Origin of the sequence: Streptomyces lichenis, assembly GCF_023218175.1 — a bacterium.
Lineage (GTDB): Bacteria > Actinomycetota > Actinomycetes > Streptomycetales > Streptomycetaceae > Streptomyces > Streptomyces lichenis.
The window spans coordinates 1-57193 of the sequence record NZ_JALPTH010000012.1 but is presented as its reverse complement, the minus strand read 5'-3'; the positions used below and the strand labels follow the sequence as shown (position 1 = coordinate 57193).

General features: G+C 73.4%; 49 protein-coding genes, 3 pseudogenes and 1 riboswitch (1 of these 53 cut by a window edge). Of the genes and pseudogenes, 12 read left to right on the top strand and 40 right to left on the bottom strand.

The genetic code is table 11. The annotated features are described in order from the left end of the window. Positions 1 to 255, top strand: the 3' portion of a protein-coding gene (locus M1O15_RS14085) for a hypothetical protein (RefSeq protein ID WP_248634149.1). It extends 252 nt beyond the left edge of the window; 255 of the gene's 507 nt are visible here — the last part of the coding sequence; the start codon falls outside the window, past its left edge; its stop codon occupies positions 253 to 255. A gap of 856 nt (positions 256 to 1111) precedes the next feature. On the opposite strand, the gene M1O15_RS14080 is transcribed toward M1O15_RS14085, so the two are convergent. The 14 genes from M1O15_RS14080 to M1O15_RS14015 form a co-directional block, all read right to left on the bottom strand. Further along, complete coding sequence (locus M1O15_RS14080) at positions 1112 to 1597, bottom strand: hypothetical protein (protein WP_248634266.1); 486 nt, start codon at positions 1595 to 1597, stop codon at positions 1112 to 1114. Between the two features lie 141 nt (positions 1598 to 1738). Further along, a complete protein-coding gene (gene ung, locus M1O15_RS14075; RefSeq protein WP_248634148.1) occupies positions 1739 to 2422 on the bottom strand; it encodes a uracil-DNA glycosylase in 684 nt (227 codons plus the stop codon). A gap of 156 nt (positions 2423 to 2578) precedes the next feature. Further along, positions 2579 to 4156 carry an ABC transporter substrate-binding protein gene (locus M1O15_RS14070; RefSeq protein ID WP_248634147.1) on the bottom strand — a complete coding sequence of 526 codons (1578 nt, stop codon included), beginning with the start codon at positions 4154 to 4156 and terminating at the stop codon, positions 2579 to 2581. Positions 4157 to 4276: 120 nt separating this feature from the next. Next, positions 4277 to 5038 (bottom strand): SDR family oxidoreductase, encoded by a 762-nt coding sequence (locus M1O15_RS14065; RefSeq protein WP_248634146.1) that lies wholly within the window; start codon positions 5036 to 5038, stop codon positions 4277 to 4279. 19 nt (positions 5039 to 5057) lie between these two features. Next, positions 5058 to 5819: a 3-oxoacyl-ACP reductase FabG gene (gene fabG, locus M1O15_RS14060; protein WP_248634145.1), complete on the bottom strand. Its 762-nt coding sequence runs from the start codon at positions 5817 to 5819 to the stop codon at positions 5058 to 5060. A 183-nt stretch (positions 5820 to 6002) separates the two neighbouring features. Then, positions 6003 to 6386, bottom strand: a complete 384-nt coding sequence (locus M1O15_RS14055; RefSeq protein WP_248634144.1) for a DUF3037 domain-containing protein — start codon at positions 6384 to 6386, stop codon at positions 6003 to 6005. After that, positions 6379 to 7251 (bottom strand): HipA family kinase, encoded by an 873-nt coding sequence (locus M1O15_RS14050; protein ID WP_248634143.1) that lies wholly within the window; start codon positions 7249 to 7251, stop codon positions 6379 to 6381. The genes M1O15_RS14055 and M1O15_RS14050 overlap by 8 nt, the downstream gene beginning before the upstream one ends. A gap of 476 nt (positions 7252 to 7727) precedes the next feature. Continuing rightward, the gene (locus tag M1O15_RS14045; RefSeq protein WP_248634142.1) at positions 7728 to 8918 is read right to left on the bottom strand and encodes an acyl-CoA dehydrogenase family protein; all 1191 of its coding nucleotides are present in this window, start codon (positions 8916 to 8918) and stop codon (positions 7728 to 7730) included. Between the two features lie 53 nt (positions 8919 to 8971). Then, positions 8972 to 9916, bottom strand: a complete 945-nt coding sequence (locus M1O15_RS14040) for a 3-hydroxyacyl-CoA dehydrogenase NAD-binding domain-containing protein (RefSeq protein WP_248634141.1) — start codon at positions 9914 to 9916, stop codon at positions 8972 to 8974. A gap of 25 nt (positions 9917 to 9941) precedes the next feature. Next, complete coding sequence (locus M1O15_RS14035; RefSeq protein WP_248634140.1) at positions 9942 to 10676, bottom strand: acetoacetate decarboxylase; 735 nt, start codon at positions 10674 to 10676, stop codon at positions 9942 to 9944. 12 nt (positions 10677 to 10688) lie between these two features. Next, positions 10689 to 11501, bottom strand: a complete 813-nt coding sequence (locus M1O15_RS14030) for a crotonase/enoyl-CoA hydratase family protein (protein ID WP_248634139.1) — start codon at positions 11499 to 11501, stop codon at positions 10689 to 10691. Next, positions 11498 to 12688, bottom strand: coding sequence for a CaiB/BaiF CoA transferase family protein (locus M1O15_RS14025; protein WP_248634138.1), 1191 nt, complete (start codon positions 12686 to 12688; stop codon positions 11498 to 11500). The genes M1O15_RS14030 and M1O15_RS14025 overlap by 4 nt, the downstream gene beginning before the upstream one ends. Before the next feature lie 235 nt (positions 12689 to 12923). Continuing rightward, positions 12924 to 13817 (bottom strand): LysR family transcriptional regulator, encoded by an 894-nt coding sequence (locus M1O15_RS14020; RefSeq protein ID WP_248634137.1) that lies wholly within the window; start codon positions 13815 to 13817, stop codon positions 12924 to 12926. A 239-nt stretch (positions 13818 to 14056) separates the two neighbouring features. Beyond that, positions 14057 to 14245, bottom strand: a complete 189-nt coding sequence (locus tag M1O15_RS14015; RefSeq protein WP_248634281.1) for a hypothetical protein — start codon at positions 14243 to 14245, stop codon at positions 14057 to 14059. On the opposite strand from M1O15_RS14015, the pseudogene M1O15_RS14010 reads away from it, so the two are divergent. Further along, a pseudogene (locus M1O15_RS14010) lies at positions 14225 to 14638 on the top strand (class II fructose-bisphosphate aldolase); the annotation flags it as partial. The gene M1O15_RS14015 and the pseudogene M1O15_RS14010 sit on opposite strands and share 21 nt — an antisense overlap. Positions 14639 to 14787: 149 nt before the next feature. Here the strand turns inward: M1O15_RS14010 and M1O15_RS14005 are convergent. Further along, positions 14788 to 14985, bottom strand: a complete 198-nt coding sequence (locus M1O15_RS14005; protein ID WP_248634136.1) for a hypothetical protein — start codon at positions 14983 to 14985, stop codon at positions 14788 to 14790. Between the two features lie 177 nt (positions 14986 to 15162). Here M1O15_RS14005 and M1O15_RS14000 point away from each other — a divergent pair, with 177 nt between their 5' ends. After that, positions 15163 to 19569, top strand: a complete 4407-nt coding sequence (locus M1O15_RS14000) for an nSTAND1 domain-containing NTPase (RefSeq protein ID WP_248634135.1) — start codon at positions 15163 to 15165, stop codon at positions 19567 to 19569. Between the two features lie 132 nt (positions 19570 to 19701). Here the strand turns inward: M1O15_RS14000 and M1O15_RS13995 are convergent. Together M1O15_RS13995 and M1O15_RS31965 are read right to left on the bottom strand one after the other, a co-directional pair. After that, positions 19702 to 21139 (bottom strand): annotated as a pseudogene (locus tag M1O15_RS13995) (M1 family metallopeptidase). Between the two features lie 350 nt (positions 21140 to 21489). After that, positions 21490 to 21582: pseudogene (locus M1O15_RS31965) on the bottom strand (HipA family kinase); the annotation flags it as partial. 805 nt (positions 21583 to 22387) lie between these two features. Here M1O15_RS31965 and M1O15_RS13990 point away from each other — a divergent pair. Further along, positions 22388 to 22657 (top strand): hypothetical protein, encoded by a 270-nt coding sequence (locus M1O15_RS13990; RefSeq protein WP_248634134.1) that lies wholly within the window; start codon positions 22388 to 22390, stop codon positions 22655 to 22657. A gap of 203 nt (positions 22658 to 22860) precedes the next feature. Here M1O15_RS13990 and M1O15_RS13985 read toward each other — a convergent pair whose 3' ends face one another. Next, entirely contained in the window at positions 22861 to 23943 is a 1083-nt protein-coding gene (locus tag M1O15_RS13985) for a polyprenyl synthetase family protein (RefSeq protein ID WP_248634133.1), read from the bottom strand. Beyond that, positions 23940 to 25064 carry a tetratricopeptide repeat protein gene (locus M1O15_RS13980; RefSeq protein WP_248634132.1) on the bottom strand — a complete coding sequence of 375 codons (1125 nt, stop codon included), beginning with the start codon at positions 25062 to 25064 and terminating at the stop codon, positions 23940 to 23942. Before M1O15_RS13980 ends, M1O15_RS13985 begins: the two co-directional genes overlap by 4 nt. Positions 25065 to 25303: 239 nt before the next feature. Here M1O15_RS13980 and M1O15_RS13975 point away from each other — a divergent pair, with 239 nt between their 5' ends. Then, positions 25304 to 25750: a Rieske (2Fe-2S) protein gene (locus M1O15_RS13975; RefSeq protein ID WP_248634131.1), complete on the top strand. Its 447-nt coding sequence runs from the start codon at positions 25304 to 25306 to the stop codon at positions 25748 to 25750. A 51-nt stretch (positions 25751 to 25801) separates the two neighbouring features. On the opposite strand, the gene M1O15_RS13970 is transcribed toward M1O15_RS13975, so the two are convergent. After that, the gene (locus tag M1O15_RS13970) at positions 25802 to 26737 is read right to left on the bottom strand and encodes a LysR family transcriptional regulator (protein ID WP_248634130.1); all 936 of its coding nucleotides are present in this window, start codon (positions 26735 to 26737) and stop codon (positions 25802 to 25804) included. A gap of 73 nt (positions 26738 to 26810) precedes the next feature. Between M1O15_RS13970 and M1O15_RS13965 the strand changes: the two genes are divergently transcribed. After that, positions 26811 to 27782 (top strand): DMT family transporter, encoded by a 972-nt coding sequence (locus M1O15_RS13965; RefSeq protein WP_248634129.1) that lies wholly within the window; start codon positions 26811 to 26813, stop codon positions 27780 to 27782. On the opposite strand, the gene M1O15_RS13960 is transcribed toward M1O15_RS13965, so the two are convergent. Continuing rightward, the gene (locus tag M1O15_RS13960; protein WP_248634128.1) at positions 27773 to 29104 is read right to left on the bottom strand and encodes an aminotransferase class I/II-fold pyridoxal phosphate-dependent enzyme; all 1332 of its coding nucleotides are present in this window, start codon (positions 29102 to 29104) and stop codon (positions 27773 to 27775) included. The genes M1O15_RS13965 and M1O15_RS13960 overlap by 10 nt on opposite strands. Positions 29105 to 29138: 34 nt before the next feature. Between M1O15_RS13960 and M1O15_RS13955 the strand changes: the two genes are divergently transcribed. After that, complete coding sequence (locus M1O15_RS13955; protein ID WP_248634127.1) at positions 29139 to 29825, top strand: pyridoxamine 5'-phosphate oxidase family protein; 687 nt, start codon at positions 29139 to 29141, stop codon at positions 29823 to 29825. Between the two features lie 19 nt (positions 29826 to 29844). Here the strand turns inward: M1O15_RS13955 and M1O15_RS13950 are convergent, their stop codons facing one another. From M1O15_RS13950 to M1O15_RS13935, 4 genes are all read right to left on the bottom strand, one after another. Continuing rightward, positions 29845 to 30795, bottom strand: coding sequence for a DMT family transporter (locus M1O15_RS13950; RefSeq protein ID WP_248634126.1), 951 nt, complete (start codon positions 30793 to 30795; stop codon positions 29845 to 29847). 202 nt (positions 30796 to 30997) lie between these two features. After that, positions 30998 to 32044, bottom strand: coding sequence for an EamA family transporter (locus tag M1O15_RS13945; RefSeq protein WP_248634125.1), 1047 nt, complete (start codon positions 32042 to 32044; stop codon positions 30998 to 31000). A 40-nt stretch (positions 32045 to 32084) separates the two neighbouring features. After that, positions 32085 to 32546 (bottom strand): Clp protease N-terminal domain-containing protein, encoded by a 462-nt coding sequence (locus tag M1O15_RS13940; RefSeq protein WP_308282316.1) that lies wholly within the window; start codon positions 32544 to 32546, stop codon positions 32085 to 32087. A gap of 383 nt (positions 32547 to 32929) precedes the next feature. After that, positions 32930 to 33625 (bottom strand): PadR family transcriptional regulator, encoded by a 696-nt coding sequence (locus M1O15_RS13935; protein WP_248634264.1) that lies wholly within the window; start codon positions 33623 to 33625, stop codon positions 32930 to 32932. A 462-nt stretch (positions 33626 to 34087) separates the two neighbouring features. Here M1O15_RS13935 and M1O15_RS13930 point away from each other — a divergent pair, with 462 nt between their 5' ends. Further along, positions 34088 to 35581 (top strand): MFS transporter, encoded by a 1494-nt coding sequence (locus tag M1O15_RS13930; RefSeq protein WP_248634124.1) that lies wholly within the window; start codon positions 34088 to 34090, stop codon positions 35579 to 35581. A 126-nt stretch (positions 35582 to 35707) separates the two neighbouring features. Here M1O15_RS13930 and M1O15_RS13925 read toward each other — a convergent pair whose 3' ends face one another. Together M1O15_RS13925 and M1O15_RS13920 are read right to left on the bottom strand one after the other, a co-directional pair. Next, positions 35708 to 36313 carry a GNAT family N-acetyltransferase gene (locus M1O15_RS13925; protein WP_248634123.1) on the bottom strand — a complete coding sequence of 202 codons (606 nt, stop codon included), beginning with the start codon at positions 36311 to 36313 and terminating at the stop codon, positions 35708 to 35710. Continuing rightward, a complete protein-coding gene (locus tag M1O15_RS13920; RefSeq protein WP_248634122.1) occupies positions 36310 to 37500 on the bottom strand; it encodes a ThiF family adenylyltransferase in 1191 nt (396 codons plus the stop codon). Before M1O15_RS13920 ends, M1O15_RS13925 begins: the two co-directional genes overlap by 4 nt. A 212-nt stretch (positions 37501 to 37712) precedes the next feature. Here M1O15_RS13920 and M1O15_RS13915 point away from each other — a divergent pair, with 212 nt between their 5' ends. After that, a complete protein-coding gene (locus M1O15_RS13915; protein ID WP_248634121.1) occupies positions 37713 to 38555 on the top strand; it encodes a PhzF family phenazine biosynthesis protein in 843 nt (280 codons plus the stop codon). A gap of 3 nt (positions 38556 to 38558) precedes the next feature. Here M1O15_RS13915 and M1O15_RS13910 read toward each other — a convergent pair whose 3' ends face one another. Both M1O15_RS13910 and M1O15_RS13905 read right to left on the bottom strand, forming a co-directional pair. Continuing rightward, entirely contained in the window at positions 38559 to 39341 is a 783-nt protein-coding gene (locus tag M1O15_RS13910; RefSeq protein ID WP_248634120.1) for a CPBP family intramembrane glutamic endopeptidase, read from the bottom strand. 85 nt (positions 39342 to 39426) lie between these two features. Continuing rightward, entirely contained in the window at positions 39427 to 40932 is a 1506-nt protein-coding gene (locus M1O15_RS13905; RefSeq protein WP_248634119.1) for a glutamate-cysteine ligase family protein, read from the bottom strand. A 539-nt stretch (positions 40933 to 41471) separates the two neighbouring features. Here M1O15_RS13905 and M1O15_RS13900 point away from each other — a divergent pair. Together M1O15_RS13900 and M1O15_RS13895 are read left to right on the top strand one after the other, a co-directional pair. Beyond that, positions 41472 to 42086: a hypothetical protein gene (locus M1O15_RS13900; protein ID WP_248634118.1), complete on the top strand. Its 615-nt coding sequence runs from the start codon at positions 41472 to 41474 to the stop codon at positions 42084 to 42086. Positions 42087 to 42369: 283 nt separating this feature from the next. Further along, positions 42370 to 42576 (top strand): DUF5999 family protein, encoded by a 207-nt coding sequence (locus M1O15_RS13895; protein ID WP_282576730.1) that lies wholly within the window; start codon positions 42370 to 42372, stop codon positions 42574 to 42576. A 117-nt stretch (positions 42577 to 42693) separates the two neighbouring features. Here the strand turns inward: M1O15_RS13895 and gcvP are convergent, their stop codons facing one another. After that, positions 42694 to 45579, bottom strand: a complete 2886-nt coding sequence (gene gcvP / locus M1O15_RS13890) for an aminomethyl-transferring glycine dehydrogenase (protein ID WP_248634116.1) — start codon at positions 45577 to 45579, stop codon at positions 42694 to 42696. A gap of 176 nt (positions 45580 to 45755) precedes the next feature. Beyond that, positions 45756 to 45854, bottom strand: a riboswitch (glycine riboswitch). Between the two features lie 83 nt (positions 45855 to 45937). Here gcvP and M1O15_RS13885 point away from each other — a divergent pair. Further along, entirely contained in the window at positions 45938 to 46336 is a 399-nt protein-coding gene (locus M1O15_RS13885) for a PRC-barrel domain-containing protein (protein ID WP_248634115.1), read from the top strand. On the opposite strand, the gene M1O15_RS13880 is transcribed toward M1O15_RS13885, so the two are convergent. The 10 genes from M1O15_RS13880 to clsA all read right to left on the bottom strand — a co-directional run bounded on the left by M1O15_RS13880 (position 46324) and on the right by clsA (position 57085). Further along, positions 46324 to 47880 (bottom strand): DNA polymerase IV, encoded by a 1557-nt coding sequence (locus tag M1O15_RS13880; protein ID WP_248634114.1) that lies wholly within the window; start codon positions 47878 to 47880, stop codon positions 46324 to 46326. The genes M1O15_RS13885 and M1O15_RS13880 overlap by 13 nt on opposite strands. Before the next feature lie 68 nt (positions 47881 to 47948). Then, positions 47949 to 48605, bottom strand: a complete 657-nt coding sequence (locus M1O15_RS13875) for a MerR family transcriptional regulator (RefSeq protein ID WP_248634113.1) — start codon at positions 48603 to 48605, stop codon at positions 47949 to 47951. 203 nt (positions 48606 to 48808) lie between these two features. Beyond that, positions 48809 to 49282 (bottom strand): bifunctional nuclease family protein, encoded by a 474-nt coding sequence (locus M1O15_RS13870; protein ID WP_248634112.1) that lies wholly within the window; start codon positions 49280 to 49282, stop codon positions 48809 to 48811. Positions 49283 to 49391: 109 nt separating this feature from the next. Beyond that, positions 49392 to 50144 (bottom strand): transcriptional regulator FtsR, encoded by a 753-nt coding sequence (gene ftsR / locus M1O15_RS13865; protein ID WP_248634111.1) that lies wholly within the window; start codon positions 50142 to 50144, stop codon positions 49392 to 49394. Positions 50145 to 50161: 17 nt separating this feature from the next. Beyond that, the gene (locus M1O15_RS13860; RefSeq protein WP_248634263.1) at positions 50162 to 51106 is read right to left on the bottom strand and encodes an FHA domain-containing protein; all 945 of its coding nucleotides are present in this window, start codon (positions 51104 to 51106) and stop codon (positions 50162 to 50164) included. 82 nt (positions 51107 to 51188) lie between these two features. Next, entirely contained in the window at positions 51189 to 52127 is a 939-nt protein-coding gene (locus M1O15_RS13855; protein ID WP_248634110.1) for a DUF881 domain-containing protein, read from the bottom strand. A 353-nt stretch (positions 52128 to 52480) separates the two neighbouring features. Beyond that, positions 52481 to 52813: a small basic family protein gene (locus tag M1O15_RS13850; RefSeq protein WP_105867961.1), complete on the bottom strand. Its 333-nt coding sequence runs from the start codon at positions 52811 to 52813 to the stop codon at positions 52481 to 52483. After that, on the bottom strand, positions 52810 to 53757 hold the full coding sequence (locus tag M1O15_RS13845) for a DUF881 domain-containing protein (protein WP_248634109.1): 948 nt from the start codon (positions 53755 to 53757) through the stop codon (positions 52810 to 52812). The genes M1O15_RS13850 and M1O15_RS13845 overlap by 4 nt, the downstream gene beginning before the upstream one ends. 99 nt (positions 53758 to 53856) lie before the next feature. Continuing rightward, positions 53857 to 56352, bottom strand: coding sequence for a mannose-1-phosphate guanyltransferase (locus tag M1O15_RS13840; protein WP_248634108.1), 2496 nt, complete (start codon positions 56350 to 56352; stop codon positions 53857 to 53859). Positions 56353 to 56476: 124 nt separating this feature from the next. Beyond that, positions 56477 to 57085, bottom strand: a complete 609-nt coding sequence (clsA, locus tag M1O15_RS13835; RefSeq protein WP_248634107.1) for a cardiolipin synthase ClsA — start codon at positions 57083 to 57085, stop codon at positions 56477 to 56479. Positions 57086 to 57193: the final 108 nt, after the last annotated feature.

Here is a 57193-nt window from a genome sequence, read left to right as displayed (position 1 = left end):
CGCGCCCAGCCACCCGCGGCGGCCCCGGCGGCCCGGCGGCACCGGGACGGCGACGACTCCCGCCCGGGCCGCCCCGGCAAGCGGCCGTCCGCCGACCGGATCCGCGCCCCCCGCCCCCAGGCCGACCCCCCGGCAGTGCCCACCGCCCCGGTCACCGACCTGGTCCCCCAGGTGTGCGCGCTCGGCGGCACATACGGCGGCTGGCCCACAGGCAGCCCCCAGGCAAGGCTCTGCCGCGAGGCCTACGGCCACTGAGGGCGACCCCGTGAGCCCGTTGCCGCCGGGCCCCATCCCGGCCGCCGCCACAGTCGGCGGGGCGTCGGTGCTTCGGGGCTAGCCTTCAAGCCCCATCCCGGGCCGCCCCCGCTCCGGGGCCGCTGCTCGCGGCCGTCGTTGGCCTCGCCCCGAGCTACCGTTCGGCGGCCGTCGGCGGCCCCGTAGGCCCTGGCCCGGCGCTCGGGCCCCGTCCCGGCCCGCCCCCGCCCCAGGCGCTGTTCGGCCGACGTCGACGGCCCCGTGGATCGGGGGCCGCCGCTCGGGCCTCGTCTCGGCCGCCGCCGCGGGCGTCGCCGCCAAGGCCGGCGGGGGCCGGTGCTTCGGGGCAGCCCCTCGGGCCCACCCCGGGCCGCCCCCGCTCCGGAGCCGCTGCTCGCGACCGTCGTTGGCCTCCCCCGAGCTACCGCTCGGCGGCCGTCGGCGGCCCCGTAGGCCCTGATCCACCGCTCGGGTCCCGTCCCCCGCCACCCCCGCTCCAGGTGCTGTTCGGCCGACGTCGACGGCCCGTGGGTCGGGGACCGCCGCTCAGGCCTCGTCCCGGCCGCCGTCGACGGCCCGTGGATCCTGGGCCGCTGCCCGCTGCCCGCTCTAGGTCGATGCTCGCGGCTGTCGTTGGCCTCGCCCTGGGCTGCCGCCCCGGGCCCCGCCCCGGGCCCCGCTCCGGGGCCGCCACTCGGCGGCCGTCGGGGCCCCGTAGGCCCTGATCCACCGCCTGGGCCCCGTCCCGGCCGCCGCCGCCACGGCCGACGGGGAGCCCGGTGCTTCAGGGCAGCCCCTCGGGCCCGTCCCGGCCGCCGCGACGGCCACCAGGGGCTCGGCGCTTCGGGGCAGCGGCTCAGCCCCCGTAGAGTCGGCGCTCCAGGCGGGCGATGGCGGCGCGGACGCGCGTACCGTAGCCGTCCTGCGCCAGGTCCTCGGCGGTGGCGCGGGCTCGGGCGAGGTGCGCCCGGGCGGCGTCCGGGCGGTGCAGCTTGGCGTAGTCGGCGGCCAGGTTGAGCTGGAGCGACGGGTACAGGGCGCGCAGCGCGGCGGCCGAGCCGCCCTCGGCTCTCGGACCGTCCCCGGCCGCCGCACCCGACCCCGCCCACCCGGCGCCGAAGCCGGAGTCGGCGGCCGACTCGGCGGCGGTGAGTGCCCGCAGGTCCCAGGCCAGCTCGTCCCCGGGGTCGTCCTGGGCGTCCGCCATGTAGTGGGCCAGAGTGCAGCGGTGCAGTGGCGCGCCGTGCTCGCCGATCTGGCGCCAGAGCGCGGCGAACCGGTTGCGGGCCTCCTCCCGGTCGCCGCCGTGGAGCAGCATCCTGGTCTGCCCGATCCTGGTCATGACGGCCTCGTCCGACACACCCTGCTGCTGCTCCCGCACCACGCCTCCGCTCAGCCTCGCGGCCGGCCGCCCGGTCCACCGGCCCGCACCCCCGGTGACGCTAACCGCCCGGCGGGGCGGCGGCGCGGCGAAGGCGCCCGGTCAGCCCAGGTCGGGGATACGCCAGTCGATCGAGGCGTGCCCCTGGTCGGCGACGGCCTTGTCGATCTGGGTGAAGGGGCGGGAGCCGAAGAACTTCTTCGCCGACAACGGCGAGGGGTGCGCGCCCTTGACCACCACATGCCGGGTCTCGTCGATCAGCGGCAGCTTCTTCTGCGCGTAGTTCCCCCAGAGCACGAACACCGCCGGGTCGGGGCGGGCGGCGACCGCACTGATCACCGCGTCGGTGAACTTCTCCCAGCCCTTGCCCTTGTGCGAGTTGGCCTCGCCGCCGCGGACCGTGAGCACCGCGTTGAGCAGCAGGACGCCCTGCTCGGCCCAGGGCATCAGATAGCCGTTGTCCGGGACCGGGTGGCCCAGCTCCTCCTTCATCTCCTTGTAGATGTTGCGCAGCGAGGGCGGGGTGCGCACACCGGGCCGCACCGAGAAGCACAGCCCGTGCCCCTGGCCCTCGCCGTGGTACGGGTCCTGGCCGAGGACGAGGACCTTCACCCGGTCGTAGGGGGTGGCGTCCAGCGCGGCGAACACCTCCTCACGGGGCGGGTAGACCGGCCCCTTGGCCCGCTCCTCCTCGACGAACTCGGTGAGCAGCTTGAAGTAGGGCTTCTGCAGCTCGTCGCCGAGGACTCCGCGCCAGGACTCGGGCAGCATGTCGGTGTCGGTCACGTGGACAACCTCCGGTGGGTGAACGCCTATCCGCCACAGAACCTACCGGGGGCCACTGACAACCGGTCCATCCGGCCCGGGGCCCCCTACGCCGACGGCCGCCGCGGCCCGGGCGGGCTGCGACGGCCGTGTCAGGGACGACGAGGCGAAACGGTTCTACCAGCTGGTCTTCCGCTGGAGCTCCCACAGCTGCATGACCGTCTGCGGGTCCAGGGCGCGCTCGCCGCCGGCGATCTCCTCGCTCGCGGCGATGTAGAGCTTGCCCTGCCACAGCGGCAGCAGCCGGACGTCCTCGACCAGGATCTCCTGCGCCCGCTCGAACTCCTTGGTCACCGTGGAGCGGTCGCTGGCCTTGCGGGTCCTCGGCAGCAGTTCGTCGGTGATCTCGGGGCGCACGTACGGGGTGGAGAGGGCGTTCTGCTTGCCGACGAACGGGGCGATGAAGTTGTCCGGGTCCGGGAAGTCGGGGAACCAGCCGCGGCCGAAGACCGGGTAGCTGCCCTTTTGGTAGCCGCCCTGGAACTCCTTCCAGGGCTTGCCCTGGACGGTCACCTTGAACAGCTTGGTGGCCTCCAGCTGCCGCTTGAGCTCCTTGAACTCGGCCGCGGTGCCGGAGCCGTACCGGTCGGTGGTGTACCAGAAGGTCAGCTCGACCGGCTCGGTGATCCCGGCCTCGGACAGCAGCTCGGCCGCCTTGGCCGCGTCCGGCTTGCCGTAGCTGTCGAGGAAGGAGGTGGTGTGGCCGGCGATGCCCTTGGGGACCATCGAGTACAGCGGCTCGGCGGTGCCCTGGTAGACCTTGGAGACCAGCGCGGAGCGGTCGACCACCTGGGCGACGGCCCGGCGCACCGCGAGCTTGCTGACCGAGGGGTCCTTGGCGTTGAAGACCAGGTACCGGATGTCGGCGCCGGTGGACTCCACCAGTTGCAAGCCCTCGTTCTCCTTGCGGTTCTCACCCAGCTCCACGACCTCCTCGGAGGTCAGACCGCGGTAGGTGGCGTCGATCTCCTTGTCCCGCAGCGCCTTGACCATGGCCTCGGACTGCTGGAAGTACCGGATGGTGACGGCGTCGTTCTTGCGCTGGGCGAAGCCCTTGTAGGTGGGGTTGCCGGCCAGCTCGGCCCGGTCGCCCTCCTGGTAGGACTCCAGCGTGTAGGGGCCGGAGCCGGTGACGCCGCCGTCCTCGCGCAGCTTGTCGGCGGGGTACTTCGCCGGGTCGACGATCGACATGGCGGGGGTGGCCAGGATGAACGGGAAGGTGGCGTCCGACTTGCGCAGGTGGAAGACGACGGTGCGGTCGCCCTGGGTCTCGACCCGGTCCAGCGAGCCGAGGAGCCCGGCCGGGCCGCCCTGGGCGTCGATGGTGCGGATGCGGTCGATGGAGTGCTTGACCGCCTTGGCGTCGAGCTTGGCGCCGCCGGAGAAGGTGAGGCCCTCGCGCAGTTCGCAGCGGTAGACCTGGCTGACGGTGTCGGTGAACGTGCAGTCGGCGGCGTCGGGCTGGGGGGCGGTGCTGCCGGTGGGGAAGCTCAGCAGCGTCTGGAAGACGTTGCGGTAGAGCTCCCAGGAGTTGTCCCAGGCTGCCGCGGGGTCGAGCGTGGTGGGAGCACTGGTGGTGCCGACGGTGATCTTCTTGCTTCCCTCGGCGTCATCGCCGGCCACCAGGCCGCATCCGGCCAGCAGGGATATGGACGCAAGGGCTGCGGCAGCCCGCAGACTGGTCCGGTTGAACACGTGCGCACGCTCCTCGTTCAGCCATGGATCGGCCGACCATACCGCAGTGCCCCGCCAGGTCAATGGGTGAGCCGGACGGGGCACTTGAGGCGATCATGCGCCAATCGGGCCGAACCGGGATCAGCCGACTCCGGCATTGAGGAAGATTCCGCCGTCGACCACCAGGGTCTGCCCGGTGATCCAGTCGGACTGGTCGGAGGTGAGGAAGGCGGCGGCGCCGCCGATGTCCTCGGGGACGCCGAGCCGTCCCAGCGGGTACGCGGCGGCCGCCTCGGCCTCCCGCCCCTCGTACAGGGCCTGCGCGAACCTGGTCTTCACCACGGCGGGGGCGATGGCGTTGACCCGTACCCGGGGGGCGAACTCGTGGGCGAGCTGGAGGGTCAGGTTGACCATGGCCGCCTTGCTCATCCCGTACGCGCCGATGAACGGCGAGGCGGAGACGCCGGCGATCGAGGCGATGTTCACGATGGCGCCGCCGTGCTCGGACTGCCAGGCCTTCCAGGTGCGCTGGGCGAAGCCGAGCGCGGAGACGACATTGGTCTCGAAGACCTTCCGGGCCACGTTGAGGTCCAGGTCGGCCATCGGGCCGAACACCGGGTTGGTCCCGGCGTTGTTGACCAGGTAGTCGACCCGGCCGAAGGCCTCCATGGTCCGCTCCACGGCGAGCGCCTGGTGGGCCTCGTCGTGGGCCTTGCCGGGTACGCCGATCACCCGGTCCGCGCCGAGCCGTTCCACGGCCTCCTTGAGCGCGTCCTCGCCGCGCCCGGTGATGCACACCCGGTCGCCGCGGGCGACCAGCGCCTCGGCGACCCCGTAGCCGATGCCCCGGCTGGCGCCGGTGACCAGGGCGACCTTGCCCGACAGCGGGATGTCCTGCGTCATGTCGTTGCCTCCTCGGGAGTCAGTTGAGCGGGCCGCCGGCCACGTACAGCACCTGGCCGGAGACGAAGCCGGCGTCGTCGCCGGTGAAGAAGGCGATGGCGCCCGCCACGTCCTCGGGGGTGCCGACGCGCTGGACCGGGATCTGGGTGGCGGCCGCGGCCTGGAATTCCTCGAAGCCCATGCCGACCCGGGCGGCGGTCTGCGCGGTCATCTCGGTGGCGATGAACCCGGGGGCGACCGCGTTGGCGGTGACGCCGAACTTGCCGAGCTCCTTGGCGAGGGTCTTGGTGAAGCCCTGGAGCCCCGCCTTGACGGCGGCGTAGTTGGCCTGGCCGCGGTTGCCCAGCGCGGAGGACGAGGAGAGGCTGACGATCCGGCCGAAGCCCGCGTCCACCATGTGCTTCTGGCAGGCCTTGGCCATCAGGAAGGCGCCCTTGAGGTGGACGCCGACCACGGTGTCCCAGTCGGACTCGCTCATCTTGAAGAGCAGGTTGTCGCGGAGCACTCCGGCGTTGTTGACCAGGATGACCGGGGCGCCAAGCTCCTGGGCCACCCGGGCCACGGCGGCCTCCACCTGGGCGGCGTCGGAGACGTCGCAGCCGACCGCGAGCGCCCGGCCCCCGGCGGAGGTGATCTTCTCGACGGTGTCCTTGCAGGCCGCCTCGTCGAGGTCGAGTACGGCGACGGCGCGGCCCTCGGCCGCCAGCCGGACCGCGGTGGCGGCGCCGATGCCCCGCGCACCTCCGGTCACGACGGCGACACGCTGCTCGGTGGTGGACATGGCTGTTCTCCTCGCCCTTGGAAGTCCCAGTGCCCTGGTGGTGGCCGGAGAGTGCTGTACACCCGGACGGGTGAGCGACCGCTTAGTACCCTCCGCGCACGAGACGCTAGAGACCGCGGCACCCGGTGTCAACGCCGCACCGGGTGCCGAGGATCACGCCTGCTCGCAAGGGCCCATCCGGGCTCAGCGCACCAGCAGATCGAGCAGCCGCTCGACCTCGGCCTCCGGGTCGGCCGTCAGCCCGGTGTGCACCGGGCCCGGCTGGACCACCGTGGAGCGCGGCGCGACCAGCCAGCGGAACCGGCGGCCGGCGTCGTCGCGCGCGGCCTGCCCGGCCTGGTCCCCGCCGGCGCACACCCCCTCGACCGCGCGCAGCGCGGCGCGTACGCCGGTGGTGTCGGCGGCCGGGTCGAGTGCCCGCAGTTTGGCCTCGTCCAGATGCGTCCGGGCGCGGACGAAGGACCGGGCGCGGCAGTAGACCACCACCCCGGCGTTGAAGCACTCGCCGCGTTCGACCCGCGGCACCACCCGCAGCAGCGCGTACTCGAAGACGTCCCGCTCACTCACCGGCCCCGTCCTCCTTCGTACCCGTCGCACCCTTCGTACCGGCGGTGTGCGGCCAGGGCCGGGCGTGCCCGGTGAGCCAGCCGGGAGCCGCCGAGGCGGGGCGCTCGGTGCGCTCGCCGAGGGTGATCCGCTCATGGACGGTGGCGGCGCGGGCGAGCAGCGGCCGCACATAGGCGCGGCGCAGCTCGTCGGTGGTGGCGAAGCCGGGCTCGTCGACCAGCCACTCGTCGGGGACCTCGGCGGTGACCTCGGTCAGCAGCTCCTCGGTGACCAGCGGCGCCAACTCCTCGGCCGCGGCGGCGACGTCGGGAGCGAACGGGGCGAGGACATGGTCGGAGGCGTCGTAGGGCTTGGCGGCCGAGGCCTCGGCCCCGGGCCAGTTGTGGTGCCAGATCATGGTGGCGCCGTGGTCGATGAGCCAGGGATCGCCGTGCCAGACCAGCATGTTGGGGTTGCGCCAGGAGCGGTCGACGTTGTTGATCAGGGCGTCGAACCAGACCACCCGCCCGGCCTCGGCCGACCCCACCTCGTACGCCAGCGGGTCGAAGCCGATCGACCCCGGCAGGTAGTCCATCCCGAGGTTCAGCCCGCCGCTGGCCTTCAGCAGCTCCTGGACCTCCTGGTCCGGCTCACCCAGCCCGATCACCGGATCGAGCTGGATGGCCACCAGCTCCGGCACCCGCAGCCCGAGCCGCCGCCCCAGCAGCCCGCAGACCACCTCGGCCACCAGGGTCTTGCGCCCCTGCCCGGCGCCGGTGAACTTCATGACGTACGTCCCGAGGTCGTCGGCCTCGACGATCCCGGGCAGCGAGCCGCCCTCCCGCAGGGGTGTGACATAGCGGGTCGCGACAACTTCTTTCAGCACTTTCCCATGCCACCCATCTCTTCAGCCTTGCCTTCGACGGAGGGCTGCCGGCCTCCGGCATGAAGTGAGCATAGTAACCGAGAGTGATCGCAGGCCTGAGCGGAAGCCGGCCCGGGTGCGGGACGACTTGGGGGCGCCACCTACGCTCCTGGCTGTCCTGGTGAAGCCGTGGTACCAGGGAACGCCGCGTGATGACCAGCAAAGGCCACATCGAGGCATAGGCCGGTTACCTGGTCAGCGGGGAGCACGAATCCAGCCATACGCCGGCAACGACTCCGCCATGGCTCTTCGCCAGGTTCGGTGTGCCATCCCATCGATTTTCGAGAGGCCAACCCCTTCACCGCGCCAAGCGGTACGGCGACCGTGCACGGCGGCACCGCCAACTCCGACACCGCGCCCAATGCCGGCACAGGGGTACGGTGTTCGGCGATGGACCGGGCTGCCGGACGCCTGCCGGCAGCCGCACGGGGGGCTCGTCACACGAAGGCGCTCTGCCCGGTGATGGCCTTGCCGACGATGAGGGTGTTCATCTCGCGCGAGCCCTCGAAGGAGTAGACGGCCTCGGCGTCGGCGAAGAGCTTGGCGACTCCGTACTCCAGGACGATGCCGTTGCCGCCGAAGAGCTCCCGCGCCCAGGCCACGACCTCGCGCATACGGGTGGTGGTGAAGGCCTTGGCGAGCGCGGCCTGCTCGGGGGTGTCCTGGCCGGCGTCGCTGAGCTGGGCCAGGCGGGTGACGATCCCGAACATGGCGGTGATGTTGCCGAGCATCTTCACCAGCAGGTCCTGGACGAGCTGGAAGCCGCCGATGGGTCGGCCGAACTGGACGCGCTCGGTGGCGTACTGGCGGGCGAGTTCGTAGGCGCGTACCGCGATGGCGAGGGCCTGCCAGGCGACACCGCCGCGGGTGGCGCGCAGCACCTCGGCGGTGTCCCGGAAGCTGTCGATGCGCTGCAGCCGGTTCTCCTCCGGCACCCGTACGCCGTCCAGTACGAGGTCGGCGTTCTGCACCGTGCGCAGGGCGATCTTGCCCTCGATCTTCTCGGCGGTGAAGCCGGGGGTGCCCTTCTCCACGACGAAGCCCTTGACGTTGTCGTCGGCCTCGTCGCGGGCCCAGATGACGACCAGGTCGGCGAAGGTGCCGTTGCCGATCCAGCGCTTGGCACCGTCGAGCACCCAGGTGTCGCCTTCCCGGCGGGCGGTGGTGCGCATGCCGCCGGCGACGTCGGAGCCGCCTTCCGGTTCGGTCAGGCCGAAGGCGCCGATCTTGCGGAAGGCCACCATGTCGGGCAGCCAGCGGTCGCGCTGCTCCTGGCTGCCGCCGCCGTTGATGCTGCCCATCGCCAGTCCGGTGTGGACGCCGGCGGCCACCGCGAACGAGGGGTCGACGCGGTTCAGCTCCAGGTTGAGGAAGCCCTGGAACAGGGCGCTGCGGCGCTTCTTCCCGGTGTTGCTGTACTCCGGGTAGGACCGGCCGGCCAGGTCGAGTTCGGCGAACTTGCCGAAGACGCCGTCGGGGAACTCCGCCTTCTTCCAGGCCTCGTCCGCGAGCGGTGCGAGCTCCCGCTCCAGGAAGGCGCGTATGTCGGCGAGTTCGGCGCGTTCCGTCTCGCTGAGCAGGGCGGCGAAGCCGAAGAAGTCGGGGTCGGTGTGGATATGCCGTGCCATGGGTGTGTCCCTTTCCTTGCGGGGGTCCGTCAGATGCCGGCCGGCGGGCGGCGTCAGTCGGCGACCGCCGCGTTGACGGCGAGCTGCTTGCGGTCGCGGCGTTCGGCGCGGGCGCGGTAGGCGGCGGGGCCGGTGCCGTAGGCGGACTCGGTCTGTTCGATGACGCGGGCGAGGGCGGCCTCATCGATGGCGGGTGTGCCGTCCGCCTGCTCCAGGCCCTTGCCGAGGTGCTCGACCATGTGGCGGATGCCGCCCGGGCCGCCGCCGAGGTGGTAGCTCTCCAGGGGGCCGACGACCGCCCAGCGTCCGCCCAGCGAGGTCTTCATGATGGTGTCGAGCTCCTCGGCGGTGACGACGCCGTCCGCCACCAGGCGGAACGCCTCCCGGAGCACCACGCCCTGCAGGCGGTTGGCCACGAAGCCCTCGATCTCCTTGCGCAGGCGCACCGGGACGCGTTCCAGCGACCGGTAGAACCCGGCGGCCCGCGCCACCGTCCGCTCGCTGGTGCGCGTGCCGGGGACGAGCTCCACCAGGGGGACGACCTGCGGTGGGTTGAACGGGTGGGCGATCAGCATCCGGGCCGCGGCCTCGTCGGGCAGCCGCCGCGCGATGGCGGAGGGGACGATGCCGGAGCTGGAGGAGGCCAGGACGGCGTGGCCGGGCGCGTGCCGGGCGATGTCGGCGAAGAGCTCCTGCTTGAGCTCCAGTCGCTCGGGGCCGTTCTCCTGTACCAGGTCGGCGTCGCGGACCGCCTCGGCGAGGTCCGCACTGATCTCGACGCGTGCGCGCAGCGCCCGTGCGGTCGTGTGCAGGCTCGCGGCCAGCAGCGGCATCGCCTCGTCGAGGGTCTCCGCCAGGTCGGGGCGCGGGTCGGTCAGGCGCACGGCGTGCCCGTGGGCGGCGAACAGGGCCGCCCAGCCCAGTCCGACGGTTCCGGCGCCGACCACGGCCACCGTGGTGATGGTGTCGTGGGCGTGTGCGGTGCTGTGGTGGTTCATGAGGGGTCCTTGTCTTTCCGGCCGCTCAGGCGAGGTAGTCGTGGACCGGCCGGACGCCGGCCAGGGTGAGGTCGGCGATGATGTGGGTGGCCGAGACGACCTCTCGTACCGGCAGGTCGGCGAGCGGGGCCAGGACGTGCGCGAAGAGCTGGAGGCGGGCCGGGCCGGTCCAGGCCTCCTTCACGACGATGTCGGTGATCTCGGTGCGCACCAGGTCCGCGACCCGCGGCCGCTGGTCGTAGCCGAGGACGAACTTGAGCATGTACGTCGGCACGGTGATCTGCGCGCGTGCCTCGTCGAGGTCCAGGGGGTGGTGCTTGTAACCCATGGTGGCCGTGGCGACGCGGATCGAGCCCTGGTCCAGCACTCCGACCAGCGCACCCTCCTCGGCGAAGAGCGCGGGCCGTGCCATGGCCTTGGGGTAGGCGCCGGCCTCCCGGCCCGAGGCGGTGGCGGCGAAGCTGTCCAGGTACATCGCGTGCAGGTACTCGCCGCGATCCTGGCCGAGGCGTACGGGGATGGCCTGGCCGCCCTCGACGTAGGGGCCGAAGGAGGTGACGTCGCCCATCTTCATGATCTCGAACCGGACCAGCGGTTCGTCGATCTGCAGCGGCTCGGGCACCACGGCCCGCAGGGCCTCGGGGTCGGTGCGGTAGACGATGTTGAGGTACTCCCGGTCGGTGAACCGGGGGGTGACCGGTGCGTACGCCGGCCGGGTCAGCGGCGTGACGGCCGCCCGCGGAACGTCCTCGGCGCGCATGGCGCTGTCCTCCTATCGTCCGGTCCAGTGGGGTGCGCGCTTCTCGGTGAAGGCGCGGATGCCCTCGGCGAGGTCCAGGGACCGCCCCAGGGCCGCGAGTTGCTCGCGCTGCGCGGTGAAGGCGGCCGGTTCGTCCAGCCGGTCGGCGAGGCGGACCACGGCCTTGACGGCGCCCAGAGCGAGGGGGGCGTTGCCGGCGATCTCCTCGGCCAGGCGCAGCGCGGCGGGCAGGGCCTGGCCGGGTGGCGTGACGGTGTTGACGAAGCCCAGTTCGGCGCCGCGGTCGGCGGTGACGGTGCGACCGGTGAGCAGCAGTTCCATGGCGAGGTGGTGGGGGATGCGCCGGGGCAGCCGGATGGCTCCCCCGCCGCCGGCTATCAGTCCTCGCTTGACCTCGGGGAGCGCGAACACGGCGTCGGCGGCGGCGATGACGAGGTCGCAGGCCAGGGCGATCTCGAAGCCGCCGCCGAGGGCGAAGCCCTCCACCGCGGCGATCAGCGGCTTGTGCGTCTCGGCTTCGGCCAGGCCCGCGAACCCCTTGCCGGGGATCTCGGCGGACTCGCCTCGGGCGGCGGCCTTGAGGTCCATGCCGGCGCTGAAGGTGCCGCCCGCGCCCTGGACCACGCCCACCCGCAGTGCCGGGTCGGCTTCCAGCCGGTCGAGGGCCCCGGCGATCCCCTGGGCGACCCCGGCGTCCACCGCGTTGCGGGCCGCGGGTCGGTTGATGGTGATCACCAGCGCGGATCCGGCCTGCTCGGTGGTGACGGGGGCGGTCGCGGTGCGGTCCCCGCCGGGGCCGGGGCCGGGGGTGCCGGAGGTGCTCATGAGCGGCTGCCTTCGAGTTCGGTGAGGATGTCGTCGGTGTCCTGGCCGGGACGGGGCGCGTGCCGGCGGACGGAGGCCGGGGTGGCGGAGAAGGCCGTCGGGATGCCGATGACCCGGTAGCTGCCCTCGGTAGGGTGTTCGGCGACGTCGAGCAGGTGGCCGCCCTGCACATAGGGGTCGCTGGTCGCCTCCTCCAGCCGGAGCACCGGCCCGAAGGGGATGCTGTGCTCGGTGCACACCTCGGCCCATTCGTCGGTGGTGAGGGCCGGAGTGACGGATTCGAGGAGCTCCAGGAGGTCGGCGGCGTCGTTGCGTACGTCGATGCGCTCGGCGTTGACGCGCGGGTCCCGCGCGAGGTCCGGTCGGCCCGCCGCGTGGAAGAGGGCGCGGAAGTCCTGCGGGCTGTAGGGGATGACCATCGCGTGGCCGTCCTTCGTCCGCCGGGCTCCGTGTCCCTTGAGCAGGGAGTTGGGGAAGCCGGTCGGGCCGAGCGGCGGATCGAAGGTGTGGCCGTCCAGGTGCTCGACGAGGTTGAACGCCAGCAGGGCGTCCGTCATCGGGACCTCGACGAGTTGGCCTTCACCCGTGGCGCGCTGGTGGACCAGGGCGGCGAGGGCCGAGTAGACGATCGTCAGGGCCGCCACCTTGTCGGCGAGGATGCTCGGCAGGACGGTCGGCACACCGATGTCACCGGCCCGCTGGGCCAGGTCCACCAGTCCGGAGGCGGCCTGCACGGTCTCGTCGTAGGCCGCGAGCCGGGCGCGGTCGGAGTCGGGGCGGAAGCCCTGGGCGTGCACATAGACGAGGTGCGGGTTGGCTTCGGCGATGGTGTCGTAGTCGAGGCCGAGGCGGCGCAGGGCCCCGACGCGCATGTTGCAGATGAGGATGTCGGAGCGGGCGATCAGCCGCAGGGCCCGGTCGCGGTCGCCCTCTTCCTTGAGGTTCAGGCTGATGCTGCGCTTGTTGCGGTTGACGTTCAGATGCAGCGGTGTCATCCCGGGGTGGCGGTACGTCATGCCGTTGCGGACGGTGTCCCGGGGTGACTCGATCTTGATGACATCGGCGCCGAGGTCTCCGAGGATCTGCGCGGCGTAGGGACCCATGACGACGGTGGCCAGGTCGATGACGCGGACGCCGGCCAGCGGTCCGCCGCCACCCGCGCTCGCTCCGCTTTCTCGCGTAGCCATTACCACTCCTAGCAGGATCGTCGGTGGCACCGGACCGCGGGAGGGTCGGCGGTGCCTGTCGCTTCACCGACCACGCTAGGAGTGATTGATTGCCTCAGGCAATCATTGGGTGATACCGACCCGGGGAGAACGGTGTGACCCGCGCGGTCACACCGCCTTGCGACGGCGGACGCGGCGGCCCGACGCGGGGTGCCGGTGCGGACGTGGACGCGGAACAGGTGTCGGTGCGGTGCCGTCAGAAGACGTGCTGGATGTGCGACACGAGCCCGTGCAGGTCACCGCCGGCCTCGGCTCGCTCCTGGCGCCAGATCAGCCCCGTCGACAACTGGGGGCGGAAATCGCTGAAGGGCAGGACCACGCACTCACCGACGTCCAGGTCCCTGATGGGGTTGCCGGGGTCGAGCATGGTGAGGGCGAAGGAGGAGCCGTTGGCGATGATCTCCCGCACACTGCCGTAGTCGGCGCTGTCGAGCGTGATCCTGCGATTGATCCCCGCCGCCGCCAGGCGCACGGAGATCTGCTCGAAGTACGTGGGCAGACAGCCGGGTGACACCGTGACATAGGTCAGGTCCAGGAGATCTCCCAGCGAGACCGACGTACGCTCCCCGAACTCGTCGGCCGGGAGGAGCGCGCCCAGCGGTTCCTCGAACACCCGCAGCACACGGACACCCGGCGCGTGCACGGGGAGATGGACCACGGCGAAGTCGAGCCGGCCGCGACGCACGGAGGCCAGCAGGTCACTGCTGCCGCCGGGCCAGCGTTTGAAGGCGTACTCCCGCGAGCCGCGCTCCTGCACCTGCTTGAGGCGCTCACGGACACTCAGATGGATGCCCGGCGCTATGCCCATGGAGACCGTCCGGCGCTCCTCGCCGACCGCCTGCTGCAACCGCCACGGGATGTCGTCGAAGGTCGACAGGGCGCTCTTGGCGATGGGCAGCAGCGCCGCCCCGGCGCGCGTCAGGTGGACGCTGTGGGTGTCCCGCTCGAACAGCACGGTGCCCAGGTCCTGTTCCAGGTCCCGGATCCGCCGGCTCAGCGGTGACGTCGCCATGTGCAACTGCTGTGCGGCCTTGGTGAAGCTGAGCTTCTCGGCCACCGCCACGAAGTAGCGCAAATGGAAGATCTCCATCGCGCGCCACCCTACACGAGGCCGCCTCGTCGGGGCGCTCGGGCGGACTCGGGCACCGTACGGCCCTCTGGTCCGCTCAGCGGCGGGCGCAGGGGGTGACCTCGCACTGCGCGCAGACAGATTCCCCTGTCGTAGATCCCGCCGTGGGGGAGGCCCGCAGTCACCTGCTCCTGGGTGGGCAGGCCCGGCGCGTGGCCGTTTGCGGGCGCGGCGGAATCACTCGGTCGTGAAGGTGCTGGTCACGGACGGCTGTGGTGGGGCGTCTGCGGCGCGGTTGTGGTGCGCAGCCAGAGGGCGAGGGCCCAGTCCTGGTCGTTGGCGAGGGGGTCGTCGCGGTAGCCGGGCCGGCCGTCGACGGTGGAGGGCATGACGAACGCGCAGGTGGCGGAGCCGTCGTCGCCCCCCGGGAAAGGCCTCTCAGTGCGCACGCTCCCGGCGCACGCACCGACCCGGCGGCAGGCGCCTCGTACGTCGCCGCGAGCGGCGTCGGCGCCTGGGCGGTGGCGGTCGCCTCCTCCCACGCCATGACCGAACGCACCGCAGAGCTCGACCACACCCTCATCGCCTCCCCGCGGGACGCCGTCCCGGCCCCCCTCGTCCTGCACGGCTCCAGCGGCGTGCCCGACCCCGAGATCGACGCGGCCGTCAACAGCGGCATCCTCAAGGTCAACGTCGGCACCGCCCTCGACACCGGCTTCACCAGGGCCCTGCGCGACTACCTCGCCGCCGACACCGCCGGAGTCGACCCCCGCACCCACATCACCCCGGCCCGCCAGGCGATGTCCCGGGTAGTGGAGGACTTTCTGCGCGCCGTCAACTGATCTCCGCCGTCGGCCGCCGAGCGCTGTCACAGCCACCATGCCGCTCAGGAGGAGTACGAGCGGACGTCGGCAGCTCAATCAGGCCGCTGGCGCCGAAGAGAGAGGGGGGCGGCCCGCCTCCAGTGCCCCCCGCAAGATCGCCGGTACCCTCACCACCAGCCCCGTCCCAGCGGCACCCGCCAGCACGTCCGCGCCGCCATCGCCACCCCCAGGAAGGCGCCAGAAGCTCGCCGGGCACCGCTCCCGAGCCAGCCGGCGCCCAGCGCACCAAGGTGGCAGGAAACGTCGGCCCGGACGGGCTCGATCTCGCGCTTGAACTCACCGGCCCGGCCACTGGTGGCATCCACGGTGGACCTCGTTCCTGCCCCCGGGCGTCTGGGGAGGGCCTGGTCCGTCGAGCCCCGTCCATCGGCGCCACCGCGGCCGGTTTCTCCCGGGGGCCTGGCCAGGAACAAGCGCGACCTTTCGGCGGCGGACGCCGATACTGAGGGACGAACAGGGCGGGTGACGCAGGCGGGGGCGAAGTGACACACGGATGGCGCGGCGGGCACGCCGACGACCGGCTGGCAGCTCCGGAGCAGCCGGCGACGCGGCCCGACCCCGGGTACGGCTCCGAGGCGGCGCTTGTCTGCGCCGTCGTCCGCGTCATGGGCCCAGGCGGCGTGATCGCCGGTGCGGGCTTCCTGGTCACCGGCGATCTGGTGCTCACCTGCGCCCATGTGGTGTCCGACGCCCTCGACCGGCGGCGGGAGGAGCCCGTGGAGCCCGGGGCGGAGGTCTTACTCGACCTGCCGTTGGCCCGGAACGCCGGGGGTGGATACGACGGCGGTGCCCGTACCGCCGAAGTCCGGCGCTGGGTACCCGTCGGGCCCGACCGGAGCGGTGACATGGCTCTGCTGCGGCTGCGGGAGCCGCTGCCCGGTGCCCGGCCGCTGCCCCTGGCCGACCCTCCGCAGGGCGTGTGGCACCACGCCGCGCGGGCCGTGGGGTTCACCGACGAGCACCCCGGCGGCATCTGGCACAGCGGTACGTTCCGGGGGCCGACCGGCGAGGGGTGGATCCAGCTCTCCCGGGGCGACGGCGAGGGCGCGAACGTCAGGCCGGGTTTCAGCGGCAGCCCCGTCTGGGACGACGAACTCGGGGCTGCGGTAGGGCTGATGGTGGCCGCCGAGCCCGTACGCGGAGGCCAGCAGGCGTTCGCCCTGCGGACCCGGGCACTGCTGGACGCGCTGCCCGAGCTCGAGTGCCTGGTCACCCCGCCGACCCCCTTCCGGGGTCTCGCCACCTTCCAGGAGGCGGACGCCGGCGTCTTCTTCGGACGGGACGAGGATATCGAGAACGTGCTCGGTTCCCTGCGGGGCACTCGGCCGACCGTCACCCTGTACGGGCCCTCCGGGTGCGGCAAGTCCTCGCTGGCGCTGGCCGGGGTGGTGCCCAGAATGCGAGAGGCGGGGTACGCCGTCCTGGTCCTCAACGCCGGGCACCTCTCATCCCTGCGCTACGCACTCGCCACCCGCCTGTACGAGGTGCACCTGGAGGTGCGGGCGAAGCGGGCGGCGGACGGAACGGGCGGGCCCGCTCCGGTCGAGAGCGCCGAGCACCTGGGCTCGCTGCTGGGAGAGGGGTCATTCGCCGACGTCCTCGACCGCGTGCTCGGGAGCGCGGGCCACCGGGTCCTCGTCGTCCTCGACCAGGCCGAAGCGCTCCTGGACCGCTCCGAGGCCGAGCTGACGGAGGTCACCGAGCTGCTTCTCCGCGAGGGGCGGCCCGAGGGCTTGCGCGTTCTGCTCACCCTGCGCTCCGACTTCGTGGACGCGGCACTCAACCACCCGGTCGTGGGAGCGGCGTTGACGGGCGGGACCAATGTCCCGCTCGCCCCGATGTCCGAGGACCAGCTCGCGGAGGTGATCGGCGAGCCGGTCCGACAGCTGCCGGCCGTGGCGTACGACCCCGGGCTGGAGGACCGCATCCGGCGGGACGCCGGGGCCGCGCCCGGCATCCTGCCCCTGCTGGGCTTCGTCCTCACCCAGCTGTGGGAACGGCGGTCCGGGGGCCGGCTACGGCTGACGACATACGGCGAACTGGGCGGCGTCTCCGGCGCGCTGGCCCGCCACGCGGAACAGGCCTGGCGGGAGTGCGTGCGCCCGGAGGACGAGGCCGACGCGTTGCGGCTGCTCACCGGGCTCGTCCGGGTGCTGCCCGGGAGCGAGGCCCGGCTGCGCCGCGTGATCAGCCGCGAGGAGGCGGGCGAGGCGCGGTGGCGGATCGCCCGGTCGCTGGCCGAACGCCGGCTGCTGGTGCTGCACGGGCAGGAGGACGGGCCGCAGACGGCCGAGCTCGCCCACGAGACGCTGATCAGTGCCTGGCCGACGCTCGCCGAGCAGGTGCGGACCGACAGCGATCTGTTGGCGGCCCGCGCGGAGCTGCGCCATGACCTCGACCGCTGGGAGAGGGGCGGGCGTTCGCCCGATCTCCTGCCCGGTCCCCTGCAGCTGGGGTCCCTGACCCGTCGGCTGCTCAGCCGCGAAGGCGAACTGTCGCCCGAGGAGCGGGAGTTCATCGGCCTCGCCCGCCGCCGTCACCGGCTGCGGCGGGGACGTGCGCGGGCCGCGTGGGGAGCCGCCGCGCTCGCCCTCGCACTCGTCGCCGGGCTTGTCACCTTCCTGGCCCAGGAGTCCCGGATCAGCGCGGTACGGGAGGCGGAGGGGCGGTCGCGGTCGCTGGCGACCCTCTCGGACGAGCTGGCGAAGCGGGACCCGGGGGGCGCGGCCCTGGTCGCCATGGCGGCCTACGACCTCTCCCCCACCCAGGAGGCCCGCAACGCGCTGCTGCGCCGCTATGACCACTTCGCGCGGGACCGGTGGGCTCTGACCGGGACCGGGGCCCTGATCGACCAGACGGCGACGAGCACGGACGGCCGGGTGGTGCTGGTGACGACCAAGGCGGGAGGGGTGACGAACTCGAAGGGGGGCGCCGTGCTCTTCGTCCGGGGCGCCGGCGAGCGGATCCTACGGGCCCGGCTCCCCCTCGCCGAGCAGGCCTTCTTCCCCATGGTCAGCAGGGACGGCCGCAGGATCGCCTATCTGTCGACGATGGACGGCGGGACCCTGGTCTGGCACGACGTGAACCCCGCGGAGACCGACGAGGCAGCGGTGGTGGGCCGGGAGCAGCGGATCCGCGGTGCGGAGGTCGGGGAGCCGGGATCCTCGTCCGACCAGCGTCTCGGCCTCGCGGACTTCTCCCCCGATGCCCGCGAGGTGGTCACCGCGACCGACGGCAGGGTACGGATCCGGGAGCTGGCGACCCGGCGGACGCGGCAGCCGCCCGGGCGGCTGCCCGCCGTCGAGCGGGTGTGGTTCGGGCCGGACGGCGACACGCTCGTGGGTCATCCGCGCCCCGACGCCGAGCAGGAGGAGGAGCGGACGGCCTCGCTGGTGGCGATCGACACCACCACCGGCAGGACCCGGGAGCTGGCCACGGGCGTCAACGCGCCGGTGCTGCCCACGCTCGCTCTGTCGGGCGACGGCGCGGTGCTGGCCGTCTGCCGCAAAGGGCGCACGGGCCCCCGGTACGAGGCCGTCCGCGTGGCCGACGGCCGGGTACTCGCACGGCACCAGGCCGGATGGTTGAGCTCCACCTGCGGTCACCTCGCGATCGACGGCACGGGGGACCACTTCGCGGTACACGGCCTGGGGTCCTCATGGGAAGTCGTCGGAACGCGCCCGGGAAGCGGGGTACGAAAGGCCCTGGGGCCCGGGAGCGGGGCCTTGGACGAGGACCTGCCCCTGGTGGGCGACCCGCAGGAGTTCGTGCTGATCGTCCGGGACGAGTCCGCGGTGACCGGCCGCCGCCTGGACTGGGAGACCGTCGAAGCCGACAGCCGCCCGGTGCTGCTCGCCGGTGCGGCTTGGGCGGAAAGGGATGAGGCGGTGGTGCGGTTCGGGGAGGGCGGCGGGAGGCTGGGCATCGTGCGGTTGGACGCGGAGGGCACGAGCGTCCTCAAGGAGGTGCAGCGGCCCTCCAGGAAGTCGTGGTGGAATCCCGACCAGGGTGCGCCCGAGGTGAAGGCCGACCGGAGCGGAACACTGGCCGCCGACCTCATCGCCTCGAACAAGGTCCGGGTCTGGGAGCTCCCCTCCCTGCGTACGGCCACCGACATCGTCACCGAGCCGCCTCCCAAGGACACGTTCGTGCGGGTCCTCTTCGGCCCCCGCGACGAGTTGCTGACCGTCTCGGGAAGCGTCATCGAGTACTTCAACGCCCGGGACGGCCGGCGCCTGTCGAAGCCGTTCGACGTCCGCGACCTGGGGCTCGTCTCCAAGGATCTGCCGCCGTTCACCGCCTCCTTCCACCCCGAGCCGGGACACATACAGCTCCTGGTCGCCGGTCAACCGGTCATCCACGCCGTTTCGCTGCGCACGGGCCAGGAGAACAAGGGGCTTCGGGTCGAGCTGGGATCCGACGTCAGCACGGCCGTGCTCGACCGGAGCGGCGACTTCGCCGTCGTGGAGACCAAGGGGTCGATGCTGGAAGTGTGGTCGGTGGGGCGGCAGGGGCGGCCCCACCGGAGGGTCCTCGGCCCGGTCGGGCCGCTGCACCAGAACGGCGGCTTCCAGCACGGCTTCCTTCCGGAGGGCTCGGTGTACTTCCTGGCCAACGGCAACTCCGTACGGTTCCAGGACGTGGCGGACCCCCAGGACCGCGGCGACTCCTACCTCCTCGCGCAGGAGGAGGAGTTCCTGGGCATCTCCCGCGACGGCCGGACGCTGCTCCGGCGCGTCGATGTCGGGGTGGTGAGCATCCTTCACCTCGACCCCCGAACCTGGAAGAAGCAGCTGTGTGACACCCTCGGCCGCGACCTCTCCGAGGAGGAGCGCCGCGGCATGCCCGCTTGGCTACCGCACCGGACCTGCCCGCCGGCCGGCCCCTAGGCATCGGCGGAGGCTCCTCCGGCTCAGCCGTGCGAGCGGCCGCCGACAGCCGGCCCCGGCCGCCCGGCATCGCCCGGCCGGCGCGGGCCGGATGGCGGCCTGCTCACCCCGCCGGAGCCGAGACGCCTCTCGTCAGTGGATCCGGTGGGCCTCCCAGAAGGGACCGAGGTCCTGGTCCGTCATGGACTGGGCGGCCTTCTTGAAGGCGGCGGTGGTGGAGACGCCGTACCAGTGGTCCCGGGCGTACCGCCGCAGGAGCCGTGCCATGGTGTCCGTGCCGAGGACCTGTTCCAGGTCGGACAGGGCGCACGGCCCGGCCATGTAGATGACGGAGTGACTCGTCGCGGTGCTGCGAGAAGTAGGCCATCGAGCGGGTCAGCGTGGTGCTGTCGCTGGGCCAGTACACCCAGTCCTCGTCGGACCAGCAGTCGCGCATGTCCTCGCCGAGGAAGCGGAAGCCGGCGTACTGGGCGAAGCTCTCGTCCAGCCAGGGCGCGGCGTACTCGTCGTTGCCCACGATGCCGTACCACCACTGGTGCGCCACCTCGTGGACGACGGCGCTGCCTTCCTCGCCGGTGCCGAGGAGGACCAGGCCGCGGTATTCCATGCCGCCGCCGAACCCGGGGGTCATCACCAAGTCGATCTCGCCGTACGGATAGCGGCCGAACTCCCGGCCGAACCGGTCGATCGAGGCGACGCCGTAAGCGCGGTTGAGCCGCACGCCCTCGGCCGGGGTGCCGGGCGCCCAAAACGATCTTACGCGCACACCTGCGGGCGTGGTCTCCTCCGCCGTGTGGAACGGGCCGGCGGCCCAGGCGAAGTCCCGTACCCGCTGGCCGACGCTGGTGGTGACCGTACGGCCGGGGCCGCCGGGGCGGGTGCGGGTCTCACCGGTCGCGGGCACCTTCAGCGCCGACGGGTGGTCCAGCCGGACATGGAAGTCGCCCGCCAGGGCGTGGAAGCTCTCACCGACCCGGACGTACGGGTCGAGGTGCCAGCCCGTGGCGTCGTGCACGGCGAGCACCGGCAGTGCGTTGCCGAGGAAGCGGAAGGCGCCCTCGCGGCCGAAGCGGGCGTTGCGGTCGGGCACGGTGAGGGAGACGTCGAAGGCGATGGACGTCCGCTGACCGCGCGCCAGCGGCCGGGGCAGGGTGAGGGGCAGGGCGGTGCAGCCCACGGCCGGACGACCCGGTACGCCACCGCGTACGTGGGACACCCGGACGGGGGACGGCGTGCCGGGCGTACCGCAGCCGTCCTCGCCGTTGCCCCACAGCCGGAGGTACACCTCGCGCAGCGGCCGGTCCGACGCGTTGCGGAACGACACCCGCTGCCGTCCGCTCCAGTGGCCGCCGTCGGCGTCCGAGCGCAGCGCCACGTCGTGGCGGGCGCGGTCCGGCGTCGCGGCGGCGGCCCCGGGCACCGGCCGCCGATCGGCCGCCGTCCGGTCGGCGGGAGCCGCGTCCGCCGGACTCGCAGGGGAGCCCAACCCGAGCAGCAGCACCAGCGGGAGCAGCAGCAGGATCAGACGGCGGCGACCGACCGGAAAGGACCGCGCCAAAGAGGGAGACATGCCAGCACATACTGCCACAACACCCCTTTGACCACTGCCCGTTGGCGATGCCGAGACATGGCCCTCGCCCCGTCGGCGACGGCTGACTCCGCCTCCTCGTGCGGGGCGGGGATGCAGGCCACATGGAACGGCCCTCCCAGGCGGAAGCCGGGGGCCCTGGTGGCCCGGCACGCCGTCCAGCACCGCCCCCCTCGCCCGCCTGGCTCTCGCCCAGCCAGGGCCTGACCGGCGGGTCAATGCCTGCGGCAGGTGAGCCCACGGGCAGTGCTTCGCAGCGCGCGATGAGGAACAGCCCGTTCGTCACGGGAACGTGGCAACGCACTCGTCGAATGGCTCGACGCCGACATCTCGACGTTCCTGCCGATGTCGTCGGCCTCGACGATCCCGAGGAGCGAGCCGCCTTCGCGCAGGGGCGTGCCACACCGGGTCGTGACAACCTCTTCTCTCCCCGCCCGGCCGGCGCCTGGGGACGACGGGCCGGCTGTACTGCGACCCCGGCCTGTCGCCCTCAGGGCCGGCTGCTCCCCAGCCGAGCCCCGGTACCGGGGTGCCATCCGGTACGGGTCCCCCGGGCGGGGTACGCGGTCGGGCCCGGGCGGTCCGGACGGCGGGGGCCCCTCCGTACCGCCCGGTCCCGTTCCGCGTACAGCACCATTGGATCACGCGGAGCGCGGCCTCGATCAGGGCCGAACGTCCCTGCGGAGATGGCCGACCGGCCCAGACCGAGTATCACCGCCCGCCACCGCCTCGGGGGGATCGCCCAGCGGGTCCGTTCCCATCCAGGCGTCGCCGAGCTCGCGGTCGAGGACCTGCGCACCGCCGCCGACGCCTGCGTTCGCCGAGGCCGCCTGCTCACCTCTCGCGGCACATCCACGAACGACCGCCGCCGGCAGACCATCACCACGGCCGAGGACCTGGCCCTGCTCAGCGCCAACGCCGCTCACCTGGCCGAGGTATGCGCCCTGCTCACCACGGTGGAACAGCCCACCGTCGTCTCCGCACCCTCCAGCCCCCCGCCCGGACCGCATCGTCGAGGGCGTCGACCTCGGCGGTCCGGTCCGTCTCCTGGAAGCCAACCACCAGCACCGGCGGGCCGCCGCGCTGACCGCTCTCGCCGCCAACCCGCACACCCCGCACACCGCGGTCACCGAGACGCCCCGCGCCCCGCACCCGCTCGAACTCTCCTGAATCAGCCAACGGGACGGCATTCCCGACTGGCTGCGGGCAGCCGCGGCCGCCCGGGCCCCGGTGGACGGCAACGAGGCCGTACTGCGGCTGCCGACCGACGACGAACTCGACCGCCACCCCGACCCGGCCGCCGTGCTGCAGTCCTGGCTGGACGCCCTCGAATCCGACGGCGTGTGGTCGGAACGGGAGGTGCACCGCGCCGTCCTCGACTCCCGCCATCGCACCCACCACCTACGTCAACTGCCCACCGACGAGGTCCTCGGCCACGACGAGCCCGACCTCGCCCAGCCCCATCTGCTCGACCGGCGCGGCACCCGGGCGGAACGCTGAAATTCCCTGCTCGCCGCGCTCGGCAACCGCCCGGCCGACGAGAGGATCACCTTCGGCCGGCTCCAGGACAGCATCCGGGATCCGGCGACGGCCGCCTCCCCGGCCGGCACCGGGTGACGGCCGGGGAGGCCGCAGGGCCCCGCGCGGCCGGCGGCCACCCCTGACGAGGGGGCGCGCCGGCTGCCCCCCGCCACCTCACCCACTCACCGACTCCGGTGAAACAGAGAGCCGATCAGCGCCTCCAGGTCGCGCGCCGGGGCCGGGTGGAGGCGGGCCGCCCGCAGCTGGGTGCGCGCCGCCTCCAGGTGCCGGTGGGCCTCGTCCCGTGTCGCGGCGAGGCCGCCGGCGGCCTCGGCGAGGGTGGCCGCCCGGGCGGCCGTCCGGTCGTCCATCGGCGCGGAGCGGCCCAGCAGCGCGGCGAGTTCGCGGGACTCCGGTCCGCCGTCGGCGAGCGCGGCCAGCACGGGGCGGGTCTTCTTGCCCCGCCGCAGGTCGCCGCCGACGGGCTTGCCGGTCAGTGCCGGGTCGCCCCAGATGCCCAGCAGGTCGTCGACGGCCTGGAAGGCGATGCCCAGGTGGCGGCCGGCGCGGTCCAGGGCGGTGACCGACTCGTCCGGGGCCCCGGCGAGTTCGGCGCCGAGGGCCAGGGCGCAGCCGAGCAGTACGCCCGTCTTCCGCTCGGCCACGGAGCGGTACTCCTCGGGCGGTACGGCCTCCGGGCCGGCCCACGGCCGGTGCTCCAGCAGCAGGTCGTCGGCCTGCCCGGCCACCAGGGTGGTGAGGGTGGCGCACAGCCGGCGCACCGCGGCGGGCGACGCCGGCCCGCCCGCCTCCGCGAGGGTCCGCACGGCCAGGGCGTGCAGCGCGTCCCCGGCCAGCACCGCGGGCCCGGTCCCGAAGGCCCGCCAGGCCGCAGTCCGGCCCCGCCGGGTGGTGTCCCCGTCCATGAGGTCGTCGTGCAGCAGCGAGAAGGTGTGCACCAGTTCCACCGCCACCGCCGCGGGGATGGCGCTCTCGCCGGGCGCGCCCACCGCCTCCGCGCCCAGCACCGCCAGGGCGCCCCGCAGACCCTTGCCCTCCGAGGCGCCCGGGGCGGGGGTGCCGGCCGCGTCGCTCCAGCCGAGCGCGTAGCCGGCTATCCGGCCGATCCAGGGGTGCAGGGTCCCGACGGCCTCGGCCAGGGCCGGTCGCACCAGTCCGCGGCACCGCGTCAGGACGGAGCGCGCCCGGGCGGCGTCGGCCGCCACCGGCCCCTCGGCGGCCACCGCGCCGGCCGAGCGGGTCATCGCAGAGCCTCCGGATCGGCGGAGCGCAGTTCCTCGGCCGGGCTCGGGGCGGCGGCAGCCGCCCGGCGCGGGTCGGGCAGCGGGCCCACCCCGAGCTCGTCCGCTGCCGCGGCCGCCATCTGCCGGGCCTGCCGCAGCCCGATCCGCTCCAGCAGGGCCCGTATCTCGACCAGTTCGCCCGCGGTCTCCCGGGGGTCCCGGCCGAGCCGCGCCCGTGCCTTGGCCAGCCCGAGCCGGGCGAGCGCCGTGCCGCGGGCCTCGTCCATCCCGGTGAACTCCTCCAGCGCCTGCTCGTACAGCTCGCGCGCCTCCTGGTGGCGCCCGGCGCGGTACAGGACGTTGCCGCGCATCTTGTGGTTGTAGGCGAGCGCGCTGGTCAGGCCTATCTCCCGGCAGGCGTCCTCGGCCCTGGCCAGCAGTGCCAGGGCGCGTTCGGTGTCGCCGTCGCGCACCGAGACCACATCGGCGACCCCGCGCAGCGCCCAGGCCCAGCCGCGCCGGTCCTCGGCCCGCAGGGCGGTGTCGGCCGCCTCCTCGAAGAGGGCCAGGGCCTTGTCGTACGAGCCGGTGTTGCGGTGGATCTGGGCGATGCCCTCCAGCGCCCAGACGGTGTGCCGGGCCTCGCCCCGCCGGCGGGCCTCGGCGAGGAGCTGCTCGTGCAGCAGGGCGACCGCCTCGTAGTCGCCCTGGATCCGGCCCGTCTCGGCCAGCCCGGCCAGCGAGTAGCCGCGCACCACGACGTCCCCGCCCCGCTCGCCCCACTCGGCCGCCAGCCGCAGCAGCCGGTAGGCCAGCCGGAAGGCGCCCCGCTGGCGGGCGAGGGTGCCGCCGCTCCACAACGCCCAGGCCATGGCGTCCGGTCGGTCCGCCGAGCGAGCGGCCCGGAAGCTCTCCTTCCAGGCCTGGTCGGCCTCCTCCGCACGGCCCAGCCGCCGGTACGCCTCGGCGACGGCGAGCCCGCAGCGTGCCGCCTCGCCCGCGTCACCGGCGGCCCGCGCGGCCTCCCGTTCCCGTAGCCCGCTGGCCAGCACCTCGGGCAGGGAGGCGTTCACCGACAGCGCGCCCAGGGCGCCCTGGTACTCCGGTGCGAACGCCTTGGTCCCGGCGGCCCCGTCCGTCATGTTCCTCACCTTGTCTCCGTCCGGTCGGCTCGACGCCGGACAAGACGCTGGTGGGAAGCGGAGGTTCCGCTGGTGACGCATGATCAGACTCCGGGACGGTTCCGGGGTCCGTCTCAGGTACGACTCCCGGCGGCCGGGTCCCCGTCCAGGGGGACGGCGGACCGTGGTGAACGCCGCGTCCCCCGCCCCCGTACTCCCCATCGACAGGGCAATCGGCTCGGACCGAGAGGGAGGCCGTGATGGCCGGAACACGGGACAGCGGCGGGGCGGTCGGGGCGGTGGGGCGCCGCACGGTCATCGCGGCGGCGGGTGGCGCCGGACTGGCCGCCGCCGTGCTCACCGCCTGCGGGGGCTCGGACGGCTCCGGTGCCCAGGGCGGCGCCGGTTCGGCCGGAACGGACGCCGGCACGGTGATCGCCAGTACGGCGGACATCCCGGAGGGCGGTGGCGCGGTGGTCGGCGGGCTGGTGGTGACCCAGCCGAGGGCCGGCGAGTTCAAGGCGTTCTCGGCGAAGTGCACCCATGCCGGGTGCGCGGTGAAGGACGTGGTGGACGGGGTGATTCGGTGCCCCTGCCACGGCAGCGCCTTCGACGCCTCCGACGGCACGGTGAAGACCGGCCCGGCCACCGCCCCGCTGCCCGCCACCGCGATCGCCGTCAAGGACGGATCGATCGTGCTGGCCTGAGCCCGGACGCGCGCCTCGCGGCGGCGGCCTGGGCCGTGTGGGGAAAGCCGGCTAGCCGCCGGCCGCCGCGACCGCTCCACCGGCCCTCGCCGCCGCCTCACCGGCCGCGCGCAGCGCCTCGACCGCCGCGCGGACCGACGGCCGGCGGTCGGCGTCCTCGCGCCAGGCGGCGTGGATATGGCGGTGCAGCCGATGGCGCAGCGGGACCAGCACGACCCCGTCGGGCACCGGGTCCCGGCCCAGCCGGGGGGTCACGCACACCCCGAGGCCAGCCCGGACCAGCACCAGCTGGGTGTGGTGCTCGTACGCGGTGTGGGCGATGCGCGGTTCGACGCCGGCCGAGCGCAGGGTGAACACCAGCCAGTCCCGGCAGGCCTCGCCCTCCGGCCAGGACACCCACTCGTCGTCGGCCAGCTCCGCGAGGTCCAACTCGGCGCGTCCGGCGAGCGGATGGTCCGCCGGCAGCGCCACATCCGCGATGTCGTCCAGCAGATGGACCCGGGTCAGCCCCTCCGGCACCGGCAGCCGCTTGTTGCTCCAGTCGAGCACCACGGCCACGTCGACATCACCGCGCACCACATGGTGGATGCCCGGTTCCGGTTCCAGCTCCCGGGTGCGAACCGACAGGTCGGGGTGGTCCCGGCGCAGGGCGGAGACCGTGGCGGGGAACAACCCCCGGGCGGCGGTGGGGAATCCGGTGATCCGCACCTCGCCCACCACCTGGCCGCGCTGGGCCTCGATGTCCGACTGCGCCAGCTCGACCTGCGAGAGGATGCGCGCCGCGTGGTCGGCCAGCAGCATCCCGGCGTCGGTCAGCCGCACCCCGCGCCCCCGCTTGGCGACGAGCTGCTGCCCCACCTCGCGCTCCAGTTTGGAGAGCTGCTGGGAGACGGCGGAGGTGGTCACATGCAGCCCCTCGGCCGCACCGCTCACGGAGCCGTGCCGGGCCAGGGCGTCCAGGGTGCGAAGGCGCTCCAGGTTCAACATGTTAGTGATGCTAATCCATTACTCGAACGAAAACTCGCTTGTGCTACGAGGTGGGGGCCGCCATCGTCGTCGTATGACCACCCCTCTCCGGCCCGCGACCCAGGTGGACGCCGCGCCCACCCCGCCCACCCCGGGCCCCCCTCGCCGCACCCTGGACTGGCGGCTGCGCTTCGCCGCGCTCTCGCTCATCTGGGGCTTCAGCTTTCTGCTGATCAAGGTGGGCACCGGCGCGTTCGCACCGTTGCAGGTCACCTTCGGGCGGCTGCTGTTCGGCACGGCGGTGCTCGCGGTCGCGATGGCGGTCAAGCGCACGCCGCTGCCGCGCGGGCTGCGGACCTGGGGCCATCTCGCGGTGGCGGGGTTCCTGCTCAACGCCCTGCCGTTCTCCCTGTTCGCCTATGCCGAGCTGACCATCCCCTCCACCCTGGCCGGCATCTGCAACGCCACCTCCCCCCTGTGGGGCATGCTCCTCTCCCTGGTGGCGCTCTCCGAGGACCGGCCGACCCGCCGCCGGGTGGCCGGCCTGGGCATCGGCTTCCTCGGGGTGCTGACCGTGCTGGGCGCCTGGCAGGGCTTCTCCGGTCTGGACGCCACCGGCACCGCGATGGCGCTGGGCGCCTCGCTGAGCTACCCGGTCGGCTGGATCTACGTCCGGCGCACCCTCGCCGGACGTGAGGAGTCGCATCTGGCGCTGACCGGCTCCCAGCTCTTCCTGGCCCTGCTGCAACTGACCGTCGTGGCCGCTCTGTTGACCGACCTCCCGTCCTCCCTCCCGGTCGTCCCGCTGCTCGCAGTGGCCGCCCTCGGCGCCCTGGGTACGGGGCTGGCGGTGCTGATCCAGTACGGACTGGTCGCCGAGGTCGGCCCGACCACCGGCCAGATGGTCACCTACTTCGTGCCGGTCATCGCCACCGCGGCGGGGGTCGGCATCCTCGGCGAGGAGCTGACCTGGAACACCCCGGTGGGCGCCCTGATCGTCATAGCCGGCGCCGTCCTCACCCAGCAGCGGGCCCCCCGCGGACGCAGGAGCACACCTCAGCCGTAGGTACGGGGCGCCACCGGGGCCACCGCCGCGGCGACGGCCTCGGCCAGCCGCTCCACCTCGGACCCCTCCACCTCCGAGACGGTGATCCGGACCGCGGGGCCGGACTCCAGCCGGAAGCGCGCCCCGGGGGCCACCGCCCAGCCGGACTGCAGCAGCCGTGCCACCGCCCCGGTCTCGTCCGGGACCGGCACCCATACGTTCATCCCGCTGCGCCCATGGGCCTCGACCCCGCGCCGCGCCAGCGCCCCGACCAGTGCGGTGCGCCGCCGCCCGTACGCGGCGGCCACCGCCGCCGGGTCCACCGCGCCGCCGCGCCACAGCTCGGCGACGGCCCGCTGGAGCAGCCGGCTCACCCAGCCGGGGCCGAGGTGCTGGCGGCCCTGCACCCGGTCGACCGTGACCGGGTCCCCGGTCAGCACGGCGACCCGCAGATCCGGCCCGTACGCCTTGGCGACCGAGCGGACGAACACCCAGCGGCCGGTGGAGCCGGACAGCGGGTGCAGCGGCTGGTCCACGAAGGCGTGCCCGTGGTCGTCCTCGATCAGCAGCACCTCCGGCCGGCGGGCCAGGATCGCGCGCAGCGCCTCCGCCCGCTCCGCGCCCACCACCGCCCCGGTCGGGTTCTGCGCGCGGGCGGTGACGACCACCGCCCGGGCGCCCGCCGCCAGGGCGGCCTCCAGCGCGTCCGGCAGCGGTCCGTCGTCGTCCACGGCGACCGGCACCGGCCGCAGCCCGAGCGCCGGTACGAGGTCCAGCAGGCTCGCCCACCCGGGGTCCTCCACGGCCACCGCGTCGCCCGGGCGCAGATGGACCGCGAGCACCCGCTCGATCGCGTCCAGCGTCCCGGAGGTGACGGCGAGGGGCCCGTCCGGCACCCCGTCCGCGCTCATCCCGGCCCGTGCCGGCCGGCCGAACTCCTCGTCCACCGGCGGCTGCCCGTACAGCACCGGCTCCTCCGCCGCCCGCCGCGCGGCCACCGCGAAGGCGTCCCCGAGCGGCGGCAGCAGGGCCGGGTCCGGATTGCCCTCGGCCAGGTTGCGCGCCCCCGGCGGCGGCTCGACCCGCAGCGAGCCGCGCGCCGTGGTGGCCGGGCGGGCGCGCACCCGGCTGCCCCGGCGTCCGGCCGTCTCGATCACCCCTCGCTCGCGCAGCGTCCGGTACGCGGCCGCGACCGTGTTCGGGTTGACCCCGAGCCGGGAAGCCAACTCCCGCATGGGCGGCAGACCTTGGCCCGGTTCCAACGCACCGTCGGCCACCCCGCGCTCGACGCTGGCGGCGATCTCCGATGCGCCCCGACCTGAGATCCGATACTCTTCTAGCACAAAACATAGTATGCACTAGTGCAATGGAGATGTCATGTCGCAGGCCACCACCGGCGCCGCCCCCGCCACCGCGCCCTATGCCGCCACCGACCGCACGGTGCCGACCCGGTCACGGGAGCGGGCCTCGTACGACCGGGAGGTGGTGCACGCGATCCTGGACGAGGCCTACGTCTGCCACCTCGGATTCGTGCGGGACGGCGCCCCGGTGGTGCTGCCCACGCTCTACGGCCGGGTCGGCGAGCGGCTGTACGTCCACGGCTCGACCGGCTCGCGGCCGCTGCGCGCGGCGGGGCAGACCGACCCGGGGCTGCCGGTCTGCCTGACCGTCACCCATGTCGACGGGCTGGTGCTGGCCAGGTCGGCGTTCCACCACTCGATCAACTACCGGTCGGTGGTGGTGCACGGCATCGCCTACCAGGTCACCGACCCGGAGGAGAAGAGCGCGGCGCTGGACGCCCTGGTGGACCATGTGGTGCCGGGGCGCGCCGCCGACTCCCGCCCGGGCGACGCCAAGGAGCTGGCGGCGACCGCCGTCCTCCGGCTCGACCTCGCCGAGGTGTCGGCGAAGATCCGCACCGGCGGCCCGAACGACGAGCCGGAGGACCTGACGCTGCCGTACTGGACCGGGGTCGTCCCGCTCACCCGCGGCTACGGCGCGCCGATCCCGGCCGACGACCTGGACCCGGCGGTGGCCCTGCCGGAGTACCTCTCCGCGCTCTGAGCCCCGGTCCGGCTCCCGCTCATCCCCGGCCCCGGCCGCGGGTCTCGGCGACCGCCAGCCCCGCCACCGCGGACAGCAGCAGCGCCGTCCCGGCCACCGTGGCCGCGGTCAGTCGCTCGTCGAGCACGGTGACCGCGAGCACCGCCGCGCTCACCGGCTCCAGCAGCATGATCACCGACACGGTGGCCGAGCGGACCCGGGCGGCGCCGGTGAAATACAGGGCGTAGGCCAGGGCGGTCGGCACCGCCGCCACGTACAGCAGCAGCCCCAGTACGGCGGGGGTGTGCGTGCCGTGCGGGAGGAGCCCCTCGGCCAGGGCGAGCGGCAGCAGCCCGGCCGAGCCGACCGCGAACGCCCAGGCGGTGCCGGTCAGCGCGTCCCCGCCGCCGTCCCGGCCGAGTCGGCGGGTGCCCACCGTCATCACCGCGTAGGCCGCGGCCGACAGCAGGGCCAGGGCCACCCCGGTGGGCCGCACCGTTCCCGTGTCGCCGCCCAGGACCAGCACGGCCAGCCCGGCCAGGGCCCCGGCGACCGCGGCGATCCCGCCGCGCCCGAGCCGTTCGCCCAGCAGCAGCCGGGCGCCGCACGCGATGAGCACCGGGCCCGCGCCCAGGGTGACCACGGTGCCCACGGCCAGCCCGGTGGCGTCCACGGCGGCGAAGTAGGCGCTCTGGAAGACGGTGAGCCCGATCCCCGTCACGGCGATGCGCAGCACCCGGCGGCGGCGCGGCTCGGCGAGCGCCGCCGGGCGCGGCCCGCGCAGCCGGAGCGCCGCCAGCAGTAGCACCAGCCCGCCGGCGCAGCGCCAGAAGGAGAGCGCCATGGGCCCGAGGTCGCTGGCCGCGAAGACCAGCGAGGCCGCGGCCCCGGCGGTGCCCCAGGCGACTCCGGCGAGGACCAGATAGAGCAGATACCGCCCGACCGGCGCCTCGGTGGGCGGGGCGGGGGTGGGCAGGGTGGAGGACGACACGTGACCTCTCCGTACTTCTCCGGGTGACGACGACGGCGGCTGGTCGCTGATCGCCGGCCCGAGTCCTCAAGAGGCCCCGGGCCGGGTACGCGGGCAGCGACGCACCGCTCGTGGCGTCAGCGTCCACGCCCGAGCCCGGTGTCCGTCGAAGGAGAAGGCGCCCCCGGCCGGGCAAGGCCGATCGAGGGGTCTGCCGCCCGCGTTACGCGGCGGGCGGCGGAAGCACGGTCGAATGCATGATCGTCACCCTATCCGGCGTTCCGCTCCCCCGCACCGGCCTTTTCCGCCACCTCCGACCGGCCGCGGGTGCCCCTGACACCGGCGCCGCCGGAGCCTTGGGCGTGGTCGACTGGGCGATGAACGCGCCCACCAGGACCACCGCTCCACCCACCACCTGCGGCGCGGACAGATGCTCCCGCAGCAGCACCCAGGCCAGCACGGTGGCCACCACCGCCTCCAGGCAGGCCACCACGCCCGCCACCTGGGTGGAGAGCCGGCGCACCGAGACGATCCCGGTGAGGTACGCGACCACCGTGGCGATCAGCACGATCCAGCCGACCAGCAGCCAGGCCGCCACCGGGGTGCCGCCCATGTCCGCCCGCCCGGCCAGCACGGCCGTGTCCATGTCCCACGGCCGGGAGACGGCCGTCAGCACCACCGCGCCGATCAGCAGCCCGAAGGCGATCACCCCCATCGGGTCGGCCGGCCGGTCCTCCTCGCCACCCTCTCCCCCGTGCCCGCTGAGCACGAAGTAGCCGACCTGGCAGCAGGCCGCGCCCAGCGCGAGCAGCACACCGAGCGGGTCGAAGCGCAGCCCCGACCAGACCTCCACCACACAGGCGAGGCCGCCGACCGCGAGGACCGCGCCGAGCACGGCGGCCCGGGTGACGGAGCGCCGCTGCACGAACCGCACCCAGCCGAGCACCAGCACCGGCGCCAGATACTCGACGAGCAGCGCCACCCCGACCGGGATACGGGAGATCGCGGCGAAGTAGCAGGCCTGCACCCCGGCCACGGCGAGCAGGCCGAACCCCACGAGCAGGGCCGGCCGGCGGCGCAGCAGCGCGCGATGGCGCCAGGCGACGGGCAGCATGACCAGGGCGGCGCCGGTCACCCGCAGCCACACCACGTGCAGCGGGTCGAGCCCGGCCTCGATCAGCGGCTTGGCCGCGACGCCGGATCCGCCGAAGGCGAAGGCGGAGACCAGGGCGAGCCCGAGGCCGGTTCTCCTGAGAGGGGATGCGTGCATCGGGTCATCATGTCAGCGGCGTACAGCAGCGTAAAACCTGTCACACCTGGTGAGACGGGGCGCCGATGCGGGCGGTGAGCCCGGCGGTGTCCACCCGGGCCCGGCGGAGCACCTCCGCGGCCCGGGAGCCGCCGTCGGCCACCAGCCCGGCGAGCAGATCGGTCCCGCGCGGCCGATCGTCCCCGCGTCGCAGCGCCCGATCCCGGGCGGCCTCCATGGCGGCGACGGCCGCGGGCGACCAGCCGGGCACCTCCGGCGGCAGGGCGGAGGCCGGCAGCGCGGAGCGCTCGGGGACGCCCTGCCAGCGCAGTCCGTAGCCGATGCTGCGCTGTACGAGGTAGCCGAGCACCCGCGCCGGCTCCCCGCCGTCCGGGAAGCAGCCGCGGGCGGCGGGGTCGGACTCGAGGAGCGAGTGCAGCAGATGGGCCGTGTCGATCCGGCGCTCGCCCTCCCGGTGCGCCCGGCGGCGGGCACCGGCGACCACGGTGGCGGGTTCCAGCACCAGCCACGCCTCGGCCGCCGAACCGCCGGACGGGGCCAGGCCGGAGACGCCGGGGGCGCTCCAGGGCGCCGGTGATCGATGGGGAGACGCCGGTGATCGATAGGGAAGGGCCTGCACGTTCCCACCCCACCATCCGGGCACCGCCCCGTTCATCCCCACCGGGGCTGAACCGGTGGTCCCACGCGAGGTGGGCCGGCCCCCGCCGCCCTCATCCTCAGGAAGGAGGGACACCCCGAGAACCCCACCGGGACGTACCGCCCGAGAAGCCCGCAGCCCACCGGGACGTACCACCCGAGGAGCCCGTGGCCCCACCCGGGACGTACCTACCGACCGAAGAGCCCGCGGCCGACGACCGCGGGCTCCTCTCTCCGTACCGATCCCCCTCAGTCCTCGTCGGCCAGGATCAGATACAGCTTCTTGCGGGCCTCGTTGATGACACCGAGGGCCTTCTCCCGCTGCTCGGCGCTGCCGGTCTTCCAGACCTGCCCGAACGCCTCCAGCAGCCCGGACCCGGCCTGCCGCACCTCGTTCACGGCCTCCCAGTCGACCCCCTTGCCGGCCTCCTCCCAGGGAGCGTCCGGCCCCGCCTCGGCCTCGGCGCGCCCGGCCTCGGTGAGCGCGAAGAGCTTCTTGCCGCCCTCGCTCTCACTGCCGATCAGCCCCTCGTCCTCCAGCAGTTGCAGGGTCGGGTAGACCGACCCGGGGCTGGGCCGCCAGGCGCCGCCGCTGCGCTCGGCGATCTCGCGGATCATCTCGTACCCGTGCATCGGGCGGTCCTTGAGCAGCGCCAGGATCGAGGCGCGCACATCGCCGCGCCGGGCCCGGCCCCGACCGCCCCCGCGCCCCCGGCCGCCGAACGGCGGTCCGCCGCCGAACGGCCCGCCCCCGAAGGGGCCACCGCCGAAGCCCGGCCCGAAGGGTCCGAACGCGGCGCGCAGCCGCTCGAACTCGCCTCCCTCACCCCAGCCGCGCGGCCCCGGCCCGCACGGCCCGTGCCGCCGGCCGGCGCCCGGCCCGCGCTCATGGCCGCGCTCGTGCCCGTGGTCCTGCGGCTGTCCTGGAAATCCCTGGAAACGCATCTGCGTCACTCCCTCACTCATCGCCATGGTCGGCCGTCGGCCGCAAGCTCTTCAACCGCTCGCGACACTTCAACGATATATCGGAAACTGTCGCCGAACAAGCCTCCGTACGGAAGTCCGTACGGAAACCGGTGTGCGAGGGGGCCCCGGGATGGCATATCGTGGCCGGGCTTCTGCGCCGGAGGTCCCGGCAGCAGCGGCCGGACTTCCTGTTCCTTCTCCGCCCGTCGCGAGGTGACGTCCTATCCACCAGGCCATGTAGCCGTCCGCGTTCCCCACGTGCTGAGTCGTCGCATGTGTCCGGGGGCGGACGTCGCACTGGCCTGAGTTGCGTCACCCTCCCCCGCGTTCTCTGTCTTCGTTCCCGGGTGCAGCTCTGCCGTCTGCCCCGGGTCTCGTGTGTCGGTTCCCGGCGTCGCCGACGGCAGGGCTCCCCGATTCCTCACATCAGGAGTCCCCGTCGTGTCCTCCTCCGCGCTCGGCGACGAGCCGCAGCACACCACCCAGCGCCCGGACCACCCGCCGACCGGACGGCCGAAGACGGCCCTGGCAGCCCGGATCGCCCTTCTGGTGCTGCTGACCGCCGAGCTGATGGACATCCTCGACCAGTCGGTCATCCTGACCGCCCTGCCCGCCATCCAGGAGTCGACCGGCGCCGGACCGGCGGCGGTGCAGTGGCTGACCACCGGCTACTCACTGCCCGTCGCCGTCGGGCTGATCACCGGCGGCCGCCTCGGCGACCTCCACGGCCGGCGCAGGGTCCTCCTCGTCGGCACCGCCGTGTTCACCACGGCCTCACTGCTGTGCGGTCTGGCCACCGGACCGGGTGTGCTGATCGGGGCCCGCGCGCTCCAGGGCGCCGGGGTCGCCCTGATGATCCCGCAGGTCCTGGCCACCCTCCATGCCACCTTCGACGGTGAGGCCCGCAGCAAGGCCTTCGGCCTCTACGGGGCCGTCCTCTCGCTCGCCAACGTGCTGGGCCCGGTCCTGGGCGGCCTGCTCACCGAGGCCGACCTGTTCGGCCTGTCCTGGCGGCCGATCTTCCTGGTCAACATGCCCGTCGGCCTCGCCGTGCTCCTCCTGGGACGCAGGTTCGTCCCCGAGTCGACCGGCCGGAAGGCCGACCGGCTCGACCTCACCGGCATGCTGCTGTCGGCGCTGGCCGTCGTCCTGATCCTCTTCCCGCTCACCGAGGGCCGCGCCCACCACTGGCCGCTGTGGTGCTTCGCCATGCTCGCCACCGGCTTGCTCACGCTCGGCGTCTTCCTGCGCCACCAGCGGGGAAGGCAGCAGGGCGCTCCGCTCGTGCCGCTGTCGCTCTTCCGGGGCCGGCCGTTCTCCGGCGGCCTGGCCGCGCAGCTGGTGCACGGCCTGCTGTGCGGGCTGTTCTTCATGACCTGGACCCTGTACCTCCAGCGCGGACTGGGCATGAGCCCCTTCCACGCGGCCCTGGCCTTCGTGCTGCTCTCCCTGGGCGAGCTGGCCGGTGCGACGATCGCGGCGAGGAGCGGTGGACGCTTCGCCCGCCGGATGCCGCAGGCCGGGGCCCTGGTCGCGCTCGCCTCGATGGTCGCCTACGCCGTCCAGGCCGGCGGAGGTCAGGCGGACCTGAGCCTCGTGGCGATGACGGCTCCGGTGGTCCTGATCGGCTTCGGTCTCGGCATGGTCAGCGGTCCGCTCGCCGACCTGTCGCTGGCCGGGGTCCCGTCCGAGGAGGCCGGGGCCGCCTCGGGCCTGTTCAACACCGCCATGCACCTGGGCATCGCCCTCGGCACCGCGCTGACCGCGCTGGTGTTCTTCGCCGCCACCGGTGGCTCAGCCGACGCGGCGCCCCACCGCGAGGCGTTCACCGGTGTGCTGTGGTGGGTCGGCGGCCTCCTCGCCCTGATGTGGGCCCTGATGTTCTGCCTGCCCGAGCCGGTGAACAGCCGGAAGGGGGTCCACGGCGCGGAGTGAGCCCCGGCGCGGAATCCCGGGGCGTCCACGGACGCCTTGAGCGAGGCGGGATCGGCCGGGTCCGGAGGCGGGTGGCTGACCCCGGCGCCGACCGGGCACCCGCCAGGCTCACCCGCCTCACCCGCCTCAGACGGCCGCCAGCCGATCGGCCCCGTCCAGGATCCGCAGCTCGGCGGGGGTGGCCGTGAGCCGCCACTCCGGCGCCAGGGCGGCGTAGGTGGAGATGTCGTGCCAACGCCCCTGGGTGTGGAACAGCTGGCGCAGGGTGGCCTCCGGACGCAGCCCGGCGGCGAGCATGACCTCGCGCATCCGGCCGTGGTCGACCCGGTGCCCGGCCCAGATCCGGTGCAGCCCGAGCGGGCCGAAGCCGTACGCCATGAGCAGCCGCCCGGCCTCGTGGCCGTGCCCCCGCACCGGCGCGTCGGGCAGCAGCACCAGTCCGGTGAGCATGGCGTTGCTGCCGTACTCCTCGACCAGCAGCCCCATGGTCCCGACCAGCGTGTCACCGCCCGGTGCGCAGATGGCGAGGGTGTGGCGGCGGCGGGGATGGGCGTACGGCTGGGCCAGGCACCGCGCGAAGGCCTCCTCGGCCTGGCGCTCGTCCATCCGGTCGACACCCAGGTACCGGGTGAGCACCGGGTGGGTGTGGATCCGGGTGAACGGGGCCAGGTCGACCGGCCTCAGCTCGCGCAACCACAGGTACTCGCCGCGCAGTTCGGGGACAGCGCTCATGAGGCGGCGCCCTGCGGATTGGGTACGGCTCCGGCCGCGCCGCCGACCAGGGCCTCCAGGTCCACGTAGTACCGCCCGGAGGGCACCGGCCCGCCGAGCAGTACGCGCCGGGCGGCGTCGGCGACCAGGGCGCCGCCGAGCGCGACCCCGCTGGCCAGTTGCGGCCAGCTGGACAGGGTCCGGCCGATCCGCCCCAGCGCGTCGGTCATGGCCGGGCTGAGCCGGCTCTCGTCCACGATCCGCAGCAGCAGCTCCCGCGCGGCCCGGTCATCCAGGTCCAGGACCTCCCGGGCGGTCATCGCGCCCGCCCGGCCGTGGAACAGCGGGCGGTCCGGCTCCAGGTCGAAGCGCTCGACGTCCAGGAGCCCCCGGTCGTTGGCGTCCATCAGCACCGACACCCGCCGGGCGCGGGCGTGTTCGCGGGCGGCGGCCTTCACCCAGAGGGTGTCGCACTCCTCGACCAGCAGATCCAGCCCCGCGCCTGGCACACCGGACGCGCCGGACCCGTCGAAGAAGTCCCCGATGGTCTCCTCGGTCACCCCGGCGCGGTGGATCTCGATGTCCAGATAGGGGTCGATCTCGTACATCTGCCGGGCGCAGAGCACGGTCTTCTCCACGCCGAGATCATGGACCCCGGCCCGCAGCCGGTTGAGGTTGGAGAGGCCGACCCGGTCGAAGTCCGCCAGCCGGAACGACCCCCCGACGCCCTCCATGGCGCAGGTGAGGGCCGCGCTGTTCCCCACGGACAGCCCGATCACCCCGATGCGGCACCCCAGCAGCCGCCGCTGCCCGGCCCGGGTGATCTTGTCGCGGTTGCGGTCGGTACGGACCCGCCGGAACTCCTCGGCCGGCAGCAGGTGCACCAGCCGCCCGGTCCACGGGTACCAGACCCAGGTCCCGTAACGCCGGCTCGGGGCACCGCCGTACACCTCGGCCACCGCCCGCTCCAGCCGTCCCCGGTCCCAGCGCTCACCGGGTGCCGAGCAGCGCACCAGCTCCGCCACCTGCTCGTCGATGCGGTCGTGCACCCCCCGCACCAGGCCCGAGCCCAGCAGCGCCGCGAGGGCCGCCTCGGCGGCGGGTTCGGCGGCGCCCAGCAGCAGAGGGCGGAAGGCGTCCGCCCGGGCGGACGAGGGCACCGAAGGGGCCGCGGGAGCGGTGGCGGCAGAGGTATCGGAAGGGATCACGGGCCGGGACGGTATCAGCCGGATGATCATGGATTGTCCGCCATCACCCGATGGCACACCCTCGAAAAGATGCGCGAGCCGCCCCCACCATCCGCGCAAGCGCGCCCCTCACCGGCCCGCCCCGCGGCCCCCGGCCCCGCCGTCCGCGCACCGGTCCAGTCGCCGCCCATTGGCCTTGGCGGCCCCGCCCTGCATCGCCCTACCGTCAGCGCATGCGCATCCGAATCGTCGACGCCTTCACCGACCGCCCCTTCGCCGGCAATCCGGCCGGCGTGGTCCTTCTCCCCGGCGGCCCCGAAGACACCTCCCCGGCCGGCTTCCCGGAGGACCACTGGCTCCAGCGGGTGGCCGCCGAGGTGAACCTCTCCGAGACCGCGTTCGCCCGTCCGCTCCCGCCCGGGGGCGAGGCCGACTGGGCGCTGCGCTGGTTCACCCCGGTCGCCGAGGTCGACCTGTGCGGGCATGCCACCCTCGCCACCGCCCATGTGCTGCACACCAGCGGCCGGGCCACCGGAACCGTCCGGTTCGCCACCCGCAGCGGGGTGCTGACCGCGACCGCGGAGGCGGACGGCACCCTGGCGATGGACTTCCCCACCTCGTCGCTGACCCCCGTCCCCGCCCCCGGCGGCCTCGCCGAGGCCCTGGGCGCCGAGGTGGTCTCCGTCCAGGACACGGCCGCCCATATCGGCGACCTGCTGGTGGAGCTGGCGGACGAGCGGACGGTACGGGGACTGGCGCCCGACCACCCCCGGCTGGCGGCGCTGTCCGACCGGGGCATCATCGCCACGGCCGCCGCCGAGGACCCGGGGCGGGGCTATGACTTCGTCTCCCGCTGCTTCTTCCCCGCGCTGGGCATCGACGAGGACCCGGTGACCGGCAGCGCCCACACCGCGCTGGCGCCGTTCTGGTCGGCGCGCCTGGGCCGCGCCGAACTCACCGGCTTCCAGGGCGGGTCCCGTACCGGCCTGGTCCGCACCCTGCTGCGCGGCGAGCGCACCGTCCTCACCGGCCGCGCGGTGACCGTCATCGACGGCGAACTGCTCACCGGGCCCTGAGCATCAGGCCGTCGGCAGCCAGTCCACCCGTCCCGCCAGCAGTCCGTAACCGACGAAGGCCACGATGTCGAGAAGCGCGTGGGCCGCCACCAGCGGCCCCACCCGCCCCCACCTGCGGTACAGCCAGACGAAGACCACCCCCATCACCAGGTTGCCGACGAAGCCGCCGACGCCCTGGTAGAGGTGGTACGAGCCGCGCAGCACCGAGCTGGCGGCCAGCGCGGCCATCGGCGACCAGCCCAGCCCGTCCAGCCTGCGCAGCAGATAGCCGACGACGATGACCTCCTCCACCACGGAGTTCTGGATCGCCGACAGCACCAGCACCGGGTACTTCCACCACACCTCGGGCAGCGACTCGGGCACCACCGTCAGATTGGCCCCGACCCCCCGGACCACCAGATAGAAGGCGAGGCCCGCGCTGCCGATGCCGGCCGCCACCAGCGCGCCCCGCCCCAGGTCCGGCCAGGGGCGGCGGCGGTCGAAGCCGATGGCCCGCAGCCCCGGCGCGCCCTCCCGGGTGAGCAGATGGGCCACCAGCACCACCGGCACCAGCGCGGTGGCGATGCCGAACAGCTGCCAGGCGAGGTCCAGCCAGGGCCGCCCGGGCGCGTAGGAGCCGTTGAGGGTGGCCGCCTGGTCCTTCAAACCCCCCGGCCTGGTCAGCGAGCCGATGAAGCTGATGAGCGCCGAGACCGCGCTCGCCCCCAGGGAGAGGGCCAGCACGATCCAGGTCTCGGACCTCAGGGTCCGCTGTGAGACGCCCTCCGCGGGAAGGGTTGCTGCCACGTGCCCGTACACCTGCCTCCGGTCGGATGCCGCCTGCCGTAGCCGACAGCTTGCCCGACGCCCGGCCGGTCCCGCTCCGCAGGGGTCAGTCGTCGCCGATGCCGACCGGCCAGGTGTGCACGGGCTCGCCCTGCCGCATCAGCCGGCAGTACTGGCGGGTGGTGGCGGCCAGCGCCGCGTCCCGCTCCAGGCCCTCCTCCAGGGCCTGGTGGAAGGTGTCCACCTGCCAGGAGGCGCCGTTCACCCCGCGCCGGCACCGCTGCTCGATGATGCCGAGGTAGCGGTCGCGGTCGGCCTTCTCGACGCCCCAGGCGTCCAGCCCGGCGGCGGCGAGCGGCAGCAGCTCGTCGCGGACCAGCTTCACCGCCGGGACGGTGGTCACCCCGCCCGCGCGACCGGGCCGGGGCCAGGTCAGTTCGGCATCGATGCCGTGCCGGCAGGCGGTGTCGAAGTTGCGGGCCGCGTCCTCGAAGGCGAGCCGCCGCCACACCGGGCGGGCGTCGTCGGCGAGCGCCCGGATCAGCCCGTAGTAGAACGCGGCGTTGGCCACCACGTCCTCCACGGTCGGCCCGGCCGGCAGCACCCGGTTCTCCACCCGCAGATGCGGCACGCCGTCGACGACCTCGTACACCGGCCGGTTCCAGCGGTAGACGGTGCCGTTGTGCAGCACCAGCTCCTGGAGCTGCGGCACCCCGCCGGCGTCCAGCACGCTCAGCGGTTCCTCGTCGTCGCAGATCGGCAGCAGCGCCGGGTAGTAGCGGACGTTCTCCTCGAACAGCTCGTACGCGGAGGAGATCCACCGCTCGCCGAACCAGGTGCGCGGCCGTACGCCCTGCGCCTGGAGCTCCGGCGGGCGGGTGTCGGTGGCCTGGGTGAACAGCGGCGGACGCGACTCGCGCCACAGCTCCCGGCCGAAGAGGAACGGGGAGTTGGCCCCGACCGCGATCTGTACGGCCGCCAGGGCCTGCGCGGCGTTCCACACGTCGGCGAAGCGGTCGGGCGTCACCTGGAGGTGCAGCTGCACCGAGGTGCACGCGGCCTCCGGCACGATGGAGTTGGCGGTGGAGGTGAGCCGCTCCACCCCGTCGATGTCCAGGGCGAAGCTCTCGCCCCGGGCCGCCGTGATCTGGTCGTTGAGCAGTACGTAGCGGTCGACGTCGGAGAGGTTCGCCGACACCAGGTCCTTCTCGGCGAGTGTCGGCAGAATGCCGATCATCACGATTCCGGCATCGACCTCGCGGGCTTTGCGGTGCGCATATGCCAGCCCGGTGCGCAGCTCCTCGGCGAGCTGTTCCAGCACCCGGCCGCCGAGCCGGTGCGGCTGGATGTTCACTTCGAGGTTGAACATTCCCAGCTCGGTCTGGAAATCGCGGCTCGCGATTCGCTCCAGCACCTCGCCATTCATCATCCGCGGCATACCGTCGGCGCCCGCGAGATTGAGCTCGATCTCCAGACCCACGAGATTCCGCGGCTTGTCGAACCGCTTCTCGGCGAGGAGCCGCCCGAGGCCCGTCAGGCACTGCTGGAGCTTCGCGCGGTACCTCTGCCGGTCGGACAGGTCGAACCCGTCCGCCACGACCTTCTCCCCCATCGGAGCGTCCTTCCTCATGGGCGGGGTTCGCGGCACCGGCCGCTTGCATCACGGACCATACTGCCCACACGGGCTGATCCGTAACGCCCGCACCGAAGGCACTCGCCCGGTAGTCTGGATAGGACGTCCGCGCGGCACATTCCGCAGGCATGAGGCCGCGGGCAGTAACCGCGCCGATGATGCCGCGAAAGGCCGGCCGGAGCCGCCGGAAACGAGGGTCGCGATCCAGCCGACCCCGTTCCCGGCAGGGGCGCAGACGGGACCGGCGGCACGCGTGGAGAATCCACAGATACTTCGCGAAACAAAGACCGGATGAGTCCTTGCCGGTAACCACCTCGACAGCTAGCCGAAACAATCGGCGAACGCCGGTCGTATAAACTTCGGCGAGACGAGGCAGAGAGTCGCGCGCCCGGCCCACCGGCCCGGCGGCCACCTCTGACCCCGCTGCCGACAGTGCCGTCCGCGCCCTTCTCCTCCGCAGCACCCTGTCTCCACCTGTCTCCCGCACGCCCGTGTCCGTTGACCGAGAGGCGACCCACATGCCGCTTCAGGTATGCCCTGCCCCCGTGCCCGCCCTGCGCTCCGTCCTCACCGCGCTGGGCTCACCCGTCGTACGCTCCGCGCACACCCCCGCCCTGCGGTCCGTCCAGGGACCGCTGAGCCCCGAACTCCCGCTCCCCGTCCATGTGCTGGACGTGCGGGACGCCCCGACCGCCGCCGGTTCGGCCCGGTCGGCCCGGGCCGGGGCGCCGCACGCCCGGCTGGCCGGGTGGCGGTTCCACATCCGCGGCGGCGACCGGGTGGTGGCGGCCGTCGACGCGCTGCCCTCCGCCGACGGCTGGTCCGTCTCGCGGTTCTTCGAGGGGCCCTATCTCGCCTCCACCGAGCGCGCGCTGCGCCAGGCGGAGACCATGGCGGGCCGCTACCAGCCCCGGCTGCTCTCCGTCCCGGAGCTGTACATGCTGACGCTGTGGCTGCACGGCAACGCCGAGGCCGACCCGGCGGAGGGCACCCCGGCCCCCACCGACCTGCTGGTCCCGCTGGCGCCGGCGCCGCCGGGGATCGCCTCCCATCTGCCGTACCGGGTGGCCGAGTTGCTGCCGGTGATGACGCTGCGGCTGGCGCCTCCCCCGCTGCTGGAGTCCACCGCCTGAGTCGCCGAAGGGGGGCCACCCCTCGGGCCCACCCGATCGGACTAGTCCAGCGGTGTCAGGCGGAACGGTCCCAAGTGATGGTTCGGTAGAGCAGAACCATCCGCACGGGTGACACGTCATGGAGCTTGAGGAAGCTCTGCTGCGAAATCCCTGCGGACCGAGGTCCGTAGGGCAACACTGGGGGCGGGATCCGTCCACAGGGACCGACGACACACGGGGGGCGGCGATGGACTCCGCGTCAAGCCGCAGGACACATACGACACCGCAGCGAAAGAACCGATCCATGTGCCAGCACCAGCCAGCCTGTCCGACCGCCGACTCCGCCGACCGGGAGGCGGCGCGCCTGCTGGCGCACCATCCGGAACAGGGCTGGAGCCTGCTGTGCAACGGGGTCCTCGTCTTCGAGGACACCGGCGAGCTGCTGCCGGACGGGCAGATCATCGCCCCGCACCGGCCGCTGGGCACGGCGCAGGTGATGACGGCCGCCTGAGCCGCCGCACACCGGACCGGCGCTGACACCGCACGGGCGCGACCGGAGACAGGACACACGGCCGAGGGCCGGTACGGAAGCTTCCGTACCGGCCCTCGGCATCTGCGCTCGCCCGGATCAGCCCTCGTACTCGTCCAGCGGCGGGCAGGAGCAGACCAGGTTGCGGTCGCCGAAGGCGCCGTCGATCCGGCGCACCGGCGGCCAGTACTTGTCCGCCGCCGAGACCCCGGCCGGGAAGACCGCCTGCTCGCGGGTGTAGGCGTGGTCCCAGTCGCCGCCGAGCGCGGCCGCCGTGTGCGGGGCGTTGCCCAGCGGGTTGTCCTCGGCCGGCCACTCGCCGGAGACGACCTTCTCGATCTCGGCGCGGATGGCGATCATCGCCGCGCAGAACCGGTCCAGCTCGGCCAGGTCCTCGCTCTCGGTGGGCTCGATCATCAGGGTGCCGGCCACCGGGAAGGACATGGTCGGGGCGTGGAAGCCGTAGTCGATCAGCCGCTTGGCGATGTCGTCCACGCTGACGCCGGTCGCCTTGGACAGCGGGCGCAGGTCCACGATGCACTCGTGGGCGACCAGCCCGTTGGGGCCGGTGTAGAGCACCGGGTAGTGCGGCTCCAGGCGCTTGGCCACGTAGTTGGCGGCCAGCACCGCGACCTGGGTGGCGCGCTTGAGGCCCTCGCCGCCCATCAGCCGGACGTACGCCCAGGAGATCGGCAGGATGCCGGCCGAGCCCCAGGGGGCGGCCGAGATCGGGCCGACGCCGGTCTCCGGTCCGGCGCCCGGCTGGAGCGGGTGGTTGGGCAGGTACGGGGCGAGGTGGGCGCGCACGCCGACCGGGCCGACCCCGGGGCCGCCGCCGCCGTGCGGGATGCAGAAGGTCTTGTGCAGGTTCAGGTGGGAGACGTCGCCGCCGAAGTGGCCCGGCTTGGCGAGGCCCACCAGGGCGTTGAGGTTGGCGCCGTCCACGTACACCTGGCCGCCGGCGTCGTGCACCTGGGCGCAGATGTCGGCGACGTGCTCCTCGAACACCCCGTGGGTGGACGGGTAGGTGATCATCAGCACCGACAGCTCGTCGCGGTATTGCTCGATCTTGGCCCGCAGGTCCTCGACGTCGATCTCACCGTCGTCGGCGGTCTTCACCACGACCACCTTCATCCCGGCCATCACGGCGCTGGCGGCGTTGGTGCCGTGCGCGGAGGACGGGATCAGGCAGACGGTACGGGCGGTGTCGCCGTTGGCGCGGTGGTACGCGCGGACCGCGAGCAGACCGGCCAGCTCGCCCTGGGAGCCCGCGTTGGGCTGGATGGAGACCTTGTCGTAGCCGGTGACCTCGGCCAGCCGCTCCTCCAGCTCGCGGATGAGCGTCAGATACCCCTGGGCCTGCGCCGCCGGGGCGAAGGGGTGCATCTGGCCGAACTCGGTCCAGGTCACCGGCTCCATCTCGGTGGTGGCGTTGAGCTTCATGGTGCAGGAGCCCAGCGGGATCATGCCCCGGTCCAGCGCGTAGTCCCGGTCGGCGAGCCGGCGCAGATAGCGCAGCATCGCGGTCTCGGAGCGGTGGGCGCGGAAGACCGGGTGGGTGAGGTAGGCGTCGGTGCGCAGCAGCCCGGCGGGCAGGGTGTCCTCGGTGGCGGCGTCCAGCGCCGCCACGTCCCCGGACACGCCGAAGGCGTTCCACACGGCGGCGATCTGGGCGCGGCCGGTGGTCTCGTCGCAGGCGGCGGAGACATGGTCGGCGTCGACCAGGCGGAGGTTGACCCCGCCGGTGCGGGCGGCGGCGACGATCTCGGCGGCCCGGCCGGGCACCTTGGCGGTGACGGTGTCGAAGAAGGCGCCGTGCGGCAGCTCCACGCCCCCGGCGCGCAGGCCCCCGGCGAGGATCGCGGCGTAGCGGTGGGTGCGCCGCGCTATGGTCTTCAGCCCCTCGGGGCCGTGGTAGACCGCGTACATCCCGGCCATGACGGCGAGCAGCACCTGCGCGGTGCAGATGTTGCTGGTGGCCTTCTCGCGGCGGATGTGCTGCTCGCGGGTCTGCAGGGCCAGGCGGTAGGCCTTGTTGCCGTCGGCGTCCACGGAGACGCCGACCAGTCGGCCGGGCAGGCTGCGGGCGTGCTTGGCCTGGACGGCCATGTAGCCGGCGTGCGGGCCGCCGAAGCCCATCGGGACGCCGAAGCGCTGGGTGGTGCCGACGGCGATGTCGGCGCCCAGCTCGCCCGGCGAGGTGAGCAGGGTGAGGGCGAGCAGGTCGGCGGCGACGGTGACGATCGCGCCCAGCTCGTGGGCCTGGTCGATGACCGGCTTGAGGTCCCGCACGGCCCCGGAGGCGCCCGGGTACTGGAGCAGCACACCGAAGACGCCGCGCTCGGCGATCTCGGCCGGGATGCCCTCGCTCAAGTCGGCGGTGACCACCTCGACGCCGGTGGGCTCGGCGCGGGTCTCGATGACCGCGATGGTCTGCGGCAGCGCGTCCGCGTCGATCAGGAAGACGCCCTGCTTGACCTTGCCGACCCGGCGGGAGAGCGCCATCGCCTCGGCGGCCGCGGTGCCCTCGTCCAGCAGGGAGGCCCCGGAGGTGGGCAGCCCGGTCAGCTCGGCGACCATGGTCTGGAAGTTGAGCAGCGCCTCCAGCCGGCCCTGGGAGATCTCCGGCTGGTACGGGGTGTAGGCGGTGTACCAGGCCGGGTTCTCCATGACGTTGCGGAGGATGACCGGCGGGGTGAAGGTGCCGTGGTAGCCGAGCCCGATCATCGGGGCGAGCACCTGGTTGCGGTCGGCCAGCGAGCGCAGTTCGGCCAGCACCTCCGCCTCGGTGCGGGCGTCCGGCAGCCCGAGGGCCTCGGTGCTCTTGATGACGTCCGGCACGGCGGCGGCGGTCAGCTCGTCGAGCGACCCGTAGCCGACCTGCGCGAGCATCTTGGCCCGGGCCTCGGCGTCGGGCCCGATGTGCCGCTGCTCGAAGGGGATGCCCTGCTCAAGCTCGGTGAGCGGAGTACGGTTGGCGGTCATCTGCGGGGGCCTCCTGGTCGTCACGACCTGCGAGGGGCACCGCGGCGCGGGTGCCCGGACGGCCTCCCCCTCTGTCATCTCAACCTGAGAGCTTCACCGGGCCGCCGAAGCGGACCGGCTTTCACCGTCGGTGAGGGCAGGTGCCGTCCGACGCCTGCCCTGCTTTCCAGAGTGACCTCGTCCGTGCGGTACGGGGGCCTGAGAGATTCCGGGGAGGATTTGCTCCTTCGGCGCCTCCGACGGTCTTGCTCGGAGGACTCTCCCGCACGGGGTCAGCAGCCGTAGCCAGCCTACCAGCGGGGTCCCGGCACCATCCCTCAAGTGGCCGACGTCACCGTTGTGCCCTTACGTAGTGTCCATGGAGCGGGTGCGACCTGTTGGAGGGACCGTGCAGACCGACATCGATCCGCGCAGCCTGATCGGCCGCAAGGCCTTCGACCGCGACGGAAACAAGATCGGCACCGTGGACGAGGTCTATCTGGACGACGCGACCGGTGTACCGGAGTGGGCGGCCGTCCGCACCGGCCTGTTCAGCCGGGACGCCTTCGTCCCCCTGGAGCCCAGCGAACTGGTCGGCGAGGAGCTGCGGGTGCCCTACGACCGGGCGCTGATCAAGGACGCCCCGGACTTCGGCGTGGGCCGCCACCTCTCCCCGCAGCAGGAGGTGCAGCTCTACCACCACTACGGCATCGCCCTTCCGGCCGCACCGCCTCCCCCGGACCGCGACTTCGGCCGGCTCGCCGGTCAGGACGACTGACCTGGTTCAGCGGAGCCGACCGCCTGCTTCTCCGCTTCCGGCTCCGGTACGAGGGGCAGCGGATCGGACGGGCTGAGCAGCGGGTCGTCGGTACGGAAGGTGCGCACCCGCCCGGGCGGCGAGGTGGGCGCCTCGAACCGCACCGTCACCCGGCCGATCCCGCTGCCCTGCACCCATCCGGCCCCGTGCTCGGCATGCCGCACGTCCTGCCCGGCCAGCCACCTCCGCGTGCCCTCCTCCGGCTCCGGGACCACACCCTCGGTGCCGTCCCGCGCCCCGGCCGGGATAACCGCCGCGCCCGCTCCCCACGCGGCGTCCTCGTCCGCGCCCTCCCCCGGCCGCTCCCCGTCCCCGGCCCCCTCTCCCCCGCCCCCGCCCGGGTCCACCCCGGCGGGCTCCCCACCGCCCACCACGCCGCCCTCCTGCGACGCCTCCGCCGCTCCCCTCGCCACCGCCGCCGCCTCCCGGGCTTCGGCGGCCTGGGCGAACAGGTCCTCCTGGGTGTAGTCGGCGAGCCCGGTCACGCCCACCCCCAGCAGCCGCACCCCGCCCGTGGTGTCGACCAGCTCCAGCAGCCGGGCCGCCGCCTCCCGCACCACGCCCGGGTCGTCGGTGGGGCCGCGCAGCGTCTCGGAGCGGGTGAGCGTCGAGAAGTCGTAGCGGCGCACCTTCAGCACCACCGTCCGGCCGGAGCGCCCGGCGCCCCGCAGCCGCTGCACGCACCGCTCGGCCAGCCGCTCCACCTCGGCCCGGACCCGCACCCGGTCGTGCAGGTCCACATCGAAGGTGTCCTCCACCGACACCGACTTGGCGTCCCGCTCGGCGACCACCGGGCGGTCGTCGTACCCCATGGCCATCCGGAACAGCGAGGCCCCGTGCGCCTTGCCCACCAGGCGTACCAGCTCGTCCTCACCGGCCTCGGTCAGCTCGGCCACCGTGGTGATCCCGGCCCGGCGCAGCTGCTCACCGGTCGCCGGGCCCACTCCGGGCAGGATGCGCACCGGCTTGGGCCCCAGCAGCTCCCGCTCGGTGCCCGGCTCGATCAGCAGCAGCCCGTCCGGCTTGGCCTCCTCGGAGGCGATCTTGGCGAGCATCTTGGACCCGGCCAGCCCCACCGAGCCGGTGAGCCCGGTGACCGCGTGGATGTCCGCCCGCAGCCGCTCCCCGGTGCGCCGGGCCCCCGCGGCGTCGTCCGCCGCGCCGCCGGCCTCCAGGTCCACGAAGGCCTCGTCCAGGCTGAGCGGCTCCACCAGCGGCGACAGCGCCCGCAGCAGGGCCATCACCTGGTCGCTGACCGCGCGGTAGACGGTGAACCGAGGGACCAGATAGGCCGCGTTCGGCGCCAGTCGGCGGGCCTGCCCGGTGGGCATCGCCGAGTGCACCCCGAAGCGCCTCGCCTCGTACGAGGCCGTCGCCACCACCCCGCGCGGGCCGAGTCCGCCGACCACCACGGGCTTTCCACGCAGACTGGGCTTCGCCGCCTGCTCGACGGCGGCGTAGAAGGCATCCATGTCCAGATGCAGGATGGTGGGCGCGGCTCTCACACCACTGATGCTGCCGCATCCCACTGACAATCGCCCCGCACACCCGTACGAGTGGCGCGGCCGCCGTCTCAGACCGCCCGGTCGCGCCTGCGCCGCGCCAGCTCGTCGGCCGGGTGGTGGCGCACCAGGGTCTCGCCGGTGTCCACCCGCTCGCCGTGCAGCTGCGACAGCGCCGCCTCGACGTCCCGCCAGACCACGTCGACGGCGATCCCGAAGACGCCCTGGCCGCCCTGGAGCAGCGCCACCACCTCGCCGGGCGAGGAGCACTCGTAGACCGTGGCCCCGTCGCTCATCAGCGTCATGTGCTCCAGGTCGCCGCCGCGGGCCCGCAGGTGCACCAGGGTGGTGCGGATGTTCTGCAGGGCGACCCCGGTGTCCAGGAAGCGCTTGACGATCTTGAGCAGCACGACGTCGCGGAAGCTGTAGAGGCGCTGGGCGCCCGCTCCCCGGCCGGCCCGGACGCTGGGCTCCACCAGACCGGTGCGGGCCCAGTAGTCGAGCTGGCGGTAGGTGATCCCGGCGGCCGCGCAGGCGGTGGGCCCGCGGTAGCCGACCGCCTCGTCGGCGGGCTCGGGGGCCGGGGCGCAAGGGTGGTCCGGGCCGCCGCGGGAGAGCGCCGCACCTCCCGGCGCACGGTCGGCCGTCTGCCCGTGAAGCGGATACGGCCGCTGCTCCACCGGACCTCGTCCGGGGGCACTCCCCGTCGCACCGTCGCCGCTGATCATCACAACGACCCTCCGTCCTTGACCTGCCACTCGACGGTAGGGAGTCACCGGGGGTGCGTCAACGATCGCCGCGCTCGCCACGCCGAGTGATAATCACCCCGAGAGTGGTTTGGCGTGACCCGGAACCGGGCAAGGATGCGCGTTTCATCAGCGTGTGCGCTGTTCCGGCACGGTCGCCGCCCCGGAATCCGAGGCGGCGGGGCTCACTGGCTGCTGGTGCCGAAGTCCTCGGGCGAGATCTGGTCGAGGAACTCGCGGAACTTCTCCACCTCGTCCTCCTGCTCGTCCGGGATGGCGATGCCCGCGTCGTCGAGGACGCCGTCGCTCCCGTAGATCGGGGTCCCGGTCCGCAGGGCCAGCGCTATGGCGTCGGACGGCCGGGCGCTCACCTCCACACCGCTGGCGAACACCAGCTCCGCGTAGAAGACACCCTCCCGCAGGTCCGTGATGCGCACCTCGGTGAGCTCCTGGCCCACCGCCTCCAGGACGTCCTTGAAAAGGTCATGCGTGAGCGGCCTGGCAGGGGCCATGCCCTGCTGGGCGAAGGCGATCGCCGTCGCCTCTCCCGCACCGATCCAGATCGGGAGGTACCGGTCGCCTCCCACTTCACGCAGGAGCACGATCGGCTGGTTGGACGGCATTTCCACCCGGACACCGACGACATCGAGCTCGTTCACATGGCAACCCTAGGACGTGCCGGACCGGTTTGGATAGTCGGGCCCCTCCAAGATCGGCTCCGGAGCGGTGCCGGGCGCCCTGTTCCACGGCCCCCAGGGGCCCCGGCGCCTACTGCGGACGAGTGCCCAGGGCCATCCGGACGAGCGCCGCGTGCAGTCGTACCGACAGCCCGGCCAGCTCCTGCGCGGTGGCCTCGGCATGGGCCCTGGTCTGCGGGTTGCGGTGCCGGCGCAGCGGCGCCACGACCTGCTCGACCAGGCCCGCCTCCCGGTCGGCGGCCGCCTTCACGGCCCGCAGATGGCGCGGCTCCAGACCGAACCGCCCCAGCTCGGCGACCAGCTTGGCCACCGTCACCGCCTCGGGGTCGTAGCCGCCGTCCGGGCCGGGCTGGAGCAGCCCGTAGGACTCCCACTCGACCAGCTCCCCCTCGCCCACCCCGGCGGCCGCCAGCAGCTCCGGACGGCCGATCCGGACCGGCGGCGGGGGTTCGGGCGGTTCGGTGGCCGTGTGCTCCCACGGCCCCTCCTCGCCGGCCCGGCGGCGCGGCGCGGGCACCGGCTGGGCGGCGGCGGACTCCCCGCCGCGCTCGACGGCGTCCAGATGCTCCCGGATCACCTTCAGCGGCAGATAGTGGTCACGCTGCATGCGCAGGATGCGCAGCAGCCGCTCCACGTCCTCGGGGCTGAACTTGCGGTACCCGGACGCGGTGCGCCGCGGCTCCACCAGCCCCTCCGCCTCCAGGAAGCGGATCTTGGAGATGGTGACCTCGGGGAACTCCTCACGGAGCCTGGTGAGCACCGTGCCGATGCTCACCAGGCGCTCGGCCGCACGCGCGGCGCCGTCCCCGGCGCCGCGCGGCATCGGCCTGCCCGGCCGGGTCACACGCCCCGCTGCTGGCTCGCGAAGAAGACCATCCGGTACTTGCCGATCTGCACCTCGTCGCCGTTGGTCAGCGGCACCGAGTCGATCGGCTCCCGGTTGACATACGTCCCGTTGAGGCTGCCGACGTCGGAGACCGTGAAGCTGCCGTCCGGCGAGCGCCGGAACTCCACATGCCGCCGCGACACGGTCACGTCGTCCAGGAAGATGTCGCTCTGCGGGTGGCGCCCGGCCGTGGTCAGGTCGCCGTCCAGCAGGAAGCGGCTGCCCGAGTTGGGCCCCCGGCGCACCACCAGCAGCGCCGAACCCAGCGGCAGCGCCTCCACGGCGGCCTGGGCCTCCGGGGAGAGCGACGGCAGCTGCGTCTGGCCGGTGGCCTCCGAGTCGTACGCCTCAAGGCCCGAGATGGAGATCGTGGAGGTGGTCTCGGACGCCCGCTCGGGCACCGCACCCGCGCGCAGCGGGGCACCGCAGTTGGAGCAGAACCGGCTCGCCTCGGCGTTGCGGTGACCGCACCTCGTACACACCGGCATGGCCGAACCCTCCTGCCGCGGCTGGCCCGCGAGGTGCGGGCTGGTGGCGTACGGGTCGGGGGTGAACCCGCCGCCCGTACCCGAGGTCGATGGTTCCCCGAAACCTATGCGGCCTGCCGAGCCAGGGTCAACAGACGCGCCCTGGCCTCCGGAAACGTCACCTCCGGGGCGGCCGACCTCGTCACGGAACAGGGGGCGCTCGCCGCCCTGCTCCTCACTCTGGCCATGGCGCGGTGCGCGGTGCCGGGCGTTGCCGCCGTCCTCGCGTGCGCTCTTGCCGAACAACTTCGCAAACAACTTCACGGGCGATTCCCCTTGAACGAAACAGACCCGCCCGTGGGGCAGGACGAACCTCGGACGAACACACCTGCCGACCCGGACATTCTCACAACGTCCGTATCCTCCGGACAGTTTCCCTCACGCACCGCGATCTCGGTGCGCCGACCCCCCGCAACCTGGTGCCCCTGGACAACGGCCCCCATACACCCCCGCTTCACTGCGAGGACGACCGAGCGTAGTCAGGCCGCTGCACCGGTCGCAAGGCATCGACAACGATCTTCTCCGACCGGGTCACCACCGCGGTGGCCTGCTCCTTCTCCAGCGTCTGCACCACACCGCCCGGGATGTTCAGGGCCGGCTCCAGATCCTCCGGCTTCCCGATCACCTCGAACCGGTACGGCGCCTTGATCGCCCGCCCGTCGACCTCGATGTCACCGGGGTCGCCGCTGAAGTAGCTGTTGGCCACCGTCCGCACCCCGTTCACCTCGATGGCCTCGGCGCCGGCCGCGCGCAGCTCCTGGATCGCGTCGAGCAGCATGTCCGCGTCGACCGCGCCCGCGCCGTCCTCGATGGTGAGCGTTATCCCCGGCCCCTGCGCGGCCACCGTGCCGGCCAGGATGCCGAGCTGGCGCTCCTTCTCCAGCGTCTGCTTGCGGGCCTCCTCGGCCTGGTCGGAGCTGTTCTCCAGCTCCGTGCGCTGGTCCTCCAGCCGGGCCTTCTCGTCCTCCAGCCGCTGGGTGCGGTCGTCCAGCTCGTCCAGGATGCGCACCAGGTCCTCCTGGCGTGCCCCGCGCAGCGCCTCGTCGTCGCCGGTCGAGCGCACCTGGATGGCCAGCCCCAGGCCCAGGCCGAACAGCAGCAGGGCGACGACGAGTTGCGCCCGCGTCACCCGCGGCGGCCACAGCCCGGCCAGCAGCCGCTGCCGGCCGGTCACCTCCGGCTCTGTCTGCACCGTCTCCGCCTTCTCCGGCTCCGGGGCGGCTTCGGCGGTGGGCGGAGGACCGGACGCTGGGTCCCGGTCCGGTACGGGGCCCGAGGGCCGGTACGCCGCTTCCGGCGCCCCGGCCACCGGCTGCTGCGGCGGCAGCGGCTGATGGACCGGCCCCGGCGGCTGCGGCGGAGACGGGGCCGGAGGCTGCGGCAGCCGGTACATGGGAGGCTGCTGCCCGTTCGGCGGCAGCGGCGGCGAGGGCTGCGGCTGCTGGGGGTGCGACGGCTGGAGGTGCGAGGGCTGGGGCTGCCCAGACCGGAAAGGCTGGGGCTGCTGGGCGGCCCCCGGCCGTGGGCCCGGCTGCCCGACGGATCCGGGCAGCTGTACCGGCGGCTGCGGCCGCTCCGGCGCCGGCTCGGGCCGCGGGGACTGGGCCGCGAACCGGCCGGGGGTCCCGGGCGGCTGCTGCCCGGGGGCAGGGGGTGGCGGCGGCACGGCCGGCCGGCCCTCGGCGGCCGGTCCGGAGTCCGGCGCGGCCCCGCCCGTCGGAGTCTCGTCGTTGCTGCTCATCGGCCTCACGCCCGGAAGACGTGCCGCCGGATCGCGGCGGCGTTGGAGAAGATGCGGATGCCGAGGACGACCACCACACCGGTGGACAGCTGCGCCCCGACGCCCAGTTCGTCACCGAGGAAGACGATCAGCGCGGCGACGACGACGTTGGAGAGGAAGGAGACGACGAAGACCTTGTCCACGAAGATGCCGTCGAGCATCGCCCGCAGCCCGCCGAAGACCGCGTCCAGCGCGGCGACGACGGCGATGGGCAGATAGGGCTCGACCGCCGCCGGCACTTCGGGCCGGATGAACAGTCCGACCACGACTCCCACGACGAGGCCCAGTACGGCGATCACGATGTGCCCTTCCCTGCTGTGTCGGTCCCGGCTGCCTCGGTCCCGCCCCGGCCCTCGTCCGCGCCCTCGCCGGCGAGCCTCGGCTGCGCGATGCGGACGATCAGGCTCGGCGCGGCCGGCAGACGTACCTCGCCCTGTTCCGAAATGCTGCTGCGGACACCGTAGTTCTCCCGCAGCACGTCCAGATACGCGCCGTCCGCGCTGTCCTGGAAGGTGGTGTGGAGCCGCTTGGCGTCCCCCACCGCCAGCACCGTGTACGGCGGTGCCAGTGGCCTGTTGTCGACCAGTATGGCGTCGCCCGCGGCACGGATCGCCGACAGGGCGGTCAGCCGCTGGCCGTTGATGGCGACCGCCTCGGCACCGGACTGCCACAGGCCGTTGACCACTCGCTGCATGTCCCGGTCGCGGACCCGCCCGGTGTCGGTGAAGGAGGCGCTTTCGCGCGGCCCGCCGCCGCCCTTGTCACTCGCCTCGGCGTCGTCGATGACGAGTTTCAGCCCCGGCCCGCGCACCGGGGTCGCGCCGGACAGCAGTCCGACCACGTCCGCCTGGTCGCCGCCGTGGTCCTGGAGCGCCTGGCGCTGCCGCTCCCCCACCTCGGTGCGCAACCCCTCGACCTGCTTCTCCAGCTCGTCGGCGGCCGAGGTCTTGGACTGGACGCGGTCGATGAGCTCCTCGCGCTCCTTGGCCACCACCGGGGCCGAGGTACGCGCCTGGGCGGCACCGAGGGTGACCACCAGCGCCGCCAGCACCAGGCCGGCCGCGAGACCCAGCTTGGCCCGCAGGGTACGCGGCAGCCCGCGGTCCTCCGCCGCCCGGCGGGCCGACGCCTCGGCGTAGCCGTCGTCCAGGGCGTGGTCCATCACATTGGTCAGCAGCGACATGGACGCGTCGGGCCGCCGGGGCGGTGCGCCGGTGCTCCGAACGGGGGGCTGCTGCGACATGCCGCACATCGTCGCACGTCGCGACGGGTTCCGCCGAATGGAGTACCGGTGCGCCGTGCCCGGGTCTTTCGACCCCGGGGCGGCGCACCGGTACGGGGATCAGCGGCCGGCGCTCTCCACCACGGCCGCCCACTCGTCCAGCAGGGCCTCGGCGGAGCCGTCGTCCGGCCCCTCGGCCCACAGATGGGTGACCGCCTCGGCCGGGTCCGGCAGGACCATCACCCAGCGGCCGTCGGCCTCCACCACGCGCACACCGTCCGTGGTGTCCACGTGCCGGTCGCCGGCCTCCTCCACGACCCGGCGCATCACCAGGCCCTTCACCGCCCACGGGGTGGCCAGATCCCGCCTGAGCACATGGGCGCGCGGGATGCGCGCGTCGATCTGGCTCAGCGTGAGCTGGGTACGGGCCACCAGGCCGATGAGCCGCACGAAGGCCGCCGTACCGTCGAAGACGCTGCTGAACTCCGGCACGATGAAGCCGCCGCGGCCGTCACCGCCGAAGATCGTGGAATCCTCGCGGCCCACCCGGGTCAGGTCGTCGGGCGAGGTGGTCGTCCAGTCCACCTGGGTGCCGTGGTACGCGGCCACCTGCTCCGCGATCCTGGTCGTGGTCACCGGCAGCGCGACCCGCCCGCTGCGCCGTTCGGCGGCCACCAGGTCGAGCAGCACCAGCAGCGCCCGGTCGTCCTCGATGATCCGGCCCCGCTCGTCCACCAGCGACAACCGCTCGCCGACGGTGTCGAAGCGGACGCCGAACGCGGCTCGGGCCGAGGCCACGATCTCACCGAGCCGCACCAGCCCGGCCCGCCGGGACTCCGCGGACTCGGTGGGACGCGACTCGTCCAGACCCGGGTTGATGGTCAGCGAGTCGACACCCAACCGCCCCAGCAGGCTGGGCAGCACCAGACCCGCGCTGCCGTTCGACGCGTCCACCACGATCTTCAGCCCGGCCTCGGCGACACCCGAGGTGTCCACCGACCGCAGCAGCGAACCGGTGTAGGAGTCGTAGACGCTGGACGGGAAGGACAGGTCGCCGATCTCGCCGGGGAACGCCCGCCGGTACTCCTGCCGCGCGAAGACCCGGTCCAGCTTGCGCTGCCCGGCCTGCGACAGGTCGGCGCCCCGCTCGTCGAAGAACATGATGTCGACGGAGTCCGGCACACCGGGGGTGGTACGGATCATGATGCCGCCGGCGCTGCCGCGCGCGGTCTGCTCGCGGGCCACCGGCAGCGGCACGTTCTCCAGGTCGCGTACGTCGATGGCGCTGGCCTGCAGGGCCGAGATCACCGCACGCTTCAGCGCACGCGCGCCTCGCGAGTGGTCGCGGGCCGTGGTGACGGTGGCGCCCTTCTTCAGCGTGGTCGCGTACGCGCCGGCCAGCCGTACCGCCAGCTCCGGCGTGATCTCCACGTTCAGGATGCCGGAGACCCCGCGCGCCCCGAACAGGTGCGCCTGCCCGCGCGACTCCCAGATGACCGAGGTGTTGACGAAGGCGCCGGCCTCGACCGTCTTGAACGGGTAGACCCGCACATTGCCCTGGACGATCGATTCTTCGCCGATCAGGCACTCGTCGCCGATGACCGCGCCGTCCTCGATCCGGGCGGCCCGCATGATGTCGGTGTTCTTGCCGATGACACAGCCGCGCAGATTGCTGTGCTGGCCGATGTACACGTTGTCGTGCACCACGGCCCGGTGCAGGAACGCACCGGTCTTCACGACCACGTTGGAGCCGACCACGGTGTGCTCGCGCAGCTCGGCGCCGGCCTCCACCTTGGCGTAGTCGCCGATGTAGAGCGGCCCGCGCAGCACCGCGTCGGGGTGCACCTCGGCACCCTCCGCGACCCACACCCCCGGCGAGATCTCGAAGCCGTCGAGCTCGACGTCGACCTTGCCCTCCAGCACGTCGGCCTGAGCCTTGACGTAGCTCTCGTGGGTGCCGACGTCCTCCCAGTAGCCCTCGGCGACATAGCCGTAGATCGGCTTGCCTTCCTTCATGAGCTGCGGGAAGACATCGCCGGACCAGTCCACCGAGGTGTCCGCCTCGACGTAGTCGAAGACCTCCGGCTCCATCACGTAGATACCGGTGTTCACGGTGTCCGAGAAGACCTGCCCCCAGGTCGGCTTCTCCAGGAAGCGCTCGACCTTGCCCTCTTCGTCCACGATGGTGATGCCGAATTCCAGCGGGTTGGGCACCCGGGTCAGACACACCGTGACCATCGCACCCTTTTCCTTGTGGAACCGGATGAGGTCGGTCAGGTCGAAATCGGTCAGGGCGTCACCGGAAATGACGAGGAAGGCGTCGTCCTTCAGCGCCTCTTCCGCGTTCTTGACGCTTCCCGCGGTGCCGAGTGGCTTCTCCTCGTTGGCATAGCTGAGCTCCATGCCCAGTTCTTCGCCGTCGCCGAAGTAGTTCTTGACGAGCGAGGCGAGGAACTGCACCGTGACCACGGTCTCGTTGAGACCGTGCCGCTTGAGCAGCCGCAGCACATGCTCCATGATCGGTCGGTTGGCCACCGGCAGAAGCGGCTTGGGCATGCTTGAGGTCATGGGTCGAAGGCGAGTGCCCTCGCCCCCGGCCATAACGACGGCCTTCATGTCGGAAGCGTCCTCCTAGCAGATACGACGGTCAAGCCGACCGCGTCCGTCCGGGACCAACCCCCGCTCACGGCAGACAGACGTGTGCGCGACTCGGGGCGCACGACGCCGTGCTCAGACAGACTCAGTCAGCCGCTGCGTCCGCCGTGACTAGCCGGCGGACCTGGACCACATACAGGATTCCTGCCCACCAATAGAGAGTTGTACCCCATCCGGCGAACGCCCACCCGAAAACTTCAGCGAGTGACGCCAGCCAACCACTGCCGTCACTGAGCAGCAGCAACGGGAAGGCGTACATCAGGTTGAAGGTGGCCGCCTTCCCGAGGAAGTTCACCTGCGGCGGCGGATAGCCGTGCCGGCGGAGGATCCCGACCATCACCAGCAGCATGAGTTCCCGCGCCAAAAGGGCGGCCGTGAGCCAGAGTGGCAGGATCTCGCGCCAGGTGAGGCCCACCAGCGTGGAGAGGATGTACAGCCGGTCGGCGGCCGGGTCGAGGATGCGCCCCAGGCTGCTGATCTGGTTCCAGCGCCTGGCCAGCTTCCCGTCGAGATAGTCGCTGACCCCGCTCAGCAGCAGCACCAGCAGCGCCCACCCGTCCGCCTTGGGACCACCGAACTCCGGCAGGAGGATCAGCCACAGGAAGAGCGGTACGCCGACGAGGCGAGCCATGCTGAGGATGTTGGGGATGGTGAGGACTCGGTCGGTCTGGACGCGAGTCTCCTGAACCTCCACCCGGGGGCCTCCTGGGGGAAACGTGCCGACGATGCTCCCCGACCCTACCGCCAGCCCCACCCCGCCCAGGACGGTGGGTCCTCGCGCCCCTCCCGCTCTCCGACCCCG

Coding starts and splice junctions, on each gene's coding strand:
- M1O15_RS14080 (WP_248634266.1), bottom strand. CDS start 1,597: ATGACCAGGATCGGGCAGACCAGGATGCTGCTCCACGGCGGCGACCGG.
- M1O15_RS14065 (WP_248634146.1), bottom strand. CDS start 5,038: ATGACGCAGGACATCCCGCTGTCGGGCAAGGTCGCCCTGGTCACCGGC.
- fabG (WP_248634145.1), bottom strand. CDS start 5,819: ATGTCCACCACCGAGCAGCGTGTCGCCGTCGTGACCGGAGGTGCGCGG.
- M1O15_RS14045 (WP_248634142.1), bottom strand. CDS start 8,918: ATGGCACGGCATATCCACACCGACCCCGACTTCTTCGGCTTCGCCGCC.
- M1O15_RS14040 (WP_248634141.1), bottom strand. CDS start 9,916: ATGAACCACCACAGCACCGCACACGCCCACGACACCATCACCACGGTG.
- M1O15_RS14035 (WP_248634140.1), bottom strand. CDS start 10,676: ATGCGCGCCGAGGACGTTCCGCGGGCGGCCGTCACGCCGCTGACCCGG.
- M1O15_RS14030 (WP_248634139.1), bottom strand. CDS start 11,501: ATGAGCACCTCCGGCACCCCCGGCCCCGGCCCCGGCGGGGACCGCACC.
- M1O15_RS14025 (WP_248634138.1), bottom strand. CDS start 12,688: ATGGCTACGCGAGAAAGCGGAGCGAGCGCGGGTGGCGGCGGACCGCTG.
- M1O15_RS14020 (WP_248634137.1), bottom strand. CDS start 13,817: ATGGAGATCTTCCATTTGCGCTACTTCGTGGCGGTGGCCGAGAAGCTC.
- M1O15_RS13985 (WP_248634133.1), bottom strand. CDS start 23,943: ATGACCCGCTCGGCCGGCGCGGTGGCCGCCGAGGGGCCGGTGGCGGCC.
- M1O15_RS13980 (WP_248634132.1), bottom strand. CDS start 25,064: ATGACGGACGGGGCCGCCGGGACCAAGGCGTTCGCACCGGAGTACCAG.
- M1O15_RS13975 (WP_248634131.1), top strand. CDS start 25,304: ATGGCCGGAACACGGGACAGCGGCGGGGCGGTCGGGGCGGTGGGGCGC.
- M1O15_RS13970 (WP_248634130.1), bottom strand. CDS start 26,737: ATGTTGAACCTGGAGCGCCTTCGCACCCTGGACGCCCTGGCCCGGCAC.
- M1O15_RS13965 (WP_248634129.1), top strand. CDS start 26,811: ATGACCACCCCTCTCCGGCCCGCGACCCAGGTGGACGCCGCGCCCACC.
- M1O15_RS13955 (WP_248634127.1), top strand. CDS start 29,139: ATGTCGCAGGCCACCACCGGCGCCGCCCCCGCCACCGCGCCCTATGCC.
- M1O15_RS13945 (WP_248634125.1), bottom strand. CDS start 32,044: ATGCACGCATCCCCTCTCAGGAGAACCGGCCTCGGGCTCGCCCTGGTC.
- M1O15_RS13935 (WP_248634264.1), bottom strand. CDS start 33,625: ATGCGTTTCCAGGGATTTCCAGGACAGCCGCAGGACCACGGGCACGAG.
- M1O15_RS13925 (WP_248634123.1), bottom strand. CDS start 36,313: ATGAGCGCTGTCCCCGAACTGCGCGGCGAGTACCTGTGGTTGCGCGAG.
- M1O15_RS13915 (WP_248634121.1), top strand. CDS start 37,713: ATGCGCATCCGAATCGTCGACGCCTTCACCGACCGCCCCTTCGCCGGC.
- M1O15_RS13905 (WP_248634119.1), bottom strand. CDS start 40,932: ATGGGGGAGAAGGTCGTGGCGGACGGGTTCGACCTGTCCGACCGGCAG.
- M1O15_RS13900 (WP_248634118.1), top strand. CDS start 41,472: ATGCCGCTTCAGGTATGCCCTGCCCCCGTGCCCGCCCTGCGCTCCGTC.
- M1O15_RS13895 (WP_282576730.1), top strand. CDS start 42,370: ATGTGCCAGCACCAGCCAGCCTGTCCGACCGCCGACTCCGCCGACCGG.
- gcvP (WP_248634116.1), bottom strand. CDS start 45,579: ATGACCGCCAACCGTACTCCGCTCACCGAGCTTGAGCAGGGCATCCCC.
- M1O15_RS13885 (WP_248634115.1), top strand. CDS start 45,938: ATGGAGCGGGTGCGACCTGTTGGAGGGACCGTGCAGACCGACATCGAT.
- M1O15_RS13875 (WP_248634113.1), bottom strand. CDS start 48,605: ATGATCAGCGGCGACGGTGCGACGGGGAGTGCCCCCGGACGAGGTCCG.
- ftsR (WP_248634111.1), bottom strand. CDS start 50,144: ATGCCGCGCGGCGCCGGGGACGGCGCCGCGCGTGCGGCCGAGCGCCTG.
- M1O15_RS13855 (WP_248634110.1), bottom strand. CDS start 52,127: ATGTACCGGCTGCCGCAGCCTCCGGCCCCGTCTCCGCCGCAGCCGCCG.
- M1O15_RS13845 (WP_248634109.1), bottom strand. CDS start 53,757: ATGTCGCAGCAGCCCCCCGTTCGGAGCACCGGCGCACCGCCCCGGCGG.
- M1O15_RS13840 (WP_248634108.1), bottom strand. CDS start 56,352: ATGAAGGCCGTCGTTATGGCCGGGGGCGAGGGCACTCGCCTTCGACCC.